General features: G+C 70.6%; 51 protein-coding genes (2 of these 51 cut by a window edge). 25 read left to right on the forward strand and 26 right to left on the reverse strand.

Features of this window, described 5'->3' with window-relative positions:
* The 4 genes from J7357_RS10165 to J7357_RS10180 form a co-directional block, all read left to right on the forward strand.
* On the forward strand, positions 1 to 996 hold the 3' portion of the coding sequence (locus tag J7357_RS10165; protein WP_209246148.1) for a pyridoxal phosphate-dependent aminotransferase. It extends 282 nt beyond the left edge of the window; only the last 996 of its 1,278 coding nucleotides appear in the window; its start codon lies beyond the left edge, outside the window; it ends in the stop codon at positions 994 to 996.
* An 89-nt stretch (positions 997 to 1,085) separates the two neighbouring features.
* Positions 1,086 to 1,727: an SGNH/GDSL hydrolase family protein gene (locus tag J7357_RS10170; protein WP_209246150.1), complete on the forward strand. Its 642-nt coding sequence runs from the start codon at positions 1,086 to 1,088 to the stop codon at positions 1,725 to 1,727.
* A gap of 57 nt (positions 1,728 to 1,784) precedes the next feature.
* The gene (locus J7357_RS10175; RefSeq protein WP_017910897.1) at positions 1,785 to 2,456 is read left to right on the forward strand and encodes a methyltransferase domain-containing protein; all 672 of its coding nucleotides are present in this window, start codon (positions 1,785 to 1,787) and stop codon (positions 2,454 to 2,456) included.
* Between the two features lie 70 nt (positions 2,457 to 2,526).
* On the forward strand, positions 2,527 to 2,865 hold the full coding sequence (locus J7357_RS10180; protein ID WP_209246152.1) for a hypothetical protein: 339 nt from the start codon (positions 2,527 to 2,529) through the stop codon (positions 2,863 to 2,865).
* 78 nt (positions 2,866 to 2,943) lie between these two features.
* Here J7357_RS10180 and J7357_RS10185 read toward each other — a convergent pair whose 3' ends face one another.
* Entirely contained in the window at positions 2,944 to 3,720 is a 777-nt protein-coding gene (locus tag J7357_RS10185; RefSeq protein ID WP_209246154.1) for a polysaccharide deacetylase family protein, read from the reverse strand.
* A 57-nt stretch (positions 3,721 to 3,777) separates the two neighbouring features.
* Here J7357_RS10185 and grxD point away from each other — a divergent pair, with 57 nt between their 5' ends.
* Positions 3,778 to 4,704: a Grx4 family monothiol glutaredoxin gene (gene grxD, locus J7357_RS10190; protein ID WP_209246156.1), complete on the forward strand. Its 927-nt coding sequence runs from the start codon at positions 3,778 to 3,780 to the stop codon at positions 4,702 to 4,704.
* A gap of 497 nt (positions 4,705 to 5,201) precedes the next feature.
* Here grxD and J7357_RS10195 read toward each other — a convergent pair whose 3' ends face one another.
* Complete coding sequence (locus J7357_RS10195) at positions 5,202 to 5,747, reverse strand: DUF924 family protein (protein ID WP_209246158.1); 546 nt, start codon at positions 5,745 to 5,747, stop codon at positions 5,202 to 5,204.
* Between the two features lie 164 nt (positions 5,748 to 5,911).
* On the opposite strand from J7357_RS10195, the gene J7357_RS10200 reads away from it, so the two are divergent.
* The 4 genes from J7357_RS10200 (at position 5,912) to J7357_RS10215 (ending at position 11,185) form a co-directional block, all read left to right on the forward strand.
* Positions 5,912 to 7,312 carry an amidohydrolase gene (locus tag J7357_RS10200; protein WP_209246160.1) on the forward strand — a complete coding sequence of 467 codons (1,401 nt, stop codon included), beginning with the start codon at positions 5,912 to 5,914 and terminating at the stop codon, positions 7,310 to 7,312.
* Entirely contained in the window at positions 7,309 to 8,598 is a 1,290-nt protein-coding gene (locus J7357_RS10205) for an amidohydrolase family protein (RefSeq protein WP_209246162.1), read from the forward strand. Before J7357_RS10200 ends, J7357_RS10205 begins: the two co-directional genes overlap by 4 nt.
* Positions 8,599 to 8,765: 167 nt before the next feature.
* Positions 8,766 to 10,370: a rhamnogalacturonan lyase B N-terminal domain-containing protein gene (locus J7357_RS10210; protein ID WP_209246164.1), complete on the forward strand. Its 1,605-nt coding sequence runs from the start codon at positions 8,766 to 8,768 to the stop codon at positions 10,368 to 10,370.
* 86 nt (positions 10,371 to 10,456) lie between these two features.
* Positions 10,457 to 11,185, forward strand: coding sequence for a hypothetical protein (locus J7357_RS10215; protein WP_209246166.1), 729 nt, complete (start codon positions 10,457 to 10,459; stop codon positions 11,183 to 11,185).
* 34 nt (positions 11,186 to 11,219) lie between these two features.
* Here the strand turns inward: J7357_RS10215 and J7357_RS10220 are convergent, their stop codons facing one another.
* Positions 11,220 to 12,053, reverse strand: a complete 834-nt coding sequence (locus J7357_RS10220) for a cellulase (protein WP_209246168.1) — start codon at positions 12,051 to 12,053, stop codon at positions 11,220 to 11,222.
* 315 nt (positions 12,054 to 12,368) lie between these two features.
* Between J7357_RS10220 and J7357_RS10225 the strand changes: the two genes are divergently transcribed.
* The 3 genes from J7357_RS10225 (at position 12,369) to J7357_RS10235 (ending at position 14,406) form a co-directional block, all read left to right on the forward strand.
* Positions 12,369 to 12,998 carry a DsbA family protein gene (locus J7357_RS10225; protein WP_209246170.1) on the forward strand — a complete coding sequence of 210 codons (630 nt, stop codon included), beginning with the start codon at positions 12,369 to 12,371 and terminating at the stop codon, positions 12,996 to 12,998.
* A gap of 47 nt (positions 12,999 to 13,045) precedes the next feature.
* A complete protein-coding gene (locus tag J7357_RS10230) occupies positions 13,046 to 13,987 on the forward strand; it encodes a DegV family protein (RefSeq protein ID WP_209246172.1) in 942 nt (313 codons plus the stop codon).
* Positions 13,988 to 14,067: 80 nt separating this feature from the next.
* A complete protein-coding gene (locus tag J7357_RS10235) occupies positions 14,068 to 14,406 on the forward strand; it encodes a hypothetical protein (RefSeq protein ID WP_209246174.1) in 339 nt (112 codons plus the stop codon).
* A 60-nt stretch (positions 14,407 to 14,466) separates the two neighbouring features.
* On the opposite strand, the gene J7357_RS10240 is transcribed toward J7357_RS10235, so the two are convergent.
* Both J7357_RS10240 and J7357_RS10245 read right to left on the reverse strand, forming a co-directional pair.
* Positions 14,467 to 15,378, reverse strand: a complete 912-nt coding sequence (locus J7357_RS10240; RefSeq protein ID WP_209246176.1) for a DMT family transporter — start codon at positions 15,376 to 15,378, stop codon at positions 14,467 to 14,469.
* The gene (locus J7357_RS10245; RefSeq protein ID WP_209246178.1) at positions 15,375 to 16,166 is read right to left on the reverse strand and encodes a PhzF family phenazine biosynthesis protein; all 792 of its coding nucleotides are present in this window, start codon (positions 16,164 to 16,166) and stop codon (positions 15,375 to 15,377) included. The genes J7357_RS10240 and J7357_RS10245 overlap by 4 nt, the downstream gene beginning before the upstream one ends.
* Positions 16,167 to 16,272: 106 nt before the next feature.
* Here J7357_RS10245 and J7357_RS10250 point away from each other — a divergent pair, with 106 nt between their 5' ends.
* Positions 16,273 to 17,682: a PLP-dependent aminotransferase family protein gene (locus J7357_RS10250; RefSeq protein ID WP_209246180.1), complete on the forward strand. Its 1,410-nt coding sequence runs from the start codon at positions 16,273 to 16,275 to the stop codon at positions 17,680 to 17,682.
* Between the two features lie 225 nt (positions 17,683 to 17,907).
* Here J7357_RS10250 and J7357_RS21505 read toward each other — a convergent pair whose 3' ends face one another.
* The 5 genes from J7357_RS21505 to J7357_RS10270 form a co-directional block, all read right to left on the reverse strand.
* Positions 17,908 to 18,036, reverse strand: a complete 129-nt coding sequence (locus J7357_RS21505; RefSeq protein WP_017916620.1) for a hypothetical protein — start codon at positions 18,034 to 18,036, stop codon at positions 17,908 to 17,910.
* Positions 18,037 to 18,314: 278 nt separating this feature from the next.
* Positions 18,315 to 19,145: an S-formylglutathione hydrolase gene (gene fghA, locus J7357_RS10255; protein WP_209246182.1), complete on the reverse strand. Its 831-nt coding sequence runs from the start codon at positions 19,143 to 19,145 to the stop codon at positions 18,315 to 18,317.
* A 91-nt stretch (positions 19,146 to 19,236) separates the two neighbouring features.
* Entirely contained in the window at positions 19,237 to 19,809 is a 573-nt protein-coding gene (gfa, locus tag J7357_RS10260; protein ID WP_026143453.1) for an S-(hydroxymethyl)glutathione synthase, read from the reverse strand.
* A gap of 70 nt (positions 19,810 to 19,879) precedes the next feature.
* Positions 19,880 to 20,989 carry an S-(hydroxymethyl)glutathione dehydrogenase/class III alcohol dehydrogenase gene (locus J7357_RS10265; RefSeq protein WP_209030783.1) on the reverse strand — a complete coding sequence of 370 codons (1,110 nt, stop codon included), beginning with the start codon at positions 20,987 to 20,989 and terminating at the stop codon, positions 19,880 to 19,882.
* Between the two features lie 40 nt (positions 20,990 to 21,029).
* Entirely contained in the window at positions 21,030 to 21,305 is a 276-nt protein-coding gene (locus J7357_RS10270; RefSeq protein ID WP_019799440.1) for a metal/formaldehyde-sensitive transcriptional repressor, read from the reverse strand.
* Between the two features lie 308 nt (positions 21,306 to 21,613).
* On the opposite strand from J7357_RS10270, the gene J7357_RS10275 reads away from it, so the two are divergent.
* Both J7357_RS10275 and J7357_RS10280 read left to right on the forward strand, forming a co-directional pair.
* Positions 21,614 to 22,330, forward strand: a complete 717-nt coding sequence (locus J7357_RS10275) for a response regulator transcription factor (RefSeq protein WP_029562335.1) — start codon at positions 21,614 to 21,616, stop codon at positions 22,328 to 22,330.
* Positions 22,327 to 23,835, forward strand: coding sequence for an ATP-binding protein (locus J7357_RS10280; protein WP_209246184.1), 1,509 nt, complete (start codon positions 22,327 to 22,329; stop codon positions 23,833 to 23,835). The genes J7357_RS10275 and J7357_RS10280 overlap by 4 nt, the downstream gene beginning before the upstream one ends.
* Before the next feature lie 37 nt (positions 23,836 to 23,872).
* On the opposite strand, the gene J7357_RS10285 is transcribed toward J7357_RS10280, so the two are convergent.
* From J7357_RS10285 to J7357_RS10305, 5 genes are all read right to left on the reverse strand, one after another.
* Positions 23,873 to 24,259: a YbjQ family protein gene (locus tag J7357_RS10285; protein WP_209246186.1), complete on the reverse strand. Its 387-nt coding sequence runs from the start codon at positions 24,257 to 24,259 to the stop codon at positions 23,873 to 23,875.
* A gap of 74 nt (positions 24,260 to 24,333) precedes the next feature.
* Positions 24,334 to 24,723, reverse strand: a complete 390-nt coding sequence (locus tag J7357_RS10290) for a hypothetical protein (protein WP_244667418.1) — start codon at positions 24,721 to 24,723, stop codon at positions 24,334 to 24,336.
* 34 nt (positions 24,724 to 24,757) lie between these two features.
* Complete coding sequence (locus J7357_RS10295) at positions 24,758 to 25,339, reverse strand: hypothetical protein (RefSeq protein WP_209246188.1); 582 nt, start codon at positions 25,337 to 25,339, stop codon at positions 24,758 to 24,760.
* Between the two features lie 220 nt (positions 25,340 to 25,559).
* Positions 25,560 to 25,892, reverse strand: a complete 333-nt coding sequence (locus J7357_RS10300; protein WP_209246190.1) for a hypothetical protein — start codon at positions 25,890 to 25,892, stop codon at positions 25,560 to 25,562.
* A 26-nt stretch (positions 25,893 to 25,918) separates the two neighbouring features.
* Positions 25,919 to 27,283 carry a glutamate--cysteine ligase gene (locus J7357_RS10305; protein ID WP_209246192.1) on the reverse strand — a complete coding sequence of 455 codons (1,365 nt, stop codon included), beginning with the start codon at positions 27,281 to 27,283 and terminating at the stop codon, positions 25,919 to 25,921.
* A gap of 220 nt (positions 27,284 to 27,503) precedes the next feature.
* Here J7357_RS10305 and J7357_RS10310 point away from each other — a divergent pair, with 220 nt between their 5' ends.
* The 4 genes from J7357_RS10310 to J7357_RS10325 all read left to right on the forward strand — a co-directional run bounded on the left by J7357_RS10310 (position 27,504) and on the right by J7357_RS10325 (position 30,881).
* Complete coding sequence (locus tag J7357_RS10310) at positions 27,504 to 28,199, forward strand: VIT family protein (RefSeq protein ID WP_209246194.1); 696 nt, start codon at positions 27,504 to 27,506, stop codon at positions 28,197 to 28,199.
* 146 nt (positions 28,200 to 28,345) lie between these two features.
* The gene (locus J7357_RS10315; RefSeq protein ID WP_209246196.1) at positions 28,346 to 28,768 is read left to right on the forward strand and encodes a VOC family protein; all 423 of its coding nucleotides are present in this window, start codon (positions 28,346 to 28,348) and stop codon (positions 28,766 to 28,768) included.
* A gap of 182 nt (positions 28,769 to 28,950) precedes the next feature.
* Positions 28,951 to 29,781, forward strand: a complete 831-nt coding sequence (locus tag J7357_RS10320; RefSeq protein WP_209246198.1) for a helix-turn-helix domain-containing protein — start codon at positions 28,951 to 28,953, stop codon at positions 29,779 to 29,781.
* A 107-nt stretch (positions 29,782 to 29,888) separates the two neighbouring features.
* Entirely contained in the window at positions 29,889 to 30,881 is a 993-nt protein-coding gene (locus tag J7357_RS10325) for an MBL fold metallo-hydrolase (RefSeq protein WP_209246200.1), read from the forward strand.
* Positions 30,882 to 31,181: 300 nt separating this feature from the next.
* Here J7357_RS10325 and yihA read toward each other — a convergent pair whose 3' ends face one another.
* Positions 31,182 to 31,805, reverse strand: coding sequence for a ribosome biogenesis GTP-binding protein YihA/YsxC (gene yihA, locus J7357_RS10330; RefSeq protein ID WP_209246202.1), 624 nt, complete (start codon positions 31,803 to 31,805; stop codon positions 31,182 to 31,184).
* Between the two features lie 129 nt (positions 31,806 to 31,934).
* Between yihA and J7357_RS10335 the strand changes: the two genes are divergently transcribed.
* The 4 genes from J7357_RS10335 to J7357_RS10350 all read left to right on the forward strand — a co-directional run bounded on the left by J7357_RS10335 (position 31,935) and on the right by J7357_RS10350 (position 35,230).
* Positions 31,935 to 32,756 carry a c-type cytochrome gene (locus tag J7357_RS10335; RefSeq protein WP_209246204.1) on the forward strand — a complete coding sequence of 274 codons (822 nt, stop codon included), beginning with the start codon at positions 31,935 to 31,937 and terminating at the stop codon, positions 32,754 to 32,756.
* Positions 32,757 to 32,841: 85 nt separating this feature from the next.
* A complete protein-coding gene (locus J7357_RS10340) occupies positions 32,842 to 33,483 on the forward strand; it encodes a thiol:disulfide interchange protein DsbA/DsbL (RefSeq protein WP_209246206.1) in 642 nt (213 codons plus the stop codon).
* A gap of 105 nt (positions 33,484 to 33,588) precedes the next feature.
* Positions 33,589 to 34,437 (forward strand): thiol:disulfide interchange protein DsbA/DsbL, encoded by an 849-nt coding sequence (locus J7357_RS10345; protein WP_209246208.1) that lies wholly within the window; start codon positions 33,589 to 33,591, stop codon positions 34,435 to 34,437.
* Positions 34,438 to 34,462: 25 nt separating this feature from the next.
* The gene (locus J7357_RS10350) at positions 34,463 to 35,230 is read left to right on the forward strand and encodes an endonuclease/exonuclease/phosphatase family protein (RefSeq protein ID WP_209246210.1); all 768 of its coding nucleotides are present in this window, start codon (positions 34,463 to 34,465) and stop codon (positions 35,228 to 35,230) included.
* A 158-nt stretch (positions 35,231 to 35,388) separates the two neighbouring features.
* On the opposite strand, the gene J7357_RS10355 is transcribed toward J7357_RS10350, so the two are convergent.
* Positions 35,389 to 38,277, reverse strand: a complete 2,889-nt coding sequence (locus J7357_RS10355) for a TonB-dependent receptor (RefSeq protein ID WP_209246212.1) — start codon at positions 38,275 to 38,277, stop codon at positions 35,389 to 35,391.
* A 562-nt stretch (positions 38,278 to 38,839) separates the two neighbouring features.
* Between J7357_RS10355 and J7357_RS10360 the strand changes: the two genes are divergently transcribed.
* Complete coding sequence (locus J7357_RS10360) at positions 38,840 to 40,807, forward strand: transglycosylase SLT domain-containing protein (RefSeq protein ID WP_209246214.1); 1,968 nt, start codon at positions 38,840 to 38,842, stop codon at positions 40,805 to 40,807.
* 131 nt (positions 40,808 to 40,938) lie between these two features.
* Positions 40,939 to 42,183 (forward strand): multifunctional CCA addition/repair protein, encoded by a 1,245-nt coding sequence (locus J7357_RS10365; RefSeq protein WP_209246216.1) that lies wholly within the window; start codon positions 40,939 to 40,941, stop codon positions 42,181 to 42,183.
* A gap of 315 nt (positions 42,184 to 42,498) precedes the next feature.
* On the opposite strand, the gene J7357_RS10370 is transcribed toward J7357_RS10365, so the two are convergent.
* From J7357_RS10370 to galA, 9 genes are all read right to left on the reverse strand, one after another.
* Complete coding sequence (locus tag J7357_RS10370; RefSeq protein ID WP_209246218.1) at positions 42,499 to 44,400, reverse strand: hypothetical protein; 1,902 nt, start codon at positions 44,398 to 44,400, stop codon at positions 42,499 to 42,501.
* Positions 44,401 to 44,874: 474 nt separating this feature from the next.
* Positions 44,875 to 46,020 carry an N-acetylglucosamine-6-phosphate deacetylase gene (gene nagA / locus J7357_RS10375; RefSeq protein WP_209246220.1) on the reverse strand — a complete coding sequence of 382 codons (1,146 nt, stop codon included), beginning with the start codon at positions 46,018 to 46,020 and terminating at the stop codon, positions 44,875 to 44,877.
* The gene (locus J7357_RS10380) at positions 46,020 to 47,048 is read right to left on the reverse strand and encodes an SIS domain-containing protein (RefSeq protein ID WP_209246297.1); all 1,029 of its coding nucleotides are present in this window, start codon (positions 47,046 to 47,048) and stop codon (positions 46,020 to 46,022) included. Before J7357_RS10380 ends, nagA begins: the two co-directional genes overlap by 1 nt.
* Before the next feature lie 8 nt (positions 47,049 to 47,056).
* Complete coding sequence (locus tag J7357_RS10385) at positions 47,057 to 48,124, reverse strand: LacI family DNA-binding transcriptional regulator (RefSeq protein ID WP_209246222.1); 1,068 nt, start codon at positions 48,122 to 48,124, stop codon at positions 47,057 to 47,059.
* Between the two features lie 38 nt (positions 48,125 to 48,162).
* A complete protein-coding gene (locus J7357_RS10390; protein WP_010343152.1) occupies positions 48,163 to 49,428 on the reverse strand; it encodes a sugar MFS transporter in 1,266 nt (421 codons plus the stop codon).
* Between the two features lie 36 nt (positions 49,429 to 49,464).
* Positions 49,465 to 50,220 carry a GntR family transcriptional regulator gene (locus J7357_RS10395; protein ID WP_010343151.1) on the reverse strand — a complete coding sequence of 252 codons (756 nt, stop codon included), beginning with the start codon at positions 50,218 to 50,220 and terminating at the stop codon, positions 49,465 to 49,467.
* 71 nt (positions 50,221 to 50,291) lie between these two features.
* Positions 50,292 to 51,446, reverse strand: coding sequence for a heparan-alpha-glucosaminide N-acetyltransferase domain-containing protein (locus J7357_RS10400; protein WP_209246224.1), 1,155 nt, complete (start codon positions 51,444 to 51,446; stop codon positions 50,292 to 50,294).
* On the reverse strand, positions 51,443 to 53,653 hold the full coding sequence (locus J7357_RS10405) for an alpha-N-acetylglucosaminidase (protein WP_244667433.1): 2,211 nt from the start codon (positions 53,651 to 53,653) through the stop codon (positions 51,443 to 51,445). The genes J7357_RS10400 and J7357_RS10405 overlap by 4 nt, the downstream gene beginning before the upstream one ends.
* A gap of 151 nt (positions 53,654 to 53,804) precedes the next feature.
* A protein-coding gene (galA, locus tag J7357_RS10410) for a beta-galactosidase GalA (protein ID WP_209246227.1) crosses the window boundary here: on the reverse strand, positions 53,805 to 56,253 show its 3' portion. The gene runs 434 nt beyond the window's last position; 2,449 of the gene's 2,883 nt are visible here — the last part of the coding sequence; its start codon lies beyond the right edge, outside the window; it ends in the stop codon at positions 53,805 to 53,807.

Consider the following 56,253-nt stretch of genomic DNA (forward strand, 5'->3'; position numbering starts at 1 on the left):
CATCCGGACGCGCACCCGGACCGCATCTTCGTCGGCAACGGCGTCAGCGAGCTGATCGACCTGTCGCTGCGGGCGCTGCTCAACCCCGGCGACGAAGTGCTGGTGCCCTCGCCCGACTACCCGCTGTGGTCGGCGGCCACCATCCTCAACGACGGCCGTCCGGTGTACTACCGCTGCGCGCCGGAGAACGGCTTCCAGCCCGACCCGGTGGAGATCGAGACGCTGGTGTCCTCGCGCACCCGCGCCATCGTGCTGATCAACCCGAACAACCCCAGCGGCGCCAGCTACTCGCGCGCACTGCTGGAGAAGATCGTCGCCATCGCGGTCAAGCACAACCTGCTGCTGATGGTCGACGAGATCTACGACCAGGTGTTGTACGACGCCGCGGAGTTCGTGTCGGTGGCGCCGCTGGCCGGCGCGCATCCGTGCATCAGCTTCGGCGGCCTGAGCAAGGTGCACCGCGCCTGCGGCTGGCGCGTGGGCTGGGCGCTGCTGTCCGGCGATAGCGAGCGCGTCGGCGATTTCCGCAACGCCATGGACCTGCTCGGCGCCCTGCGCCTGTGCGCCAACGTGCCCGGCCAGTTCGCCATCGATGCCGCGGTCAACGGCCCGGACACGATCTCGCCGCTGTGCGCGCCCGGCGGCCGCCTGTACGAGACCCGCCGCGCGGTGATCGAGGCCTGCGCGGCCAGCGAGCACCTGTCGCTGGTGCAGCCGGCCGGCGCGCTGTACGCGTTCCCGGCCGTGGTCGGCGCCGCCGCGCGCGGCTTCGACGATCACGCCTTCGCCCTGGAACTGATGGAACAGGAAGGCGTGCTGGTGGTGCCCGGCTCCAGCTTCAACGTGCCCTACCGGCACCATTTCCGCGTCACCCTGCTGCCGGAGGCGGCGACGATGCGCGAGGTGTTCGCGCGCATCGACCGCGTGCTGGCGCGCCGCGCCGAGGACGCCACCAAGGTGGTGCCGCTGAAGCCGCGGGCGGCTGTGGGGCGGTGAGTGGGGAATGGGGAATGGGGAATGGTGAAGCGTGCGCCGCTCCTGCGAGCGCGCGTCCCGGTGATGGGGCTGCCATTGGCGCCGCGTAGATGAGCCAGGCGCGTTTCGCCGCAGTCCAGCACGCACCGCTGCGCTACCTGGCGCTGGGCGATTCCTACACGATCGGCGAAGGCGTTGACGCCGACGGACGCTGGCCGATGCAACTGGCGGCGGCGCTGCGCCGCGACGGCATCGCCCTGGCCGATCCGCAGATCGTCGCCACCACCGGCTGGACCACCGACGAACTGGACGCCGGCATCGACGCGGCCGCGCCGCAGGGACCCTTCGACCTGGTGACGCTGCTGATCGGCGTCAACAACCAGTACCGCGGCTATCCGCTCGACGACTACCGCGCGCAGTTCGACGCGCTGCTGCAGCGTGCGATCGGTTTCGCCGACGCGCGGCCGCAGCGGGTGCTGGCGGTATCGATCCCGGACTGGGGCGTGACCGCCTTCGCGCAGCCGCCCGCACACGATCCGGCGCGCATCGCCGCGCAGATCGACGCCTTCAACGCCGCCGCGCAGGCCTGCTGCGCCGCGCGCGCGGTGCGCTTCGTCGACATCACCGGCTGCAGCCGCGACGGCGGCGGCGATCCGGCGATGCTGGCCGCCGACGGGCTGCATCCGTCGGCGGCGATGTATGCGCGCTGGAGCGCAGTGCTGTCGCCGGCGGCACGCGATGCGTTAGCCTAGCTGGCGTACGCCCGCTGCCAAGGACCGACATTGCGCGACGCCAGCACCACCCAGCCCATGACCCGCCCGCAGGCCCTGGCCATCGCCCGCGCCTTCCTGCCCACGCACCCGCTGGGCAACCGCTACGACTACTACTACACGCGCACCAAGCTGCGCACCGACCCGCTGTATCCCGGCGTGCTCGCTGCGCTGCGCGGCACCGACGCGCCGGTGCTGGACCTGGGCTGCGGGCTGGGCCTGCTCGCGCACGCGCTGCGCGCCGACGGCCAGCGCCAGCGCTACCACGGCGTGGACATCGACGCGGCCAAGATCCGCCGCGCCGGCGCCATCGCCGCGCGCAACGGGCTGCAGGACACGCATTTCGCGGTGGTCGACCTGGGCCAGTCCTGGCCCGAGCACCACGGCAGCGTCGCGATCCTGGACGTGCTGCAGTACCTGGACCGCGACATGCAGTCCAACCTGATCCGCAGCGTGGCGCGCATGCTCACGCCCGGCGCCAAGCTGGTGATCCGCAGCGGCCTGGGCGATGCCAGCGGCCGCGGCCGCACCAGCCGCATCACCGACGTGCTCGCGCACCTGGCCGGCTGGATGCAGGAACTGCCCAAGGCGTACCCCACCCGCGACAGCCTGCAGGCCCAGCTCGACGCCGCCGGCCTGCGCGCCAGCTTCGCGCCGTTGTACGGCAACACGCCGTTCAACAACTGGCTGATCGTGGCGGAGCCGCGTTGAGGCGGGTGCAGGAAGGTCGCTTACGCAGCGGCCGCGTCGGCTGCGCCGACCCGCACCCGGATCGCCGCGCATGACCGCGCCCGCGCCACGGCCACGCTCCGGCCTGGGCATCGCGTCCCTGGCGACCAGCCTGCTCAGCGCGTTGGTGCTGCTCGCGGCGCTGGTGCTCAGCACCTTCTTCGTCATCCCGACGTTCGCCGCTGGCCCGCACGCGCCGATGTCGCTGCTGCTCGGCCTGCTGGCGTTGTTCACCGCCATCGCGCAGGTCTGCGCCATCGCGCTGGGCATCGGCAACTGCCTGCAGCCTGGTCGCAGCAAGCAGTACGGCCTCCTCGGCCTGTCGTGCGCCCTGCTCACCCTCGGTGCGATGGCGGCGTTGATGGCCTACGGCATGACGCGGCCGGGCTGATTCAAGCGCCGAGCGAACGATCGGCGCGCGGCGTGCCGCGCGCATCGCAATGCCGCGGCACGACCACGTACCTCCCAGTCAATCCGGCAGCACCGCCTGCAACCCGCGTGCCTGCAACGCCTGCAACACCCCCTCCACGATCGCCGGGTTGTGCCCGTGCGCCGCGCCCTCGTGCAGCAGCACGATGGCGCCGGGGCGCAGGTCGCGGGCAATGCGCGCGACGGTGACGGCCGGATCGCAGCGCACACCGTCGAAGCCGCGCGCGCTCCAGGCCACCCGGGTGAGGCCGTGCCGGCGCAACGGTGCGGCGACGAAAGGGTTGGTCATGCCCACCACCGAGCGGTACCAGCGCGGCGCAGTGCCGGCGATCGCCGCCAGGGTCTGCTGCGCCTGGCCGATTTCCTGCGCCATGCGCCGCGGCCCCAGCGCCCAGAACCACGCCTGCGGGTGATGCTGGCTGTGGTTGCCGATGCCGTGGCCGCGGCGCAGGATCTCGCGCACCAGCTGCGGGCGCGCGGCGGCGCGGGCACCGACCAGGAAGAAGGTGGCCTTGGCCTGGTGGCGGTCGAGCAGGTCCAGGATCGCCGCGGTGTCGTCGGACGGGCCGTCGTCGATGGTCAGCCACACCCGCGGCGCGCTGCCGGGCAGGCGGTCCAGCACCGGCGCGTACAGCCGCGCCCGCGGCAGGAATACCGGGAGCACCAGCGCCGCGTGCGACAGCAGCAGCGCCGGCAGGCCGACCTGCCAGCCGTACATCCACCACAGCGCCGCCACCAGCGCCTGCGAGGCCAGCGCCCAGGGCAGCCAGCGGTACGGGTGGCGCGGGATGCGATGCAGCGTTTCCGGAACTGTCATGCCTCATGATGCCATGCGGCGTAGAATGACCGGTCCGACTCTGCGACGACTGCTGCCATGTCCCTCGACCCCGCCCTGCGCTCCCGTATCGAAACGCTGCTCAGCTCCAACCGCGTCGTGCTGTTCATGAAAGGCCAGCCGGGCATGCCGCAGTGCGGGTTCTCCGCCAAGGCGGTGGGCGCGCTGAACGAGCTCGGCGTCGACTTCGCCCACGTCAACGTGCTGGCCGACCAGGACATCCGCGAGGGCATCAAGGCCTACGGCGACTGGCCGACCATCCCGCAGCTGTACGTGGACGGCGAGCTGATCGGCGGCAGCGACATCATCCTGCAGATGGCAGGCAGCGGCGAGCTGAGCGAACTGCTCGGCGTGGCCGCGCCGGACCGCACCCCGCCGTCGATCACCATCACCGATGCCGCCGCCGAGATGCTGCGCGGCGCGCTGGCCGACGCCCCGGGTGCGAGCCTGGCGCTGGCGATCGACGCGCAGTTCCAGCCGAACTTCCAGCTGGCGCCGACCGATCCCAACGCCATCGCCGCCGAATCCAACGGCCTGCGCGTGCAGTTCGACCTGGGCAGCGCGCGCCGCGCCGACGGCATCACCATCGACTGGGTGGACGACATCCGCGGCCGCGGCCTGGCGATCGACAATCCCAATGCGCCCAAGCCGGTGCAGGACCTCAGCCCGCGCGACGCCGACGACCAGGTGCGCGCCGGCAGCCTGCTCCTGGTGGACGTGCGCCCGCCGGAAGAGCGCGCGGTGGCGGCGGTCAACGTGCCGTTCCGCACCCTCGACGGCGAGCAGCGCGCGCAACTGGAAGCGCTGCCCAAGGACACCGCCCTGGCCTTCCTGTGCCACCGCGGCGGCCGCAGCGCGCAGGCGGCCGAGCACTTCCGTTCGCTGGGCTTCAGCAACGTGCACAACGTGGTGGGCGGCATCGACGCCTGGACCGACCAGGTCGACGGCAGCGTGCCGAAGTACTGAGTTACGCACCTCGTTGTTTGCGTCCAGTGCGGACGCGCCGAAAGGGCGATCGAACGATCGCCCTTTTTTGTATCCGCGCGCTGTGATTGCCATAGCGCGCAACCGCGCAACCGCGTAGGAGCGGCTTCAGCCGCGACCGGGCCTTACCGGGAACGCACGGTCGCGGCTGAAGCCGCTCCTACCCTGGGCACACCACCGCTTGGCGTCTTGCGCACCTGCTGACGGCAGCACCGAAGTCCGGCAATCCTTGTGGGAGGGACTTCAGTCCCGACTGCAATGAAGTCGAATGCGTCCGATGGTTTCGCTCGTCGCGGCTGAAGCCGCTCCCACAAGAAGCGCACTCCGTGTCGCCGGTGCGAGTACCAAGCGAATGCTGGCGGCCGCGCCAACTGCCTGGTGGCTCCCTGTGGGAGGGACTTCAGTCCCGACTGCAGTGACATCCGATGCGCCAGCGGCGTCGCTGGCATGACGCCATGATCGCGCAGGCACCGCTTCCCTCACCCAGCGAACCCACCCGCATCCAGAAACGCCTGCTCCTCCGCCGTGGTCGTGCGCCCCAGCGCCGCATTGCGGTGCGGGAAGCGGCCGAAGCGCTGGATCACGTCCTCGTGCACCACCGCCCACTGCAGCGACTCCGCGTCGCCGAGCGCGCTGAACAGTTCCACCGCCTGGCGCTGCCGCGCCGCGTCCTCGGCATGCGTGTAGGGCAGGTAGAAGAACATCCGCAGTTCCGCATCGGCCTGCTGGTCGAAGCCGGCCGCCAGCGCCTGGTCGGCGTAGCGGCCGGCCAGGCCGTCGGTGGCGAAGGCGTGCGCGCTGCCGCGGAACACGTTGCGCGGCACCTGGTCGAGCAACAGCAGCAGCGCCAGCGCGCCCTCGGCGTCGGCCAGCCAGTCGACGCGTTCGCCACGCGCGGCGGCATGGTGCGCCTCCAGCAGGTGCTGGCGGACATTGGCGTCGAAGGAGTCGTTGGCGGCGAACCAGCGTTCGCGGCCGGCGCTGCGCCAGAAGTCCACGACGGTGCGCGCGGGGGTGTCGGTCATCGCAGTTTCCATGGGCGGGAATCGGCCCTGGATAGCAGGTTCGGCGTCGCGATCCGGTGCAGCCGGGCGCGCCGATGCCGCACCCGCACTTGGCAAGCGCGCCGGCTCGGGCTAGCGTGCGGGCACGGCCGCAAGGGCCGCGTCCATCTTCCGGGGAAAATCCGATGCGTCATCTGTTGCTCGCCTGCCTGGGCGTGGCGTTGTGCGGCCCTGCCGCGGCCGCCTCGCGTTTCGTCGACGATCCCTATCCCAGCACCTACCGCGCGCTGCCGTCGGTGCCGGTGCTGATCGAACACGCCACCGTGCTCACCGGCACCGGCGAGCGCCTGGACGATGCCGACGTGCTGCTGCAGGACGGCCGCGTGCAGGCGGTCGGCCGTGCGCTGGCCGCGCCGGCCAACGCCACCCGCATCGACGGCCACGGCAAGTGGGTCACCCCCGGCATCATCGACGTGCACTCGCACCTGGGCGTCTACCCCAGCCCGGGCGTCAGCGCGCACAGCGACGGCAACGAGGCGACCGCGCCGGTGACCCCGAACGTGTGGGCGGAGCATTCGATCTGGCCGCAGGATCCCGGCTTCGGCACCGCGCTGGCCGGCGGCGTCACCGCGCTGCAGGTGCTGCCCGGCTCGGCCAACCTGGTCGGCGGCCGTGGCGTCACGTTGAAGAACGTGCCGGCCACCACCTACCAGGCGATGAAGTTCCCCGGCGCACCGTGGGGCCTGAAGATGGCCTGCGGCGAGAACCCCAAGCGGGTCTACGGCGAGAAGGGCGGCCCTTCCACGCGCATGGGCAACGTCGCCGGCTACCGCGCCGCCTTCATCGACGCCAGCGAATACCTGCGCAAGAACGCGCCCAAGCAGAAGAGCCCGCCCAAGCGCCACTGGTGGAGCCGCGGCAACGGCGACAACGACAGCAGCGGCGACAGCGGCGGCAAGCGCGACCTCAAGCTGGACACCCTGGCCGGCGCCATCAACGGCGACATCCGCGTGCATATCCACTGCTACCGCGCCGACGAGATGACCACCATGCTCGACCTGGCCAAGGAGTTCGGCTTCAAGATCGCCGCCTTCCACCATGGCGTGGAGGCCTACAAGATCGCCGACCGCCTGGCCCAGGAGAATGTCTGCGGCGCGCTGTGGGCCGACTGGTGGGGCTTCAAGATGGAGGCCTTCGACGGCATCCAGGAGAACATCGCCCTGGTCGATCGCCCCGCCAACGGCTGCGCGATCGTGCACTCGGATTCGGAGGAAGGCATCCAGCGGCTCAACCAGGAAGCGGCCAAGGCGATGGCCGCCGGCCGCCGCGCCGGCATGGAGATCCCGCCCGAACGCGCGATCCGCTGGCTGACCAGCAACCCGGCCAAGGCGCTGGGCATCGACAAGCAGACCGGTTCGCTGGAGCCGGGCAAGATGGCCGACGTGGTGCTGTGGAACGGCAACCCCTTCAGCTCCTACGCCCTGGCCGACAAGGTCTACATCGACGGCGCGCAGGTCTACGACCGCGCCGACCGCCGCCTGCAACCGACCTCCGATTTCATGCTCGGCCAGGAGGCTGCCCGATGAGCCGCGCCCCACTCTCGTCCCGTTGCCTGGCGCAGCGCCTGGCCCTGGCCGCCTGCCTGCTGCTGGGCAGCACGCCCGGGTTCGCCCAGGACATGCTGATCCGCGGCGCCACCGTGCACACCGCCAGCGCCCGCGGCACCCTCACCAATGCCGACGTACTGGTCCAGGGCGGCGTGATCCGCGCGGTCGGCCCCGGCCTGAGCGCGCCGGCCGGCGTCGCCGTGGTCGAGGCCAAGGGCCGGCCGCTGACCCCGGCGCTGTTCGGCGGCATCACCGAGATCGGCATCGAGGAGGTCTCCGGCGAGGCGTCCACCGTGGACAGCACGCTGACCCTGCCGCACGACCAGCCGATGCGTCCGGAGTTCGACGTGACCCTGGCCTACAACCCCGAATCGGTGCTGATCCCGGTCGCACGCGTGGAAGGCATCGGCTTCACCGCGCTCGGCGCCAACACCGGCGGCGCCTTCGTCGCCGGCCAGGGCGCGGTGATGCGCCTGGACGGCGGCGCCGACCCGATCGGCCCACGCGCGCTGTACCTGCACCTGGGCAGCGATGCGCTGGAACTGAGCGGCAAGTCACGTGCGGCGCAGTGGATGCTACTCGACCAACTGGTCGCCGAAGCGCGCGGGCGCCTGCCCGCCGACTCGCCGCACGCGCTGCTGACCCCGGCCGGACGCGCGGTGCTGGCGCGCTACCTCGCCGGCCAGGGCCGCATCGTGGTGACGGTGAACCGCGCGGCCGACATCCGCCAGTTGCTGCGTTGGGCACAGCGCGAGAAGGTGCGCATCGCCATCGCCGGCGGCGACGAGGCCTGGAAGCTGGCGCCGGAACTGGCGAAGGCGCAGGTACCGGTGTTCGTCAATGCGCTGGACGACCTGCCGGCCAGCTTCGACCAGATCGGCGCCACCCTGGAGAACGCCGCGCGCCTCAACGCCGCCGGCGTGGCGGTGAGCTTCACCCAGGGCGGCGACGGCGCGCACAACGCGCGCAAGCAGCGGCAACTGGCCGGCAACGCGGTCGCGCACGGGCTGCCGTGGGACGCCGCCCTGGCCGGCCTGACCCGGGTCCCGGCCGAGGCCTTCGGCGTCGGCGATCGCCTGGGCAGCATCGCCCCGGGCAAGCTCGCCGATCTGGTGCTGTGGGAAGGCGACCCGCTGGACGTGGCGCATTACGCCGAGCAGGTCTGGCTGGGCGGCCGCGCCATCCCGATGCGCTCGCGGCAGACCGAGCTGCGCGACCGCTACATGCAGCAGAGCGGCGCGCTGCCGAAGGCGTACACGCACTAAACCGCGTCGAGTACGCCGGGACGGCATCGCACGGACGATGCCGTCCCATCGGTGGCAACGCCCCGCAACGCGCACCTGAGCGCCGCCCCACCGCCGCGCGGACGCGGCATCGCGCCCGCGTCCGCGCGCAGTAGGCTGTGCGCCTCGCTGCCGTCGCCCGCGCCGCCATGCCCTGCTTGCTTCGCCTGCTGCTGTGCTGCCTCGCCCTGTCCGCCGCGGCACCCGCGCTGGCGAACGCAGCCGATTTCGGCGTCGCCCAGGTCGGCGATCGCTTCGTCGTCGACAGCGGCGCCGATCTGCAGTTCAGCGTGGACGCGCACACCGGCGACGTGGTCTCCATGCGCTACCGCGGCGTCGAACTGGATAGTCCGGAAGCCAAGCACTCGCAGATCGCCTCGGGTCTGGGCAGCGCCCGCGTCGCCGCGCGCACCGTCGGCGACACCGTCGTGGTCTCGGCCAGCACCGGCGACCTGGTGCAGTACTACATGGCGCGCAAGGGCCACGACGCGATCTACCTCGCCACCTACGCGCCGACGCTGCTGCCGGTCGGCGAACTGCGCTTCATCGCCCGCCTCGACGCGGCCAGGCTGCCCGACGCCGAACGCGAGCCGGATGCCAACGTCGGCACCGCGATCGAAGGCAAGGACGTGTTCCTGCTGCCCGACGGCCGCACCAGCTCCAAGTTCTACTCGGCGCGGCGCGCGATCGACGACAGCGTGCATGGCGTCAGCGGTCCCGGCCTCGCCGTGCGGATGTGGATGGGCGATCGCGAACACAGCGCCGGCGGGCCGTTCTTCAAGGACATCGCCACGCAGCAGACCGCGCGCACCCACGAGCTGTACAACTACATGTTCTCCAACCACACCCAGACCGAGCCGTACCGCGGCGGTCTGCACGGGGTGTACGTCCTGCAGTTCAGCCGCGGCGGCGCGGAAGCGCAGGTGCCGCCGGACCTGCGCTTCGTCGACGCGTCGCTGGGCTTGCAAGGTTTTCTGGGTACGGAAGCGCGCGGCGCGGTGGCTGGCCAGGTCTCCGGCATCGCCGCCGGACAACCGGCGGTGGTGGCCCTGCGCAACGCACAGGCGCAGTACTGGACCAGGGCCGATGCCGCCGGCCGCTTCCGCATCGCCGGCATCCGCCCCGGTGCGTACCGCATCGCGCTGTATCAGCACGAACTGGAAGTGACCCACGACACCGTGCAGATCGCGGCAGCGGCCACCGCCCAGGCCGAGCTGCACGCGGTTCCGCTGCCGGGCCAGGTGATCTGGCAGATCGGCGATCCCGATGGCACGCCCGCCGGCTTCCGCAATGCTGCGTTGCTGGCGAGCGCGCATCCCTCCGACCGGCGCATGGCGCCATGGGGGCCGCTGACCTATCGCGTGGGCCACGACCATCTCGACGCGTTTCCGGCAGCGCAATGGCGTGGCGTCAACACGCCCACGCGCATCGCCTTCGTGCTCGGGCTCGACCAGGTCCACGCCTACCGCCTGCGGCTGTTCGTCACCCTGACCCAGGCCGGCGGCCGACCGCAGCTGCGGGTAAACGAACGTTGGAGCGGGCCGGTGCCGCCGCGCCCGGAGCAGCCGGACAGCCGCGGCATCACCCGCGGCACCTACCGCGGCAACAACACCGTCTATCTGTTCGACATTCCCGCCAGCGCGCTGCAGGCCGGCCTCAACACGCTGGACATCGATGTCGCCTCGGGGTCGCCGGACAACGGTTTCCTCGGCCCGGGCATCGTCTTCGACAGCGTGCAATTGCTCGCACCGTGAGGCGCTGCGGGCAGACACGCCACACGCGCCGGCGAGGACGTCGCGACGCTGCTACGCTGCGCCCCTGGCCCGACGGAGACGTGCCGATGCGCAGTTCGCTGTCCCTCCAGCGCCTGCTGCCGCTGGCGCTGCTGGTCGTCGCCTGCGGCGCCGGCGCCGCGCCGCCCACACCCGGCGTCTATCTCGCCGATGGCGGCGACCGCCTCGACGTGGCGCGCGACGCCGACGGCCTGGGCTTTTCGCTCGACGTCACCGGCGCCAACGGCCATACCTGTGCGCTGGACGGCACGCTGCAGGGCGAACTCGGCTTCACCCGCGCGCACGACGACGATCCCGCGTCGCTGTGCCGCACCCGCCTGCATGCCGAGGGCGACGCCATCCGGGTCGAGGCGCTCACCCCCGACACGTGCCGCGACTACTGCGGCGCACGCGCCTGGTTCGAAGGCGATTACCGACGCGTCGCGCCGGCCTGCGTGCCCGAGGCGGCGGAGGCCACGCGCGCGCGCTTCCTGCGCCAGTACCAGGCCAAGGACTACGCCAACGCCGAACGCACCCTGGCGGCGCTGCTGGACGGCTGCGGCAAGACCCTGTTCTGGCTGGACGCCGCGCAGGTCCGCACAGATCTGGCGCTGACCCAGTATCACCTGGGCGACCGCGCCGGTTGCCTGCGCACGCTGGCACCGGTGCTGGAACGCGCCGGCAGCGATGCCGAGGACGTGCGCAACAGCCTGCCGCCCAGCGATGCCGACGGGTTTCTGCCGATCGCCCGCGCCGCCTGGCACAACGCGGCGCTGTGCAAGGCGCCGCCGCGCTGAGCCAGGCAGGAACGGCGGCGCCCGTGCGGCGCCGTCAGTTGGCGCCGATATTGGCCTGGATCCAGGCCCAGCCGTTGCCGCGCACCACCTCGAAACCGGCCTCGACCACGTGCAGGTACATCGCGTTGCTGAAGCGTCCGTCCTGCGCGCGGTGCGTGTGCAGCCAGGTCAGGAACGGCTTGATGTCGATGTTGAGATTGCCGTTGCTCGGCAGGGTCGGCTGGCCCGCGGTGTTGTGCGGAATGAAGGTGTAGACGTAGTAGCCGGCGGCGCTGTTCATGCCTTCCCACAGATCGAAGGTGTAGCCGCCGGCGCTGATGACGTTGCTGGCGGTGAGGGTGCCGATCGGATACGAGTTGTGGCCGCCCCAGATCATCACTTCGGCCTGGGGAATCGCGCTGGAGGACACCGTGCTGTCCCAGCGGAAGAACAGGTCGTAGGCGAAGTCGCCGGCCAGGTTGCTGCCGCCGGACGAGTACGCGAAGGTCGCCGGCAACGACCGCAAGGCCGAGACCTGCCGCGGGAAGGTGCGGTCGGCGGTGGGATTGAAGCCGTAGTGCGAGCCGCGCAGGATCGCCGGATAGCCGTACAGGCTGGCGTTGGGGAAATTGAAGGTCACGGTCATGCTCGGCGTGCTGCCGCTGTGGAAGGTGCCCTGGATGACGTTGTTGGGATCGTTGAAGTTGTTCACCCAGGCGTACTGGTTGCCGTACACCTGGTAGGGACCGGCCAGCGCCAGCGGCGCGACGGCGAACAGGGCGGCGGCGAACAGCGCGCGCAGGACGCGCGTCCGGCCGCGCCGCGGCGCGGCGACGGTGGCGGGAAGGCGCGGCGAAGCGGCAGCGGAAACGGGAGCGGAAGCGTGCATGGCGGTCTCTCCTGGGCGTGCAGGGGCAGCGACACTGCTGCCGCGGCGGACGCTAGCAAGGCGCGCGCGCCGCGAGCTATGACAAGACCCGCGCGCGCCATGCGCCAGCGCAATAGCGCTAACGCGATCCAGGCCGCGGGCGTGGGCCGCTTCACAGGTATCTCGTGCCGGCGAGATTCTCGCCAATGCATCGTCTACGCAGTGCTGTCCGCACTCGCACCAGGCGGCACCGACGTCCCGCACTGCACCATGCGCTGGCAGGTCGCCGCGCGCGCAGCGCCGCGATAAGCTGATGGGTCATTGCGGAGAAGCACGATGACATTGCGCTGGTACTTCGATTTCATCTCGCCGTTTTCCTATCTGCACTGGCAGCAGGTGAAAACGCTTCCGGAGTTCGACCGGATCCAGCCGGTGCCGATCGTGTTCGGCGCGGTGCTGGCGCAGTTGCAGGCGCGCGGGCCGGCCGAGGTGCCACACAAGCGCGAATTCACCTACCGCTTCGTGCAGTGGCAGGCGCAGCAGCAGGGCGTGACGCTGCGTTTCCCGCCGGCGCACCCGTTCAACCCGCTGACCGCGCTGCGCCTGTGCGTCGCCGCCGGCACCACGCCGCAGGCCATCGACGCGATCTTCGACTGGCTGTGGCGCGACGGCCACGCCGGCGACGACGCCGCGGCGCTGGCGCCGGTCGGCCAGGCGCTGGGCATCGGCGACGTGGCCGCGGCCACCGCCGATGCCCAGGTCAAGGCGCAGCTGCGCGCCAACACCGAACAGGCGCTGGCGGCCGGCGTGTTCGGCGTGCCGACCCTGCAGATCGACGACACCCTGCTGTGGGGCAACGACGCGCACCCGCTGATGCGGGCGGTGCTGGCCGACCCGCAACTGCTGCAGCGCGGCGAGATGGCGCGCCTGGCGACGCTGCCGGCCGCCGTGCAGCGGGGCGCCTGAGCGGCCGCCATGTGCATCGACATTTCCCCGTACTGGAGCTTCAGCGGATGCGTATCGGCATCGTCGTAGATTCCGCCTGCGATCTGCCGCAGGACTACATCGCGCAACACGACCTGGTGGTCCTGCCGATCAGCGTGCGCCTCGGCGGCACCGTGCTGGCCGATCAGCGCGACGAAGCGGCGACGCTGGAATTCCTGCACGCGCAGGTCAGCGCGCACGGCGCCGAGGCCGAGACCGTGCCGTACAGCGTGGCGCAGATCCGCGAGCTGTTCCTGGGCCGGCTGGTCATCGACTACGACCACGTGTTCTGCCTGACCATCGCCAAGACCCGCAGCCCGATCCACGACCACGCGCAGCAGGCTGGCTTTGCCATCCTCAGCGACTACAAGCCGATCCGCCAGGCCGCCGGTCACGCCTCGCCGTTCGCGCTGCGGGTGATCGACACCCAGAACCTGTTCGCCGCGCAGGCGGTGATCGCCGTCGAGGCGGTGCGCTTGCGCGCCGACGGCGCCGGTGTGCAGGCCATCCGCGAGCGGCTGGAGACGCTGGCCGAGCACACCCATGGCTACATGATCGCGCGCGACCTGTACTACCTACGCAGCCGCGCGCGCAGCAAGGGCGACCGCAGCGTCGGCCTGCTCAGCGCCGCGCTCGGCTCGGCCCTGGACATCAAGCCGGTGCTGCACTGCCACCGCGGCGAGACCGCGCCGGTGGCCAAGCTCAAGGGCTTCGACCACGCCGTGCAGACGCTGTTCGGCCTGGCCGCCAAGCGCGTGGCCGCCGGGTTGATGACGCCCACGCTGTGCCTGAGCTATGGCGGCGAACTGGCGGAACTGCGCGCCCTGCCCGGCTACGCGGCGCTGCGCCAGGCCTGCGACAGCCAAGGCGTAGAGCTGCAGGAGAGCGTGATGAGCCTGACCGGCATGGTCAACGTCGGCAAGGGCGCGCTGGTGCTGGGCTTCGCCGGCGAGGCGCTGCGCTTCGGCTGATTCGTCCGGGCCGCGTCGACGGCGGCGCGGCGCCGGCTCTGCTAGGCTGCGCCGCTTCGTACCGCCCACAAGAGATGCCCATGGCCGTGACCTACTCGATCAGCCTGCCCGATCCCGCCCGTGCCCGCGGCAACCAGCCGTCGCTGAGCTTCACCGCGCACGGCGCCGACGCCTTCGCCGAACAACTGCAGGCCGCGCTGAGCGACCCGGCCTGGTTCGAGCGCTGGCGCGCGCTGCAGCCGGAGCCGGACGAGGTCGATCCGGCGCTGGGCGTGACCGATCCGGCGGCACGGGTGACCGGCCGCCAGGACGATCTGCGCATCGACCTGTCCGCCACCACCAGCATCCCCGGCGACATCCTCAAGCAGCGCCTGCGCCTGCTGGCCGGCAGCGGCTGGGAACTGCGCGACGTGCGCTGAAACGCGCGCCCAGGCCACCGCACCGCGGTGGCCGACGCGCCCACGCGGAGCCGCGTCGCGCTACGACGCGGCCAGCGCGCGGCGCGGCCAGGACCAACGCAGATTGACCGCCAGCGTGCCCAGCACGATCAGCGCCAGGCCCAGCCACTGCACCGGCACCAGCCGGTGGCCGTACAGCAGGTAGTCCAGCAGCAGCGTCACCAGCGGGTAGACGAAGGCCACCACCGCGATCGCCGCCACGTGCAGGTGCCGGTAGGCGCTGTAGAACAGCACGTACACCACCCCGCTGTGGATCACCCCCAGGCCGACCAGCCAGAACCAGTGCCGCCCGGGATGCAGCGCGGCGCTGCTGGAGAAGCCGGCCAGCATCGCCGCCCCGACCCAGCACTGCACCGTCACCACCGCCAGCGGCCGCTCGCGGCTGATCCGCCGCGACATCAGCAACGACGCGCCGCACAGCAGCGCACCCAGCAGAGTCAACGCGATCCCGCCCAGGTAGCCGCGATCGGCGCTGGACCACAGCCGCAGCGGATCGGCCGAACAGGCCACGCCGACGAAGGCCAGCAGGGTCCAGCCCAGGTCGGCACGGCGGCTGCGCTCGCCCTGCAGCAACGCCGCCAGGATCAGCATGACGAACGGGAACACGTGGTAGACCATGGTCGCCACTCCGATCGACGAGCGCGCCATGCCGGCGAACAGCGCCACCCAGTTGAGCACCAGCAGCACGCCGCTGAGCGCGGCGTCGCGCAGCAGCGCGCGCTCGCGCCACAGGCCGCGCAACTGCCCGCCGAGCAGGCCGCACACGGTCAGGAACAGCGCGCCGAACAGGCAGCGGTAGAACACCGCGGTCACCGGATCCTGGCCGCTCTCGTGCACGAACACGCCGACCGAGCCGATCAGCACCTCGGCCAGCAACAACTGCCACAGTGCCCGCCGTGACGCGCCCGCAGGCGCTGCGTGCACCGCGCTCATAACGCGATCGTCCCGTGCAGGTACTGCACCGCCGCGCCACGCACCTGCACGTGGTCCGGCAGCACCCGGCAGTCCAGTTCGCCGCCGCGCGCCGAGGCCTGCCACGCACGCAGGTCGCACTTGCCCAGGCGCTGCGCCCACAGCGGCGCCAGCGCGGCGTGGATCGAGCCGGTCACCGGATCCTCGGCGCCGCCGTTGGCCGGCCAGAAATAACGCGAGACGAAATCGTGCTCGCGGCCGGGCGCGGTGACCGCGACATCGCGCGGTGCCAGCGCCAGCATCCGCGCCAGGTCCGGCACCACCGCGCGCACCTGGGCTTCGTCCGCGTACACGGCGATGTAGGCCTGGTCGTTGCGGTACGCCGCCTGCGGCACGATCGACAACGCCTGCGCGAGCGCCTGCGGCACCGTCGCCAACGCGGTCGGCGCCTGGTTCGGAAAGCGCAGGACGAAGCGCCCGTCGGCCTCGCGGTCCACCCCCAGTTCGCCGACCGCCGCGGCGCGAAACCGCAACGGCAGCGGCGCCAGGCCCTGGGTGGCGACGACGAAGGCGCTGGCCAGGGTGGCATGGCCGCAGAACCCCACTTCGCGCAGCGGCGAGAACCAGCGGATCGCGAACGCGCCGTCGGCCTCGCGCACGAAGAACGCGGTCTCCGACAGATTGTTCTCGCTGGCGATGGCCTGCATCAGCGCGTCCGGCAACCAGGCCTGCAGCGGTACCACCGCGGCCGGGTTGCCGCGGAACCGCACCGTGGTGAAGGCATCGACGATGAACAGCGGCAGTTGCACGCGCGGCCTCGGGAATGGGGAAGGACGCGGCCAGTGTGCGCCGGGGTGGGCGACCAGCACAGAGTCAGATACGCTGCAAATCGACCGATACAGATGAGGCCGCCGCATGCGCCTGTACGAAGCCCTCGCCAGCCAGCTGCGCGAACAGATCGCGCAGGGCACGCTGCGTGCCGGCGAGCGCCTGCCGTCGATCCGGCAACTGGCCGCCGGCCACGGCATCAGCGCCGCCACCGCGGTGCAGGCCTGCCTGCAACTGGAACGCGAAGGCCGGGTGCAGGCGCGGCCGCGCTCGGGCTACTTCGTCCGTGCCGCCGCGACACCGCAGCCGGCCGCTGCCGGCCCATCGCGGCGGCGCGCGCCGGGCACGGTCGCCAATCCGGCGCTGCAGGGCGTGCTGGACATGCTCGCGCGCTCTGACCTGGTGCCGCTGCACACCGCCACGCCGGCGGCGGCGCTGCTGCCCGGCGCGCACCTGGCCAGCGCACTGGCGCGGCAGTTGCGCCGCCAGCGCAGCGCTGCGCTCGACTACGCGCCGCCGCAGGGCCATGCCGCGCTGCGCCGGCAGATCGCGCAGCGTTACGCGCACTGCGCCACCGCCGTGGCCGCCGACGAGGTGGTGGTGACCGCCGGCGCGATGGAGGCGATCAGCCTGGCCCTGCGCACGCTCACCGCGCCCGGCGACGTGGTGCTGGTCGAGACCCCGACCTACCACGGCATCCTGCAGGCGGTGGCGGCGCTGCGGCTGAAGGTGCTGGAAGTGCCCAACCGTCCGGGCCAGGGCATCGACGCCGCACGCCTGGACGCGCTGCTGCAGCGCACGCCGGCGCGCGCCGCGGTGCTGGTGCCGAACTTCAACAACCCGCTCGGCAGCCTCACTCCGGATGCGGCCAAGCGCGCTCTGCTGGACAGCTGCGCGCGCCACGGCACGGTAGTGATCGAGGACGACATCTACGGCGAACTCGATTGGTCGGGGCAGCGCCCACGGCCGCTGCGCCATTTCGACACCCACGGCAACGTGATCACCTGCGGCGCCTTCTCCAAGGTGCTGGCGCCGGGCCTGCGCGTGGGCTGGCTGCTCGGCGGCGCCTGGACCGACGCGCTGGTGCGCGCCAAGTATTTCTCCACCATCGGCGGCGCCAGCCTGCCGCAACTGGCCCTGGCCGACTACCTGCAGCGGCACGACCTGGAACGGCACCTGCGCAAGCTGCGCCGCACCCTGGCCGACAACGGCCAGCGCCTGCGCGAGGCAGTGCTGCGGCACTGGCCGGCCGGCACCCGCATCGGCGACCCGGCCGGCGGCCTGTCGCTGTGGCTGCAACTGGCCGACGCCGGCAGCGGCCAGGCCTTGTTCGAGGCTGCCCTCGCCGCCGGCATCGGCACCTCGCCCGGGCACCTGTTCTCCAGCCGCGGCGACTACGCCGACCACCTGCGGCTGAGCTGCGGCCAACCGTGGAGCGAGATGCTGGAACACGCAATGCGGCGGCTGGGCACGCTGGCGGCGCGGCTGCCGCGCTGAACGCGACGCCCGGCGCCATGCCGCTGCCCCGATGCGAAACGCGTACTGCCAGCGTTTGCCTGACAGTCCATCGCACCATGCTGTCCTACCGACACCGCGGGGCGATGCAGCGGATTGCAGGCGAGCGCTTGCCGATCCAGGCAATGCCGCCGCGGTACGGCGCGACCGCGTCAGCGCGTCCCGCAACGGCGTCGATGCGATCGCCGGCAGCCGGGACTGGCTGCGCTAGCGCGTGGCCGCGCCGATCGCCAACGCCACGCAGGCACCGAACACGGTGCAGGCCAGCATCGCCACCGCGCTGAGCGGGCTGCGCCAGCGCTGCCAGGGGAGCAGCAAGGTGCGACGGCAGGACATGGCGCGGCTCCGATCCAGTGACGTGGGCATGGCGAACACTGCGGAATCTAGCCAGCGCCCGTCTCAGCAGGCGCGAACGCGATCGCACAACCGCACGCCGGGTGCCGCCGCCCCCACGTTTGTTTACGAGACCGGCCACACCGCCACCGTGATGGTCACGGCGCTGTCATGTGCACGGCCGGTGCGTGCCGCATGCATCACGTGCCTGCGGCGCCCCGGCCGCGGTGTGCGGCGCCCTGCCCGGCGGTCCGCGTCGCGCGGCTGCCGGCGGAGCGCGCTCAGTCCTGCAGCGCGCGTGCGTGGAAGGCGATGTGCTCGCCGATGAAGCTGCCGATGAAGTAGTAGCTGTGGTCGTAGCCGGGCTGCACGCGCAGGGTCAGCGGATAGCCGGCGGCCTCGGCGGCGGCCTGCAGCAGCTGCGGGCGCAACTGCTTGTCCAGGAACTCGTCGCCACCGCCCTGGTCGACCAGCAGCGGCAGGCGCTCGCTGGCGCTGCCGATCAGCACGCTGGCGTCGTACGCCTGCCACTGCGCGCGGTCCTCGCCCAGGTAGGCGGTGAAGGCCTTCTCGCCCCACGGCACCTGCGTGGGCGCCACGATCGGCGAGAACGCCGACACGCTGCGGTAGCGGCCGGGATTCTTCAGCGCGATCACCAGGGCGCCGTGGCCGCCCATCGAATGCCCGCTGATCGCGCGCCGGCCGTTGTGCGGGAACTGCGCCTCGATCAGCGCCGGCAGTTCCTGCACCACGTAGTCGTACATGCGGTAGTGCGCGGCCCACGGCGCCTGGGTGGCGTTGACGTAGAAGCCGGCGCCCTTGCCCAGGTCGTAGCCCTCGGCATCGGCGACGTTCTCCCCGCGCGGGCTGGTGTCGGGCGCGACCAGGATCACGCCGTGCTCGGCCGCATAGCGCTGCGCGCCGGCCTTGGTGATGAAGTTCTGTTCGGTGCAGGTGAGGCCGCTGAGCCAGTACAGCACCGGCAGCTTGCTGTGCTCGGCCTGCGGCGGCAGGTACACGGCGACCTGCATGCTGCAGCCGAGTACGGCCGAATCGTGGCGATAGACGTCCTGCCAGCCGCCGCAGCAGGCGTGGTGTTCGATGCGTTCCATGGGCAGTTCCGGGAAGAGGGCCTGCGACCGCGCGCGGCCGCAGGCGGAGATGCCGCGACGCGTCGACCGGCGACGCGCGCGGCAGCGGACGTCAGTGCAGCACGCCGTTCTTGCGCGCCACGTGGGTGGAGATCGCATCCATCAACGGCGGCGACAGGCAGTCGTACGGTTCCAGCTTCAGTTCGCGCAGGCGGTTGCGCACCCCGTCCATCGCCTCCGGACGCGTGCCGCTCTCGATGATCGAGGACACGAACGCCGCGAAGCCCGGCGCCGACCAGCCCTGCTGCGGCGACAGTTCCGTGTGCACGAAATCCAGGCCGTAGAACGGATGCTCGGTGTTCTCGATGCGGCCGTACATATGCACGCCGCAGCCGGTGCAGGCGTGACGGCGGATGGTCGCGCTCTCGTCCACCACCTTGAGCTTCTCCTCGTGCGCGGTCACCTTGACCTTGTCGCGCGCCACCACCGCCACCACCGAGAAGGTCGCGCCCTTCGGCTTCCAGCACTTGGTACAGCCGCACGCATGGTTGTGCGCGGTCTGCGCCCCCACTTCCACCACCACCTTGTCGCTGGCGCAGTGGCATTCCAGGGTACCGCCCTGGAAATGCTCCGCGCCGGCACGCACGCCGGCATCCACCGACGGATGAATCGTCACAGTACTCATCTTGCCCCCTCCCGGGTTCGTTGCGTCACTGCAATGCGCGGAAACGGCCGCGCGCCGGACTGACCTGCGGTCAGAAGTGGATGACGGTGCGGATCGACTTGCCCTCGTGCATCAGGTGGAAGGCTTCGTTGATCTCGTCCAGCGGCAGGGTGTGGGTGATGAACGGATCGAGATCGATCTCGCCGTGCATCGCCTGTTCCACCATGCCCGGCAACTGGGTACGGCCCTTGACCCCGCCGAAGGCGCTACCGCGCCAGACCCGGCCGGTGACCAGCTGAAACGGGCGCGTGCTGATTTCCTGGCCGGCGCCGGCCACGCCGATGATGACGCTCTCGCCCCAGCCCTTGTGGCAGCACTCCAGCGCCGAGCGCATCACGTGCACGTTGCCGATGCATTCGAAGCTGAAGTCCACGCCGCCATCGGTCAGCTCGACGATGACTTCCTGGATCGGCTTGCTGTAATCCTTGGGGTTGATGCAGTCGGTGGCGCCCATGCTGCGCGCCAGTTCGAACTTGCCCGGATTGGTGTCGATGGCCAGGATGCGGCCGGCCTTGGCCTGCACCGCGCCCTGGATCACCGCCAGGCCGATGCCGCCCAGGCCGAACACCGCCACGGTGTCGCCTTCCTTCACCTTGGCCGTGTTGTGCACCGCACCGATGCCGGTGGTGACGCCGCAGCCGAGCAGGCACACCTTCTCCAGCGGCGCCTCGGGATTGACCACGGCCAGCGAGATCTCCGGCACCACCGTGTACTCGCTGAAGGTGCTGCAGCCCATGTAGTGGTAGATCGGCTGGCCGTTGTAGGAGAAGCGGGTGGTGCCGTCGGGCATCAGGCCCTTGCCCTGGGTGGCGCGCACCGCCTGGCACAGATTGGTCTTGCCGGACAGGCAGAACTTGCACTTGCGGCACTCGGCCGTGTACAGCGGGATCACGTGGTCGCCGACCTTGACGCTGGTCACGCCCTCGCCCACCGCCTCGACGATGCCGCCGCCCTCGTGGCCGAGCACCGCCGGGAAGATGCCTTCCGGGTCGTCGCCGGACAGCGTGAACGCGTCGGTATGGCACACGCCGGTGTGGGTGATGCGCACCAGCACCTCGCCCTGGCGCGGCGGTTCGACATCGATCTCCACGATCTGCAGCGGCTGGCCGGCTTCGAAGGCAACGGCGGCTCGGGATTTCATGCGCTTTCTCCTGGCTGAGGAAATGGGTGTGGGGTGCGGATCACTTGAGATAGGAGCGGACCAGCATGCCCATCTCGCGCACGCGCGCGGCGCGCTGCGCGTCGGAGCTCGCGGGATGGCCGAATTCTTCGCGGACGTGGGCTTCCATCACCTCCGACATCAGGCCGTTGACCGCACCGCGGATGGCGGCGATCTGCTGCAGCACGGCAGCGCACTCCGTCCCCTCTTCCAGCGCGCGTTCCAGCGCCTCGGTCTGGCCGCGCAGGCGGCGGATGCGGGCGAGGACGCGCTTCTTCTCGTGCGGGGTGTGCGGCATGCGGTGAGGCCCAAGAACTATACTGGGGGATAGTATGCCGACCGCCGGCAAAAGAAAACGGCCGCGCATCCCGCACCCCCGGCCCAACCTGTGACAGACGCCCCGCCGGCGCAGGTGCCGGCGCATGGCAACGCGTGTCGGCACAGGACACGCGACGGCCATGATCCCGCTGCCGGCGCTGCCTATGATGGCCATGCGTTCACGCGCGTGCCCCGGATGCGGTGGCCACGTCCCTGAGCGCCCCCAGTTCCAGGCAGCCGCGGCCACGTCTAGACTGGGCGACTCCCGTGTGGCGGCCCTTCAAGATCGTGGACATGAAATCCTTCATTCTGGTCGTCGACGACGATCCGGATCTGCGCCGACTCATCAGCGAGTTCCTGAGCGACCATGGCTACCAGGTGGACACCGCCGAGACAGTGGCGGACATGCGCCTGCGGATGGCCGAGCGCCAGCCGGACCTGGTGATCCTGGACGTGATGATGCCCGGCGAGGACGGCCTCAGCGCCGCCCGCCAGCTCGCCAGCGAGCGCGGCGCGCCAGCGGTGATCATGCTCAGCGCGCTGGGCAGCGACACCGACCGCATCATCGGCCTGGAGGTCGGCGCCGACGACTACCTGGCCAAGCCGTGCAATCCGCGCGAACTGCTGGCGCGGGTGCGCGCGCTGCTGCGGCGCAGCCAGGCCACGACGCTGCCGCCGGAAGCGCGCGGCAACGTCTACGAGTTCGCCGGCTGGCGGCTGGACGTGATCCGCCGCGACCTGCGCGATCCCACCGGCATCTTCATCAACCTCTCCGACGGCGAGTTCGCGCTGCTGCGCACCTTCGTCGAGCATCCGCAGCGCGTGCTCAGCCGCGACCAGTTGCTCGACTACGCGCGCGGCCGCGACACCGAGGTCTACGACCGCGCCATCGACAGCCAGATCAGCCGCTTGCGCCGCAAGATCAACGAACGCGTGCAGACCGAACTGATCCGCACCGTGCGCAACGAGGGCTACATGCTGTTGCCGAGCGTCGCCCGCCTGTGAGTGCGTCCACGCGCGCCCGCCGCGGCGTGCCGATCTTCGCCCGCGCCTTCCTGCTGCTGGTGGTGGCGCTGCTCACCGCGCAACTGATCGGCATCGCCCTGGTGCTGCGCACGCCGGTCTACGAGATGCCGGTGCATCCGCCGGAGGTGATCGCCCTGCTCAGCACGCGCATGCCGGCCGGGACCCAGACCCTGAAGGTGCAGGACACCGCGCATGCACCGCTGCCGGCGCGCGACCAGGTGCGCGACCGCAATGCCGAACGGGTGATGGCGCACTGGCTGGACGTGGCGCCGGACCAGGTGCGTTTCTACCGCAACAGCGACGGCCGCCTCGAGCGCCTGCGCCTGCGCCTGGGCGAACACCCGCCGCCGCCGCCGCATGCCGTCGCCGCCGACGACGATGCGTCCTTGCACGGGGCGATGCCGCCGCCGCACGGGCAGGAACCGCCGCCGATGGAGCCACCGCCCGGCCCGGGCGAGCCACCGCGCGATGGCGCCTTCGGCGGGGCCATGCATGCATCGGGCTGGCGCGAGCGCGGCTTCGCCCCGGCGGTGCCGCTGCTGGATGGCTTCACCGCCGCACTGCGCCAGCCCGACGGGCGCTGGCGCAGCGTGATGTCGCCGCCGCGGCGGTTCTCCAACGAATTCAAGACCAAGGTGGTCATGCTGTTCCTGGCCGGCATGCTGGCGATGCTGCCGCTGGCCTGGTGGTTCTCGCGGGCGCTGTCAGCGCCGATCCGGCGCTTCGCCGAGGCGGCCGACCAGCTCGGCCGCAATCCCGACGCGCAACCGCTGCGGCGCAGCGGCCCCAGCGAGATCGTGCAGGCGGCCGATTCGTTCAACGCCATGCAGGCGCGCCTGAACCGGCTGATCAACGAGCGCACGCACATGGTCGCGGCGATCGCCCACGACCTGCGCACGCCGCTGGCACGGCTGGCGTTCCGCCTGGAGACCCTGCAGTCGCCGCTGCGCGAGAAGACCATGGCCGACATCGACGAGATGAAGGCGATGATCTCCGCGGCGCTGGACTTCATCCACAACGACAGCCGCCGCGGCAAGCGCTCGCCGCTGGATTTCCGCCTGCTGGTGGAAAGCGTGGTCGACGACGCCAGCGACACCGGCGCCGACGTGGTCCTGCTGCTCGGCGACGCCATCACCCTCGACGGCGACCCGCTGTCGCTGCGGCGCATGGTGATGAACCTGGTGGAGAACGCGCTGAAGTACGGCAAGCGCGCACGCCTGCAGCTGCGCCACGAGGCCGGCGAGTGCGTGCTGTGGATCGACGACGATGGCCCCGGCATCGATCCAGCGCAGCGCGAAAAACTGTTCCTGCCGTTCTTCCGCGGCGAGAACTCGCGCAACCGCGATACCGGCGGCATCGGCCTGGGCCTGTCGGTGGCGCACAGCATCGTGCTGGCGCACGGCGGCCAGATCGCCCTGGACAACCGCCCCGAGGGCGGCCTGCGGGTCAGCGTGCGGCTGCCCTGCCACGCGGTCGGCGGCTGAGCCGTCCCCGCGGCCGGAGCGCCGCACGCCGACCGGCTCAGTGCGGGTTGGGCTCGACGATCACGGCCGTGCCGTAGCACAGCACCTCGGTCAGGCCGGCCATCAGCTCGGTGGCGTCGTAGCGCACCGCGACGATGGCGTTGCCGCCCATCTGCCGCGCGTGCTGCAGCATGTCGCGGTAGGTTTCCAGGCGCGCCTGCTCGCACAGTTGGGTGTAGATGGTGATATTGCCGCCGAAGATGGTCTGCAGCCCGCCCAGGAAGTTGCCGACGATGGAACGCGAGCGCACGGTGATGCCGCGCACGATGCCCAGATTGCGCACGATGCGGTAGCCGGGAAGCTCCAGCGCGGTGGTCACCATCGTATCGTTGAGCGGCGAGGCCGCCATCGCGCGTGGCGGCGAGGAATTGTACGGATCGGTCATGGATGCCCCCTGTGGCGCCGGTCCGTGGCTCCGCGGACCGCGGACCCGGCGCGTAAGCGCCGAGGCCGGCAGTGTTAGCACCGCAGGAAGAACGACGCAATCGCCAGGACCAGGCCGCCGATCCACAGCAGCAGCATCGCCCCGACCCCGGCCAGGACGACCGCGACGCGTCGCCAGCGGCGCAGGCCGCGCGCGCGCCGTACCACGTGCACGCACAACCCGGCGCCCAGCACCCCACCGGTGACGATCACCGCCCATCCGAGCAGATCGACGAGCGGATCCTTCGGGCCAAAGTCAGCTGGGCATTGGCTGGTCGCATGCGCGGATGCCATGCAGCCGAGCAACACGCTCAGAACGCCGGCCCTGCCGCCACGGTGGCGCCCGACGCCGCTGCCCGCCTTCATGCAGGTCGCGGACTCGGCACGCACGCGACGAAGCGTGGGCAATACGAAGGGGCTCGACATGCAACGCGGCTTCGCGGAACGCGCAAAATGCCGTTCAACGGATCGGCGGCACCGGGTTGCCGGCACCTGTCGCGGAGGGTCGCCGAAACTCGGCCGTCACGGATCGCGACAGCAAGCGCGCGATGATCCAGCCATGCAAGGCGACGAAGCCCGCCGCAAAGACCACGCCGATCGCCGCCATGGCCCACAGCATCGGCCGCATGTCCGGCGCGCCCTGCATCTGCGCAACAGCGAGCTGCTTCTGCATGAACGCGATCATCTGCACCTGCACGACTGCGCCGCCCAGGTTCCATGCGATCACCAGCGACATGGCCGCGATGAAACACCACCGCGCCCAATTCAACCGCCGCAGAAGCCCGATGGAACTCGCCAGGGTCCACGCCGAAAACAGCGCAGTTCCAAGAAACAACCAACGAAAGTTCGAAAAAATGAAGGCGATCGTCGGCGGCATTCCTGGCGGAAACCTGTGCACCGCATCGGCGAACTGCACGTGATCGAACATGGCGAACACAACGAAGACCTGCATGATGCCGATCACCGTGCCGAAACCGGAGAGTGCGATGAAGATCGAGGCCAGGATGGTGACAAAGTTGGACCGCGGTGGTGCCTGATGCATACGTCCCCCTGAAGACGAGTCGACAATAGTGCCGCCTGGCCGCTCCCCGCGCCATCGCCTGCAGCCACATCCGATCGCCGAACGCTCTAGCCGCGTCGCGCCATGCGCATGCGGCGATCACCGCGCTGGTACAGCCAGCGCGCCGGCAGGACGCCGCAACAGGCAAAACGGCACTCAGCGGCACGGTCAGGTGGCGTCGCCCGCGGCGACGCGCACCGCCTCAACGTCGCTGCGCCAGCGCCGCGGCATGACGCCCCAACAACAGCGGCAGTGCGGTCGTCCGCCAGAACACCAGGCTGACGTACCCCGAGGACATGCCGCCATGGCTGAGGCGCGGCACGAACACCGACTCGACAGAGGCGTCGTGCAGTGCCGTGCCGACCAGGCGCGCGAAGGTGTCGGTCAGCAGCGCCTCGCACTGCGCGGACGTCGCCGGCAGCGGCACGCCGGCCAGGGTCGACGCCATCTCCTCCCACAGATACGGATCGCCACGGCCGCCCCATGTGGGCGGCTCGTCCTGGAACAGGCCCGCGATGTCCTCGATTGCGGTCACCGTCGTGCCTGCGCGCGGCGCGACGCTCAGTACGCGAACTCGCGGAACACGTGATCGATGTCGCCCTGCCACGCGCCGTGGTACAGCGCCAGCTTGCGCTCGGCCGCGGTCTCGCCGGCGTGCAGGATTTCCACCAGCGGTTCGAGGAAGCGCGATTCGTCCTGGCCGTCGCGGTTCAGGCGCGCACGGCGGCGCAGGCCGTCCAGGGCGATCTTCACCGCCTCTGCGGCCAGGTCCTGCACGGTGCCGTTGCGGAACGGCAGCTTCAGCGCCTGCTTCGGCACGCCGTCGCGCAGCGCGTGGCGTTCGACCAGGGTGAAGTCCTTGACCAGGTCCCAAGCCGCATCCAGTGCGGCATCGTCGTACAGCAGGCCGACCCAGAACGCCGACAGCGCGCACAGCCGGCCCCACGGGCCGGCGTCGGCGCCGCGCATTTCCAGGTACTTCTTCAGGCGCACTTCCGGGAACGCGGTGGTCATGTGGTCGGACCAGTCGCGCAAGGTCGGCAACGCGCCCGGCAAGGCCGGCAGCCTGCCCTGCAGGAAGTCGCGGAAGCTCTGTCCGCTGGCGTCCACGTAGGTGCCGTCGCGGTAGGAGAAGTACATCGGCACGTCGAGCAGATAGTCGACGTAGCGCTCGTAGCCGAAGCCGTCCTCGAACACGAAGTCGAGCATGCCGGTGCGGTCGGCGTCGGTATCGGTCCAGATGTGCGAGCGGTAGCTGAGGTAGCCGTTGGGCGTGCCGTCGGCGAACGGCGAATCGGCGAACAGCGCGGTGGCGATCGGCTGCAGCGCCAGCGACACGCGGAACTTCTTGATCATGTCCGCTTCGCTGGCGTAGTCCAGGTTGACCTGCACCGTGCAGGTGCGGGTCATCATGTCCAGGCCGAGCGAACCGACCTTGGGCATGTAGTGTTTCATGATCTGGTAGCGGCCCTTGGGCATCCACGGCATCTCGTCGCGGCGCCACTTCGGCTGGAACCCCATGCCGAGGAAGCCCAGGCCCAGTTCGTCGGCGACCTGCTTGACCTCGTTGAGGTGGCTGCCCACTTCCACGCAGGTATCGTGGATGGTCGGCAGCGGCGCGCCGGACAGTTCCAACTGGCCGGCCGGCTCCAGCGTCACCGAGGCGCCGTCGCGCAGCAGGGCGATGGTGTGCCCGGCTTCACGCACCGGCTCCCAGCCGAAGCGGGTCAGGCCCAGCAACAGGGCCTCGATGCCGCGCTCGCCGTCGAAGGTCGGCGGCCGCAGGTCGTCCAGGCGGAACCCGAACTTCTCGTGCTCGGTGCCGATGCGCCACTGCGCTTCGGGCTTCTCTCCGGAGGCGAGCACCTGCACCAGTTCGGCGCGGTCGGTGATCGGCGTCTCGGCAACGTGGCTGGGGCTCGACAAGGGCAGGACTCGCACGGCGGGTGAGGCGATGTGGGGGCCGGGCCCGGCCATCGCAAGGCCCGCACTATAGCCTGCCGGGGGTGAGGCCCATATCGCTACCGGCGGCACTGCAGCATTCCACGGCCGCGCCGCCGCGGCGTCGAGAGTGAGACGCAGCAAGCGCCCGCGGCGCCGGCTTCGGTAGGCTGCGGACTCCCTCACCGCCCGCGGCAGGCAACGCATGCGCCCGACCCACTCCGAACGCCATCGCACCGACCGCGCCGGCTGGCTGCGCGCGGCCGTGCTCGGCGCCAACGACGGCATCCTGTCGGTAGCCGGCCTGGTGGTCGGCGTCGCCAGCAGCGGCGCGTCGGCGGCCACGGTGTTGACCACCGGCATTGCCGGCCTGGTCGCCGGCGCGATGTCGATGGCCGCCGGCGAATACGTGTCTGTGCAATCGCAGGCCGACACCGAGCGCGCCGACCTGGCGCTGGAGCGGCGCGAACTGCACGAGGATCCGCAGAGCGAACTGGAGGAACTGACCGCGATCTATCGCCAGCGCGGGCTCGATCCCGGCCTTGCCCGCCAGGTCGCCGAGCAGTTGACCGCGCACGATGCGCTGGGCGCGCACGCGCGCGACGAACTCGGCATCACCGAGAGCCTGCGTGCGCGTCCGCTGCAGGCGGCCGCCGCGTCGGCCGCGGCGTTCTGCAGCGGCGCGGCGCTGCCGATCGTGGCCGCCTGGCTGGCGCCGGACGGCCGGCAACTGTGGGTGACCGGCGCGGCCACCCTGGTCGGCCTGTCGCTGACCGGCGCGCTGGCCGCGCGCGCCGGCGGCGCCTCGGGCCTGCGCGGCGCGGTGCGCGTGGTGTTCTGGGGCGCGGCGGCGATGCTCGCCAGCGGCGCGATCGGCCATGTGTTCGGCGTGCATGTCTGAGCAGTCGCGCCGCGCGCTGCGGTAGCATCGCCGGCATGGCCGACACCGGTTCCCCCGAAATGCGAGGCAACCGCACGCCCATCGCTCAAAACGGAACCTGACCTGGAGGACTGAAAATTAACGCTGGCACCTTCGTCGTCGACCACATGGGATTTTCCGTGTCATCGCTGGAGCAGGCGATCGCATTCTGGACGGAGGCCATGGGCTTCGAACTCGTGCGCACAGGCGAAATGGGCGGCGATTTCCTGCGCGAGGTGACGGGCGTCGACGATCCTCGTTGCCGCATGGCGCTGGTGGTCTCGCCTGCCGGCTTTCCCATCGAACTGCTGGAATACTCGACAGCCCGCACATTGGGCAAGACACCCACAAGCGCTGGCGCGATCGGCGCAGCCCATCTTGCCGTCACCGTGACGGATCTCGACGTGGCCGTCGCCAGGATCCAGGCGCAGGGATGGCACTTGAAAGGATCTCCGCGGCCGATCGAGGCAGGGCCACGCGCGGGAACCGTCGTTGCCTACGTCAGCGGGCCCGACGGGATCACCATCGAGGTCATGCAACCTCCCAGGTAAGCGTGGCTGACAAAACGACTGCGCAGTCGCCAGACCGCGGGGAACCGGCCTGTGGCGCGCCGAGACCGGCAGTTTGCGGGGCCGGCACCAGCGCAGTCGTGGTGGTCCGGCCGGCTGCGACGTAGCAGCTTGGCGCTTTGCTCTGAGCGCGCGCCGCGCTGCGCTGCGCTAGCATCACGGCCATGGCCGACACCACCTCTCCCGACGCCCTGTTGCTCGCGCGCCTGTCCAGCCTGGCCGACTGTACCCAGGCCGAGGGCTACGCCTGCATCAGCGCCCGCCGCGAACACGGCGCGCGCTCGGTGGAGATCCCGCGGCCGCAGCTGGCGATCCTGCTGCAGGGCCGCAAGCAGGTGCGCACCGCCACGCAGACGCTGGACTTCGTGCCGGGCGATCTGTTCCTGGTGACCCGGCGCTGCCGCATCGATGTGGTTAACATCCCGGATCCGCACAGCGGCCTGTACCTGAGCGTGCTGGTGCCGCTGTGCGAGGAAGCGCTGAGCGCCGCCCGCGTGCTGTGGAACGAGCCGCTGCCCGCCGCCGGCGCGGAACTGGCGCGCCTGCGTGCCGAGACGTTCGGCAGCACCCTGCTGCAATGGCGGCAGGCGCTGCAGGACGGCCGCTACACAGAGGCGCGGCTGGCGCTGGCAACGCTGGTGGTGGCGCTGTGCCGGCAAGGTCACGGCGGCCTGCTGCTGCCGCCGGCGCCGAGCGTGGCGGCGCAGGTGCGCGAGCTGATCGCCGCACAGCCACAACGCGACTGGCGTTCGCGCGACATCGAAGACCACCTGGGACTGAGTGGTGCGACCCTGCGCCGGCACCTGGCCGGCGAAGGCACCTCCTTGCGCGAGCTGCTCGCCGATGCGCGCCTGGCGCATGCGATGCAGCTGCTGTACACCACGCGCTGGCCGCTGAAGACGGTCGCCGCGCACGCCGGCTACCGCTCGGTGCGCAGCTTCAGCCAACGCTTCCAGCAACGCTACGGCCTGGATCCGGCCAGCATCGGCAATTGAGCCGCGGCGGCATTGAGCGCCGCGCGCAGCGGAATGAGCGAATCGCGCCGGGGCACCGGCGCAGCATGCCGGTACCGCGGCACCTGCCGCATTGCCAGGAAATCCCCATGTCCGTGTTCCCGTTGCGCGCGCTGTGCGCGCTGGCCCTGACCACCAGCGCGGCGCTGACACTGCCGCCCATCGCCCATGCCGCCGCGCCGGAGAGCGCCGTTGCGCAGGTGCCAGGCGTCTATCGCCAGGCGGTCGGCCGCTTGCGCATCACTGCCCTGTTCGACGGCACGGTGGCACTGCCGCGCGCGCAACTGGCGAACATCCCGCCAGAGGCGATCGCACGCCTGCTCGACCACCGCTACGTGCCGGAGAACGACAAGGGCCTGCAGACCGCGGTCAACGCCTACCTGATCCAGGACGGGACGCACCTGACCCTGGTCGATACCGGCACCGCGACCTGTTTCGGCCCCGGGCTCGGCCAGGTGTTGGCCAATCTGCGCGCCGCCGGCTACGCACCCGAGCAGGTCGACGACGTGCTGCTGACCCACGCCCATCCCGATCACCTGTGCGGCCTGCTTGATGCGCAGGGCCAGCCCGCCTATCCCAAGGCGACGGTGTGGCTGAGCGCTGCCGACGCTGCGTACTGGCTGGATCCGGCCAGCGAGGCCGGCGCGCCGCAGATGCTGCGCTTCGCCTTCCCCCTGGCGCGCGCGGCGGTGGCGCCGTACCAGGCCGCGCAGCGGCTGCGCCGTTTCCGCCCCGGCGATGCGTTGCCGGGCGGCGCGGTGGCGCTGGACACCCACGGGCACACGCCCGGGCATGTGTCGTACCGCTTCGACGGTGGTGCGGGGCAGCAATTGCTGGTGTGGGGCGATCTGGTGCACTACCACGCGGTGCAGTTCGCGCAACCGCAGGCCTCGTACGAGGCCGACAGCGACCGCGCCGCAGCGATCGCCGCGCGCAAGCGCATGCTGGCGCAGGCCGCGGACCACGGCTGGTGGGTGGCCGGCGCGCACCTGCCGTTCCCGGGCCTGGGCCACGTGCGCCGCGAGGGCGAGGCCTTCGCATGGGTGCCGGCGGAGTTTTCGCCGTTGCCGGCGGCGCCTTAGCCCGTACCCTCATCCGGCCCTGCGGGCCACCTTCTCCCAATGGGAGAAGGAACAGCTGCTAGCCCCTCTCCCCTCGGGAGAGGGGTTGGGGTGAGGGTCCGGCGCGAAAGCGTCTCGCAAAGTTCGGCCGCACGAGGCTTCGCCCGTACCCTCATCCGGCCCTGCGGGCCACCTTCTCCCAATGGGAGAAGGAACGGCTGCTAGCCCCTCTCCCCTCGGGAGAGGGGTTGGGGTGAGGGTCCGGCGCGAAAGCGTCTCGCAGCATTCAAGCGCAAGAGGCCGAATCCAGCGCCACCCTACTCACTCCGCGGCAGTCGGCTCCGTGTCCAACCCCAGCCAGCCACCGACGATGCCACGCAACTCGTCCACGCCCTGGCGGCTCTCGCCAGAGAAAGCCTGCACGCTGACGGTGTCGCCGAACGCGCTGGCCAGCTCCTTGCGTACCTGCTGCAGCACCTGCGCCTGCTGGCCGCGGCCGAGCTTGTCGGCCTTGGTCAGCAGCGCATGCGCCGGCAGTCCGCGCTGCACCGCGTAACCGAGCATCTGCCGGTCGTAGTCCTTGAGCGGATGGCGGATGTCCATCACCACGACCAGCCCGCGCAGGGCCTCGCGCGTGCGGAAATAGGTGTCGATGAACTTCTGCCAGTGCGCCTGCAGTTCCTGCGGCACCTTGGCGTAGCCGTAGCCGGGCAGGTCCACCAGGTAGCGCTCGGGCTGGACCTGGAAGAACACCAGTTGCTGCGTGCGGCCGGGCGTCTTGGACACGCGGGCCAGGGCGTTCTGCCGGGTCAGCGCGTTCAGCGCGCTGGACTTGCCGGCGTTGGAGCGGCCGGCGAAGGCCACCTCCCAGCCGCCGTCGTCCGGCAACTGACGGGCATTGTGGGCGGACAGCAGATAGTGGGCACGTTCGAGGATCAGCGACATCCGCCTAGGATCGCACGTCCGCGGCCCCGGGCGGGCTTCGTTGACCGCCGGGCCGCGGCATGCCGATAATCGCGCGAGTGCGGTCGCCGGCCCGGCAGCCGCGGGGTCGGGTCATACGGAGCTTCAGCAATGCGCCACGCTCGCGTTCTTGCCTTTGCCGGTCTAGCGGTTTCCGTCGCCGCCGCGGTCGCGTTCGCGCAGACCTCGGTGGTTCCCATTCCAGACCACGCTCCGGTGCGCACCACGCCGCTGGAGAGCGACGTCGGCAAGGCCGCCTGGGGCGACCCCAAGGCCGGCCAGGCCAAGGCCGCGGCCTGCGCCGCCTGCCACGGTGCGGACGGCAATCCCGCCATCGCCATGTATCCGCGCATCGCCGGCCAGATGGAGCGCTACAGCGCGCGGCAGATGGCGCTGATCGCGCACGGCGAGCGCACCAGCGGCGCGGTCGCGGCGATGGTGCCGTTCGTGCAGCCGTTGAGCACGCAGGACATGCGCGACATCGGCGCCTACTTCGCCACGCAGAAGGCCGGCGCCGGCATCGCCGACGATGCGGTGATCGCCGACGGCCCGTACGCCGGCATGAAGTTCTACGAGGTCGGCCAGCAGCTGTATCGCGGCGGCGATGCGACCCGCGGCATCCCCGCATGCATGGCCTGCCACGGCCCGGCCGGCGCCGGCAACCCTGGCCCCGCCTACCCGCACCTGGGCGGCCAGCACGCCGACTACGTGGCGCGGCGCCTGCAGGAATACCAGGCTGGCACCACCCAGGAACGCGATCCGACGATGTTCAAGATCATGGCGCAGGTGGCCAAGCCGCTGACCGACCAGGAGATCAAGGCGCTGGGCAGCTACCTGCAGGGCCTGCACGACCGCGCCGACGACGCGGCCGCGGCGCAGGCCGCACCGGCCGCGGCAACGCCACAGCAGCCGCCGCCCGCGCAACAATCCTGACCGCGCGCCGCCGCGGCGGCGCCGGCCCGTTTCCCCTTCGCGCCGGTCCCGACGACCGGCGTTCGTTTTTTGCCTTGGAGATCGCATGAATCGTCTGCCCCGCCTGCTGTTGTGCCTGCTCGCCCTGCTGCCGTTGAGCGCCTGCGCGCAACCCAAGTCCGCCACTGCGGTGGAAGGCGAGGACTACACCCTGATCGCCGACCCCAAGCCGTTCGCGCCGCTGGCCGGCAAGATCGAGGTGGTGGAAGTGTTCGGCTATACCTGCCCGCACTGCGCGCACTTCGAGCCGCTGCTGGAGGAATGGGCCGGCAAGCAGGCCAAGGACGTGCGCCTGACCCTGGTGCCGGCGGCGTTCGGCGGCTACTGGGACAGCTTCGCCAGCGCCTTCTACGCCGCGCAGCAACTGGGCGTGCAGAGCCGCAGCCACCGCGCCATGTTCGAGGCCATCCACGACAAGCGCAGCGTGCCGGTGCAAAACGTGGCGCCGGAGGAACTGGCCACGTTCTACGCCGGCTTCGGGGTCAAGCCGCAGGCCTTCATCGCCGCCTACCAGAGCCCGCAGGTCGCCGCGCAGGTGAAGGCCGCGCGCGATTTCGCCGTGCGCGCCGACATCGCCGGCACCCCGGCGCTGATCGTCAACGGCAAGTACCTGGTCAAGGGCAAGAACTTCGAGGACATGCTGCGCATCGCCGACGCGCTGATCGCCCGCGAGCGCGCCGGCAAGTAATCGGCGCACGGCGCTTCATCCGCGCCATGGCATCATGACGGGGTGGCCGGACCGCGCTTGCGGCGCGTCCGGCGTTTTTCCCCCATCCTGCTGGAGATGTCGCCGATGAAGACCCGCTTCGCCCTGACCCTGATGGCCTTGCTGCCGATCCTGGTGGCATGCAAGGCCCAGGACGGCACTGCCGACACCGTCGCCCCCGCCTCCGGCAGCGCCGCAGCCCCGGCTGCGCCTGCCGCCGGCGACAATGCCGCCACGCCCGCCGAGACCCCGGCCACGCCTGCGGCCACCACCGCCGATGCCGCCGCGCAGCCCGCCGCCACCGACGGCGACACCGCCGCCGCGGCCAAGCCGGTCGCCGCCAAGACCCCGAACGGTCCGGAGCCGGTCGCCGGCACCGACTACGTCGACATCGCCGGCGGCCAGCCGTTCCAGCCGACCAACGGCAAGATCGAGGTGGCCGAGATCTTCGGCTACGTCTGCCCGGCCTGCGCGCGCTTCCAGCCGTTGATCGGCCCGTGGAAGGCCGGCCTGCCCTCCGACGTGCGCTTCGTCTATGTGCCGGCGATGTTCGGCGGCACCTGGGACGACTACGCCCGCGCGTTCTACGCCGCCGAGGCGCTGGGCGTGCAGGAGAAGACCCACGAGGCGCTGTACAAGGCGATCCACGTCGACGAAACCCTGAAGGGCGAGCGCGGCCGCGACTCGGTGCAGGACATCGCCAACTTCTACGCCAAGTACGGCGTGGACCCGAAGCAGTTCGCCGACACCATGGGCAGCTTCGCGGTGGCCACCAAGACCAACCGCGCCAAGCAGTTCGCCACCCGCAGCGGCATCACCGGCACGCCGTCGCTGATCATCAACGGCAAGTACCTGGTCAAGGGCAAGAGCTACGACGACATGCTGCGCGTGGCCGATCACCTGATCGCGCGCGAGCGCGCGGCGATGGCCAAGTAAGCCGTCCGCCCCGGGCCGCACCGCCGTGACCGCTCCCGCCACCCGCACCCTGCGCGTGCTGACCGCCAACATCCAGGCCGGTTCCAGCACGCGCCGCTACAGCGACTACGTGACCCGCAGCTGGTCGCATGCGCTGCCGGCCGGGCGCAAGCGCAGCAGCCTGGACGCGATCGCGCAACTGGCCAGCGACCACGACATCGTCGGCCTGCAGGAGGCCGACCCCGGCAGCCTGCGCTCGGGTTTCACCAACCAGACCCACTACCTGGCCGAGCGCGCCGGCTTCAACTACTGGAGCCACCAGCCGAACCGCCGCGTGGGCGGCGTGGCGTCCAGCGCCAACGGCCTGCTCAGCCGGCTGGAACCGGTAGAAGTGCAGGACCACGCCCTGCCCGGCCGGCTCGGCGGGCGCGGCGTGTTGCTGGCCAAGTTCGGCAACGGCGCCGAAGGCCTGGCGGTGGCGGTGGCGCACCTGTCGCTGGGCGCCAACTCGCGCGCGGCGCAGTTGGCCTTCATCGCCGAACTGCTGTCCGATCATCCCAACGCGGTGCTGATGGGCGACTTCAACTGCGTCGCCGACCGCCCGGAAATGCATTTGCTCTACAAACGCACCCGGCTGCAACCGCCGGGCTGCGTGGTGCCGACCTTCCCGAGCTGGCGCCCGCAGCGCGCCATCGACCACATCCTGGTCAGCGACGGCCTGCGCTGCAACGAACAGCGGGCGGTGCCTGCCGCCTTCTCCGACCACCTGGCGGTGGCCACCGAGATCGACGTGCCGCAGCACTTGCTGCGCTGAGGCAGCACGGTCGATTCTTGTAGCGCGTCGTCGCGGCTTCAGCCGCGACGGGCATTGCCGGGAACGTCCGTCGCGGCTGAAGCCGCTCCTACAGCTCGCATCGATACGCCTGCGGGAGCGAACACACGCTCCCGCAGGGTGTCAGGCGTAGGCAGCGACTAGAACTTCAGATCCGCCCGCACATACAGGTAGCGCCCACCCGGAATGCCGTAGGTGGAGGCGTCGTAGCCGTTGAGCGAGCACGACAGGCAGATCGGCGGGTCCTTGTCGAAGACGTTATTGACGCCGCCGCTGAGGGTCAGGCCCTTGAGCCAGTCGAAGCGGTAGCCGACCTGCAGGTCGTGGTAGGTGATCGCGTCCAGCGTGTTGGTGCCGGCCACCGGGTTGCTGCACACCGGGAACGCCACCGCATCGCCGCACTGTTCGGTCAGCTCGGAGATGTGCCGTAGCGTCCACGACGCGTTCCAGCGGCCGCGCGACCAGTCCAGGCTCAGGTTGCTGGTCCACTCGGGAATCGAGCTGTCCACCACCTCCACGCCCGGGCGCTGCGGCTGCACCTGGCCGGCCGCGCCGGTGGCGACGTAGCGGGTGACGAAGGTGTTCTGCCAGCCGATCTTGAAGCGGCCGGCGGCGGTCTCCGGCGAGTTCCAGAACAGGTCCACGTCCCAGCCGTCGGTCTTGATCGAGCCGAGGTTGGTCAAGCGGTTGTTGAAGCCGTTGATGCCGCCGGTGGAGGCGCGGGTGATGCCGTCGCAGTAGGTCGGCGACAGCGTGTCTACGCACAGGTCGAGCTGGGTCTGCGCGTTGATCGCCTGGATCGCGCCGTCGATGTCGTGGCGGTAGAAGGTCACCTCCACGTCGAAGCGGTCCGACCACGGCACGTTGCTGGCGAACCACGGGCTCCACACGAAACCGGCGCTGAAGCTGCGCGCCTTCTCCGGCTCCAGCGCGCGGTTGCCGCCGGTGGTCACCGAGATCTGCGAGTTGGCCTGCTGGTAGCCGGCCGGCACGCCGAGCGCGGCGCAGTTGCTGGCGCTGCCGCGCGGCGCGGTACCGCCCAGGCCGATCGAGCACGGGTCGGACAGGGTCAGGTCGGCGCGCGCGGCCGAGCCGTACAGTTCGCCGATGCTGGGCGCGCGGAAGCCTTCGGCGTAGCTGGCGCGCAGCACGAAGTCCGGCGCCACCTGCCAGCGCAGGCCGTACTTCGGGGTGAACTTGCCGCCGAAGGTGGAGTAGTCGGAATAGCGCCCGGCCAGGCTCAGGTCGAGTTTGTCGCCCAGCGGCGAGTCGGCGAAGATCGGCACGCTCAGTTCGAGGTAGGCCTCCTTGACGTCGTAGCTGCCCTGCGTGGGCAGCGACGGCACGCCGTTGTAGTGGCCGATCACCGTCAGCGGATCGGGGCGGTAGAAGCCCTCGTACTTGCGGTACTCCACGCCGGTGGCGAAGGACACCGCGCCGGCCGGCAGCCGGAACAGGTCGCTGCTGAGGTTGGCGGTGAACTGGGTCAGCTCGTTCTGGCTGCGGTCGTGCACCACCGGCTGGATCCAGCGCAGCATGTCCGGGGTGATGCTGCCGGCGCCGCCGAAGATGTTCAGCGGCACGCAGCCGGCCACCGCCGCGCACGCCGCCGGATCGCCCAGCGCCAGGTTGATGTTGTAGATGTTGTAGCTGCCGTAGTTGGTCTGCTCGGCCTTGTTCTTGCTGTAGGCGCCATTGACGTCCCAGAACCAGGTGCGGTCGGCGCCCTCGAAGCTGCCGATGAAGCCGGTGCCGACGTACTGGGTGTCCACGCGCTGCTCGAACACGCGCGCACCGCCTTCCACCGGGCGGCGCCCGATCATGATCAGGTTGCTGCCCGAATCCAGCGCGAAGCCGAACGGGTTGTACGGGTTGGCGGCGGAGATGACGATGTTGTCGGCCAGCGGATTGCCGGTGCCGGCGTCGGGACCGAGGAAGATCGGCTCCGGCGCGGCCTGGTTGGTCGATTCGCGGCGGTTGCCGAGCAGCTTCAGGTACCACTGCACGTCGTCGTTGAAGAAGAAGCGGAACTGGCCGAACACGCCCTTGCGCTCGGACGGCGTCAGCAGCAGGTTGGACGCGGCGAAGTTGTAGCGGTCGGCGGTGGTGAAGCAGTGGTAGTCGTCGCTGCGGGTACAGCCGCCGGTGCCGTCGTAGCGCGGCGTGCCCACGCCGCTGTTGGGCGTCAGGTTCTGCTCGGCGCCGGTGTTGGGGTCGACGAAGATGAAGCGCCCGTCAGGCGTGGCCGAGCTGCCGAAGGTCAGGCCGGTGCCGGGAATCGGATACAGCGACTGCGCGCGGTCGCGCGCGTAGATCGGATCCTGCTTGGTGTAGCTGGCGCCGAGAAACAGGCTGGTGCGCTCGGTGCTGTGGCCCCAGGCCAGGTCCACGCCCTTGCTGGCGCCATCGCCCTTGTCGTACTCGCCGTAGTTCAGGGTGACCTGACCACCCTCGAAATTGCGCCGGGTGATGATGTTGACCACGCCGGCGATGGCATCGGAGCCGTACAGCGAGGACGCGCCGTCCTCCAGCACCTCGACGCGCTCGACGATGGCCAGCGGGATGGTGTTGAGATCGGTGGCCGCGCCCACGCCCGAGGCAGAGGACTCGTTGACCCAGCGCATGCCGTCGACCAGCACCAGCACGCGCTTGGCGCCGAGATGGCGCAGATCGACCTGCGCCGAGCCGGCGCCGACGCCGCTGCCGTCCGGCGGGAAGCCGAAATTGCCGGAGGAATTGAACTTGGCGTTCAAGGCCGAACCGGAGGCGGTGAGTTCCTGCAGCACATCGCCGATGGAGGTCAGGCCGGTGCGTTCGATGTCGGCGCGGCTCAGGGTCTGCACCGGCACCTGGCCCTCGACTTCGGCGCGGCGGATGCGGGTGCCGGTGACCTGCACGCTGTCCAGCGTGGTGGCCGTGCCGGGGGCGGCTGGGGGCGTCTGTTGCTGGGCGCCGGCGATGGCGGGGACGCCGCCGAGCAGGACCAGGGATACCGCGAAGACCAAAGGATGGCGGTGCAGGAAATTCATCCGTCTCTCTCTCCAGAAAGGATGTGGGTCGGCCGCTGCGACCCCCTGCACCGCGACGGCGTGGAATTCTTTGTAAACAAATCGTAAACGGGCTGCAAGCGTCCGGCGGGCAAAGCGCGGGCCATCGCGACGACTGGTCGATCTGGTAGACACGAGAGCCGCGAGACGCTGTCAAACGGCGACCTGCCGAAGCCCCTCTCCCACCTGGAGAGGGGTTGGGGTGAGGGTACGGCGCGAAGCGCCCGCGCGATCCGGCGATCAGAGGCTTCGCCCGTACCCTCATCCGCCCCTGCGGGGCACCTTCTCCCAATGGGAGAAGGGAGAAGCGGAGCCCCTCTCCCACCGGGAGAGGGGTTGGGGTGAGGGTACGGCGCGAAGCGACTCGCGGACTTCAGGCGTACGAAGCTGCACCCGCACCTCACCCGCCCGTGCGGGAGCACAAAACGCAGGCCGGCGCGCGATACGGATCTGCAACGCTACAGGGCATCGCACTGACACGACGTGCCGTGGCTCCACCCGTCGTTGAAACGGCGATTCATCGGCGTTCGGTATAGTCCCGCGCATGATCCTGCGCACGTCTCTCCTGCTGTTCGCCGCCGCGTTGTGCGGCCCCGTCTCCGCCCTCGCCCAGTCCCTGGATGCGCAACGCCCGGCGATCCGCTCGGCGATCGACGATGCCGAGCAAGGCCGCTTCGATCCGGTGCGCGCGGCCGCGTTCAAGCAGCATCCGCTGTACGGCTGGCTGGAGTACGCCAACCTGCGCCGCACCATCGACAAGGTGTCCGATGCGCAGGCGCAGGACTTCCTCAAGCGCTACGCCGGGCAGCCGGTGGCCGAAAGCTTCCGCGCGCTGTGGCTGCCGGCGCTGGCGCGGCGCGAGGACTGGCCGGCGCTGCTGGCGAACTGGAAACCCACCGAGAACCTCGGCCTGCGCTGCGCCCAGCTCAATGCGCGCCAGGCCACCGGCCGCGCCGACGCGCAATGGACGGACGAAGCGCAGGCGCTGTGGCGCAACGCCGGCAAGTCGCTGCCCGACGCCTGCGATCCGGTGTTCGCGGTGCTGCAGGCACGCGGCGGCATGACCGATGCCCTGCGCTGGGCGCGCGTGGAAGCGGCCGCGGACGCGCAGCAGCCGGCGGTGATGCGCGCCGCCGCACGCGGCCTGCCCGCGGCCGAGCTGGCCCTGGCCAACGACTACGCGGCGTTCCTGGACGCGGTGCACACGCGTGCGCTGAACTGGCCCAAGACCGAGCGCAGCCGCAAGGTGGCGGTGGACGGGCTGCAGAAGCTGGCCAAGACCGACCCGGACGCGGCCGAGCGGCAACTGCCGCAATTCGCCCAGGCGCTGCAGTTGAGCGAGGCGCAGCGCGGCGCGGTGCTGTACCAGATCGCGCTGTGGACGGTGGCCTCGTACGGGCCGGATTCGGCGCGCCGGCTCAACGCCGTGCCCGAGTCCGCCTACGACGAACGCCTGCACGAGTGGCGCGCGCGCGAGGCGATGGCGCGCGGCGACTGGCCGGCGGCCCTGGCCGCGATCCGCAAGATGCCGCCGGCGCAGCGCAACGATTCGCGCTGGCAGTACTTCGAGGCACGGCTGGCGGAGAAGACCGGCAATGCCGGCGAGGCGCAGCGGCTGTATCGCGCGGCGGCCAGCTCTGCCACCTTCCACGGCTTCCTGGCCGCCGACCGGCTGAAGCAGCCGTACGCGCTGTGCCCGTGGGAACCGAACGACAGCGCACAGGCGCAGGCGGCGGTGGCGCGCGATCCGGCGCTGATCCGCGCGCTGGAGCTGTTCAAGATCGACCGCGCCGGCTGGGCGGTGGCCGAGTGGAACGATGCGCTGAGCCGCTTCGACGATACCCAGCGGCGCCTGGCGGTGGAAGTGGCCAGCGCCAACGGCTGGTTCGACCGCGCGGTGTTCGGGCTCGGCAAGCGCCCGGAGGAGCAGCGCCTGTACACGCTGCGCTTCCCGCTGCACCACGCCGACACCATCCGCCGCGAAGCCGGCAAGAATGCGATCGACCCGGCCTGGGTCGCCGCCGAGATCCGCGCCGAAAGCGTGTTCAACCCGAACGCGCGCTCCCCGGCCAATGCGATGGGCCTGATGCAGGTGGTGCCGGCCACCGGCGCCAGCGTCGCCCGCAGCCTCGGCCTGGCCGGCTACGGCGGCGCCGCCAGCCTGTACGACCCGGACACCAACATCGCCATCGGCACCGCCTACCTGCGCCAGTTGCTCAACACCTACGGCCTGCCCTACCTGACCATCGCCGCCTACAACGCCGGCCCCGGCCCGGCCGCACGCTGGCAGAGCCAGCGCCCGGGCCACGATGCCGACTTCTGGATCGAGACGGTCAGCTACAAGGAAACCCGCGAGTACGTGGCGCGCATCCTGGCCTTCAGCGTGATCTACGACTGGCGCCTCAACGGCGACGCCCTGCCGGTCACCGAACGCATGCTCGGCAAGCTGGACGCGCCGCGGAAGAAGTTTGTGTGTACGGCCGCCGATGCGGCGGCCGGGAATCGGGAATAGAGAATGGGGAATCGCAACGGCGCACCGCGCGCGACCGCGCCGAACATTGGGTCAACACGCCAGCGCGACATCAGGCGAAGGGAATCTGCTTTTACCATTCCCCATTCCCTATTCCCCATTCCCAGCCCCCAATGAACATCTACCTCGTCGGCGGCGCCGTCCGCGACGCCTTGCTCGGTCAACCGCCCGGCGACCGCGACTGGGTGGTGGTCGGCGCCAGCGCGCAGCAGATGCTGGAGCTGGGCTACAAGCAGGTGGGCCGCGATTTCCCGGTGTTCCTGCATCCGCGCAGCGGCGAGGAGTACGCGCTGGCGCGCACCGAGCGCAAGGCCGGGCGCGGTTACCACGGCTTCGTGGTGCAGGCCGATCCGTCGGTGACGCTGGAAGAGGATCTGCAGCGGCGCGACTTCACCATCAACGCCATCGCCCGCGACGAGGCCGATGGGCGCCTGGTCGATCCGTATGGCGGCGCGCGCGATCTCGAGCAGCGGGTGCTGCGCCATGTCGGCCCGGCCTTCGCCGAGGATCCGCTACGGGTGCTGCGCGCGGCGCGGTTCATGGCGCGGCTGGCGCCCCTGGGATTCGTCGTCGCGGCCGAGACCATGGACCTGATGCGCGCAATGGCCGCCGGCGGCGAACTGGAAACGCTGGTGCCCGAACGCGTCTGGCAGGAACTGCGGCGCAGTCTGGCCTCGGCGCAGCCCTCGGCGTTCCTGCGCACGCTGCGCGAGGCCGATGCGCTGCGCTGGGTGCTGCCGGAGCTGGACGCGCTGTACGGGGTGCCGCAACGCGCCGAGTACCACCCCGAGGTCGACACCGGGCGCCACCAGGAGCTGGTCAGCGACATGGCCGCGCGGCTGGCGCCGGGCGATGCGCTGATCGGCTTCGCCGCGCTGACCCACGACCTGGGCAAGGCACTGACGCCGCCGGAGGAGTGGCCGCGCCACCTGATGCACGAGCAACGCGGCCTGGCGCCGCTGCGCGCACTGTGCGAACGCCTCAAGGTGCCGCAGGAGCATCGGCAACTGGCCGAGATCGCCTGCCGCGAGCATCTGAACGTGCATCGCCTGGCCGAGTTGCGCGACCGCACCGTGCACGAACTGCTGCAGCGCTGCGACGGCTTCCGCAAGCCCGAGCGCATCGCGCAGCTGGCAACGGTGTGCGAGGCCGACAAGCGCGGCCGCCTCGGCAGCGAGGACGCCGATTATCCGCAGGGCCGCACACTGCAGCGCCTGCATGCGGCGGCGCTGGCGGTGAACGCCCGCGACCTGGCCGCGCAGGGCCTGAGCGGCCCGCAGATCGGCGAGGCACTGGCCAAGGCGCGGATCGCGGCGATCGCCGCGGCGCGGCGGGAGCTGCAGGCCGACGCGTCCTGATCGCTGCCACGCCGCGCTTGCTCAGGTACGCCTTAGGAGCGGCTCTTATCTCCTTCTTGGGAATCAGCCGCGACAGGTTTCCGGGGAATGGCCATCGCCACGGAAGCGAACATCCAGTACGAGTTAATGGCCCCACATGTAGGAGCGGCTTCAGCCGCGACCGGCGTGATCGGGAAGGCCTGTCGCGGCTGAAGCCGCTCCTACGGGGCCATGACGTGCCCGCTTGATCGTGGCAAGGGTAGGCATCATCCGTCACGACGCACCTAGACGAACGGCGCGGCGGCGGTGACCGCCGCGTTGCTCGCCAGGCGCGCGCTAAGGCACCTGGATCGCCTCCCCGCTGTTCACCACCACCGTGGCGATCTGCGAGGCGGCATCGCGGCTGTCCACGTCGGCCAGCGTCCCCAACAGCGTGCTGTTGTCCTGCATCTCCAGCGCGTCCCGGTAACGCGCGTTGGCCACGTCGGCCAGCTGTACGCCGAGCTCGCTGACGCGCAGCGCCGCCGCGTCCAGGACACCGTCGAGCAATTGCGCGCCCTGCAGGGCGATGCGCGCGGCACGCGCGTTGGCGGTCTCGCCCAGGTCGACGACGCCGATGAATCCGTCCAGCGCGCCCGCCGCATCGATCACCTCATCCATCAACTCGCCATAGACGATCGACACGCGCTGGCCCGACGCCGACAGCGCGCCGCCGGCGTTCGCGCTGTGGCGCACGCGCAGTTCGGCGCTGGCATCGCGCGCATCGACCAGATCCAGCAGTTCGTCGACCAGTTCGCCCTCGATGATGTCCAGCGCCTCGACACGGGCGTTGCCGGCATCGGCGAAGTCCAGGCGCAGGTGCGCACGCGCGAGCGTGCCCTGCAGGTCGACCGCTTCGTCGATCAGTTCGCCATGGGCGATGGTCAGGGCCTCGCCGGTGACGTTGCCACTGTCCGCGAACGCGACGTCGAGCATGCCGCCGTCGAAGGAGGCCGCATCGATCGCCTCGTCGATCAGTTCGCCCTCCTCGATCCGCGCCGCCAGCGCATGCAGATTGCCGGTGTCCTCGAAGCGCACCGCCAAGCTCGCGTCCTGCACTGCACCGACGTCGACCGCTTCATCGATCAATTCCCCGTCCACGATCCGCGCATCGGCAGCCACGGCGTTGCCGCTACGCAGCAGGCTCACCACGACGTCGGACGCGCGCAGATCGGCCGCGTCCAGCGGCTCGTCGATCAGCCCGCCATCGCGTATGCGCAGCGCGCCCTCGACGCTGGCGTTGCCGGTATCGGTCAGGCGCAGGTCGATCGTCGCGTCCTGCACCTGCCCGGCGGCGACCAGTTCGTCGACCAGCACCGCATCCTGGATGTCCAGCAAGCGCGCATCGACATTGGCGGCATTGGCGAGCGCGATCGCGATCTGGCCGCCCAGCCATGGCCCGACTTGCAGCGCTTCGTCCAGCAATTGGCCTGCAAACAGGCGGACCTCGTCCGCCGCCACAGTGGCCACGTCGTCCGCCTGCACGGCGACGCGGCTGCCACGCAACGGATGCGCGATCAGCGTGCCCTGCAGGCGGCCGCCGCCGATCGTCAGCAGGCCGCGATCTCCCAGCACCCGGTCGCTGCGCTCGGCCACGATCTCGAGACAGGCGTCATCGGCGGCCGCGACCGTTGCATCGCGTGGCGCGATCAACCGTTCGCTGAGGCTCCCGCCGCCAAGGTGCAGGTGGCTCTGCGCGGTCTGCAGGGTGACGTTCGCCGAGTTGCGCAGGCGCAGGTCGATGCGCGCGCCGTCCGCGATGGAGCCGTCGACCAGCGTGCCGATCAAGGCTGCCTGCACCGGCTCCGCCGGCGCATGCAGGCTGCCGTCGGCAGCGAGCGTGTCCTCGCCCAGGGTCAGGCGCCCGGCCAGCGCCACGTTGGCGCTGTCCTGCACCAGGATCGCCAGCGTGGCGTCCGTGCCGACGCCATGCACCAGCGTCGGCAGCAACGGCGGCTGCGCTTGCCATTGCGCATCCTGCACGGCCTGGTTGGCCTGTCCGCAGATCGCGATGGCCAGGCTCTGCCCCGCGGGCACATCGAGCGGCGTAGCGAACGCATAGGACTGCCAGAGCCCGCCGTTGCGGGCGATGAAGCTCCCGACCGCGGTCGGGCCGGCGCAGTCCACCGGCAACGCCGGCCGCCGGCACGCTGCCGGTGATGTCGCCGCCCAGGTCGGCCAGGCCACAGCCCACGCCAACAAGAACATCCCAGCGCGCGTGCTTCCCCTGTGCAATTGCCGCTGCTCGCTGGCAGCGGGCGGCACGTCGGCCCCCATTCTTCGCCACGGCGTGCGACAGGTCACGACGACGCGCGACACGCCAATGAACCACCCTTCCTCGCCGCCGCAGCGACGCGGCACGACCGTACGTACGATCCGCATGACGATCTCCCCCTGTGGCGATCGCGGACGAGCCTAGCGCATGCAGACGACAATATCGCGCGACCGGCGCAGACGACGTTTCATCTTTTGACTGGCGTACTGCCGCGAGGAAAACCTACAGTCGCGGCGACGCATCGCGCACCGCTCGCTCAATCCTCGGCGAGGAAGACGTCGCACTTGTCCTCGGCGAAGGCGCCAACCGACTTGCCTTCGGGAATGCCTCGGTGCCGATGGGGCTCGGCACAATCGCCGCACGGCCGCCACCGCAGCGCTGCGCGACGCCGCCGCCGCTTACTCCATCTCGCCCGCGATCCAGGTATGCCGGACCTGCAACGCGTCGTCCAGCAGCACCAGGTCGGCCTGGTAGCCCGGCGCGATGTGGCCATAGCGGTGGTCAAGGCCCACGCACTGCGCCGGGTACAGCGAGGCCATGCGCGCGGCTTCTTCCAGCGGCACGTCCAGCCACTGCACGCTGTTGCGCACCGCACTGGCCATGTCCAGCGCCGAGCCGGCCAGGGCGCCGGCGGCATTGCGCACCACGCCGTCGATGGCGGTGATGGTTTCGCCGTACAGGTCGAACGCGGGGCTGTCGGCGCCGACCATCGGCATCGCGTCGGTGACCAGGAACACGGTGCCGCGCGGCTTGGCCGCCAGCGCCACGCGCAGGCTGGCCGGATGCACGTGCACGCCGTCGACGATCACCCCGCACCAGGCGTTGCGGTCTTCCAGCGCCGCGCCGACCACGCCGGGATCGCGCCCCTGCAACGGGGTCATGGCGTTGTACAGATGGGTGAAGCCGCAGATGCCGGCGTCCAGCCCGGCGCGGGTCTCTTCGTAGCTGGCGGCGGTGTGGCCGGCGAACACGCGCGCACCGGCCGCGGCCAGGGTGCGGATGCTGGCCGCCGGCACGCGCTCCGGCGCCAGGGTGATCAGGGTGACGCCGTTGTCCAGCGAGGTGGCCATGGCCAGTTCGTCGGCGTCGGGCACGCGGAACTTGTCGGCGTTGTGGGTGCCCTTGCGCGCCGGCGCCAGGTAGGGACCTTCCAGGTGGATACCGAGCACGCCCGGCACGCCTTCGGCGATGGCCTGGCGCGTGGCGGCGATCGCCGCGCGCATCACCTCCACGTCGTCGCTGATCAGCGTCGGCAGATAGCCGGTGGTGCCGTAGCGGCGATGGCCCTGGCCGATGCGGCGCAGCGCCTCGACGTCGGTGCGGTTGTTGAACAGCACGCCGCCGCCGCCGTTGACCTGCAGGTCGATGAAGCCCGGCAGCAGGCTGCCGCCGCCCAGGTCGTGCTGCACCGGCGCTGCCGCCACGCGCGGGTCGGCGTCGTCGAGCAGGGCGAGGATGCGCCCGCCCTCCAGCAGCACGCTGACGCCGTCGAGAAACCCGTCCTCGCCGAGCACGCGCGCGTTGCGCAGCGCCACCGTGGTCATCAGACGGTCTCCGTCACTTTGTTCAGATGCGGCGGCAGGTCCGGGTTGTAGCCGCGGCGCAGCGCCAGGGCGTTGATCGCACGGTAGAAGCTCTGGATCGCCAGCAGCGGCGCACACGCCGGATGCGGCGCGGCGACCAGCGGCAGGTCGCCGCCGGCGCTGGCCAGCCACACCTGCGCGCCGCGGCCGCGGAACTCCTCGGCCAGGCGCCGGGTGCCCTCGCCGGCTTCGTCCGGCTGGTCGAACGCCAGCACCGGGAAGCCTGGGCCGACCAGGGCCATCGGCCCGTGCTTCACTTCGGCCGAGCTGTAGGCCTCGGCGTGCAGGCCGCAGGTCTCCTTGAACTTCAGCGCCGCTTCCTGCGCCGCCGCCAGGCCCAGGCCGCGGTCGAGCACGAACAGGTTGTGCGCCTCGACCAGGCCGTCGGTCAGCGAGCGCCAGTCGGCCTGCCAGGCCGCACGCAGCGCCTGCGGCAATTCCTGCAGTGCGCCCAGCAGCGCCGGGTCGTTCTTCCAGTGCGCGCCGAGCTGCAGGATCGCCGCCAGCGAAGCCAGGTAGCTCTTGGTCGCGGCCACGCTCTTCTCCGGGCCAGCGCCGAGCGGGATCACCGTGTCGGCCAGCTGCGCCAGCGGCGAATCCTCGACGTTGACCAGGGCCACCACGCGCGCGCCGGCGTCCTTGGCCGCCTGCGCATTGCGCAACAGGTCCGGGCTCTTGCCCGACTGCGAGATCACCAGGTATAGCGCCCCGCGCAACTGCAGCGGCGCTTCGTACACCGACCCCACCGACGGCGAGGCCGAGGCGGTGACCACGCCGAGCTGGGTCTCGAACAGGTACTTAGCGTAGGTGGCGGCGTGGTCGGAACTGCCGCGCGCGCAGGTCACCACGAACGGCGGCGGCGCGGCGCGCAACGACGCGGCGAGCGCGCTCACCGTGGCGTGGTTGCGTTCGAACTGCGCGGCGATGACCGCGGCGGCTTCCGCGGCTTCGCGGAACATCAGGGTGTCGGTTTCGGAGGGCAGCGCCATGGGCAGGGTCATGTGGGGTCAGGGGAGGAGGAACGGCGGGAATGCGGCTGCATGGGCGCGGTCGAGCCACGCACCACCAGTTGCGGCACGAAGCCCTGGTTGTGCACCGGCGCCGGATGGTCTTCGTAGGCATCGCTGCGCAACTGGCTGATCAGCAGCCGCGCGGCGTGGCGGGCGATGTCTTCGGTGGCCTGCTTGGCGGTGGTCAGCGGCGGCCACGACTGGCGCGAGAACGGGCTGTCCTCGAAGCCGGCGATGGACAGGTCGTAGGGCACGTTCATGCCGGCCGACTTGGCCGCGGCCAGCACGCCGGCGGCGATCTCGTCGTTGGAGCCGAAGATCGCGGTCGGCGGCTCGCGCAGCGCCAGCAGGCGCCGCGCGCCGCGGAAGCCGTCGTCGAAGGTGTAGTCGCCGGGGATCACCAGGTGCTTGTCCAGGGTGATGCCGTAGTCCTTCAGCGCCGCCTCGTAGCCGGCATAGCGCTCGCCGCTGGAGCGATGCGAGGTGCCGCCCCACAGGAAGCCGATGCGCTGGTGGCCGAGCTGGATCAGGTGCTCGGTGATCTCGTAGGCGGCGTCGCGGTCGTCGACGTAGACGCAGGGGCCGTCCTGCGGATCCTCGGTGGCGGCGATGATGCGCACGGTCTTGATGCCGCGCACGGCCAGCGCCGCGACCAGGTCGGCGCGCTCGGACATCGGTGCGGTCAGCACCAGCCCGGCCAGGCGCGAGCGCTGGGTCCACTCGGCCAGTTCCTCGGCCAGCATCGGCGCGGTGGAATCGCAGGGATGGATCTGCAGGCCGAAGCCGGTCTCGCGGCAGGCGGCGAGCACGCCGTTCTGCACGCCGATGATGTGGTACGGGTTGGGGTTGTCGTACACCAGCCCGATCACGAACGGCGTGCCGCTGCGCAGGTTGCGCGCCGACGGATCCGGCTCGTAGTCCAGTTCGGCGATGGCATGCAGCACGCGCGAGCGCGTAGCCTGCATCACCGACGGTTCGTTGTTGATGACCCGCGAGACGGTCTTCAGCGACACCCGCGCCCGTTCGGCGACGTCTTTGATGGTGGGTCTGCGCATTGGAATGAGTTTGCCGGGTTGGAGAAAAGCGCGTCAGCTCACCGCGCGCCCTGGCCGACGCGGTGACCGCGCAGCGCGAAGAACAAGATGTACAGGTAGCAGGCGATCATCAAGCCGGCGAAGACCACCTGGAAATCGAACGACTCCTTCAGATGGGCGAACAGCTGCGGCACCGCGGCGCCGCCCACGATGCCCATGATCAACAGCGCCGCGCCCTTCTCGGTGAACTTTCCCAGCCCCTTGATGGCCAGCGGGAAGATGGCCGGCCACATGATGGCATTGGCGAATCCGAGCGCCGCCACGAACGCCACCGAGACATAACCGCCGGTCAACATCGCGCACAGCGAAAAGACGATGCCGAGGCATGCCGAAATGGACAGGTACTTCTCCTGCGAGATGTACTTCGGAATCAGCACCAGGCCGACCAGGTAGCCCGCCAGCATGCAGGCCAGCGTGCCGATGGTGAAATACTTCGCGTAGTCCAGCGAGAGGCCGAGGCTGTTGCCGTAGATGCCGATCGCATCGCCCGCCATCACCTCGGCGCCGACGTACACGAAGATGCACAACGCGCCCAGCCACACGTGCGGGAACGCGAAGATGCTGTCGCGGCTGCGTTCGTCGGCGGCCGACGCGTTGGCCTTCTCGGCGCTGATCTCGGGCAGGGGCGAAAACAGGATGGCCACGGAGAGCACGGCAAGCACGCCGGCGATCGCCATGTAGGGGCCGTGGATGCGACCGGCGAACTCCTGCAGCAGCAGTTCCTTCTGCGCCGGCAGCACCTGTTCGATCTGGGTCGAAAAATCCTCCATGCCGTGCAGGACCACCTTCGCCAGTCCATACGTGGCCAGCGCGCCCGCCACCTTGTTGCAGATGCCCATGAGCGCGATACGGCGCGCGGCGCCGTCGATCGGCCCGAGGATGCTGATGTACGGATTGACCGCGGTCTGCAGCAGGGCCAGGCCGCCGCCGATGATGAAGATGCCGCTCACCGCGCCCACGTACGAACGGGCATTGGTGAACTGACCGAAGATGGCCGCGCCGATCGCCAGGATCAGCAGGCTCAGCGCCAGGCCCTTCTTCATCCCGGTCAGCTTCAGGATGAACGACGAAGGCAATGCCAGGCAGAAGTAGGAAATGTAGAACGCGCTCGGGATGAGGAACGCGAAGGTGTCGCTGACATTGAAGGCGACCTTGGCGAACAGGATCAGCGGCCCATTGATCCAGGTAAAGAAGCCCATGATGAAGAACAACAGGCCGACGATGGCGATGGAAGCGTAGGGACTGGCGGGCCGTGCGGTGGTCATGGGCGGCGTGCTCCGGGAGGGCGCGGGGATCGGCGATCAGCGTCGCAGTTCGGCGACGAAGTCGTAGTAGTCGTTGTGGCAATAGGTGTCGGTCAGTTCGATCGCGCTGCCGTCGCGGGTGTAGCCGACCCGCACCACGTGCAGGATCGCCTCGCCTTCCTTCATGCCGAGATGGCCGGCCAGCCGCGCCGGCAGGTTGATCGCGCGGAAGTACTGCAGCGCCCGCACCACCGGGGTGCCGCGCTCGTCCAGGTAGCTGTAGAGCGAATCGGCAATGGCGTGCGGATCGGGCACCACATGCTGCGGCAGCACCGCCTTCTCGTAGGCCATCACCCGGCCGTCGGCGCTGCGCAGGCGGGTCAGCGCCGCGACCACGGTGTCCGGCGACAGGCCCAGGCGCAGGATCTCCTCGCCGTGCGCCGGACGCGTGCGCCGCTCCAGCCAGCGCGTGCCCGGCTCCAGCCCCTTCATGCGCAGGGTTTCGCTGAAGCTGGCCAGGCCGCTGAGCTGGTGCTGGATGTGCGAGGTGACGAAGGTACCGGCGCCCTGGCGGCGCGACACCAGGCCCTGCTCGACCAGTGCGTCCACGGCCTGGCGCAGGGTCACCCGCGACACCTGCAGGTATTCGCACAGTTGCCGTTCGGCCGGCAGCGCCTCGCCCGGCTTCCACTGCCCGCCCTTGATCGCCTCCACCAGCTTGCTGGCCAGTTGCAGGTACAGCGGGGTCGGCGCGTCCGGATCCACGGCCAGCGCATGCAGGCGTGGATCGGCCTGCGGCTTGGGCTTGGTCATGGCGCGCTCTCCAGTCCGCATGAATTCGTTATGTCCAATATAGTACCAATTCGCGGTCCGTGCACGCCGGGTCACAGCCGCAGGTACAGCCTCCTGCGGTCCATCCACCAGCCCACCAGCCAGCACAGCAACGTATAGGCCAACGCGCAGGCCAGGCTGCCCCACGGGCCGGGCAGCAGCCGCTGGAACACCTCCACGCCCAGCCACTGGTACAGGTCCATGCCGCTGGCACCGACCGGGACCAGCCGCAGGCAGACCACGAACAGTTCGGAGAACAGGTAGATCGCCAGCGGATTGCGCCCAAGCACGGTGAAGAAGCCGCTGCCGGCCTGCCAGCCGCGCACCTCGATGGCCCACAGCAGCGCGCCCAGCAGCCACAGGTCCAGGCCCACGGTCAGCAGCACGAACGAGCCGGTCCACAGTTTCTTGGCCAGCGGGAACCACGGCTGCCAGGCCAGCGCCAGCAGGACCAGCGCGCCGCCGGCCAGCCACAGCCAGCGCACCGTGCGCGCCTGCTTGCCGACCCGGCGCACGTACAACCCGGTCAGGTAGCCGGCGATGACGTTGACTGTGGCCGGCAACGTGCCGAGCAGGCCCTCCGGATCGAACCCGCCGTCCTTGCGATACAGCTGCGCCGGATCCAGCAGCCACAGGTCCAGGCGGGTGCCGGCATTGCCGAGCTTGCTCAGCTCCGCGCCCGGCTGGCCCCACAGGTACAGCGCGCCCCAGTAGCCGAGCAGCAGCGCGACGCACATACCCAGCAGGCCGCGCGGCGACAGCCAGCGGCACAGCAGCGCCGCCAGCGCATAGCACAGCGCGATGCGCTGCAGCACACCCGGCACCCGGGTCTGGTCGATCGCGGTGAGGCTCCAGTGGCCATCGGCGCCCTGGTGCACGAACGGGAACCAGTACATCAAGAAGCCGAGCAGGAAGATCAGTGCGCTGCGCTTGCCGACCCGGCGCAGGAACGCGCCGAGCGGCTGGCCGCGGTCCAGCGCGAAGCTCATCGCGTTGCCGACCGCGAACAGGAACGACGGGAACACCAGGTCGGCGGCGGTGAAGCCGAACCACGGCGTATGCCTCAGTTGCACGAACGCATCGGCGCCGGCGCCCGGCGTATTGACCAGGATCATCAGGAAGATGGTCAGGCCGCGGAACACGTCCAGCGACAGGAAGCGTTCGCGCGGCGGCGCCGCGGCGGGAAGGCGGACGGACGCGGCGCTCATGGCGCATCCACCTGGTGCAGCAGCGTGCGCACCGCCGCGACCGGATCGGCCGGCGCCTGCCGCACGTAGGCGGTGTCGCGCGCCACCCAGTCCCGTTCCCAGGCGCGCAGCCGTTGCTGCAGTTGCGCCTCGTCCACGTTGCCGCCGGCGACCGCCGCCTCGCGCAGCATCTGCAGCGCCAACATCCAGCGCGGCAGGTAACAGTCCGCATACATGCCCTGCCAGGCCTTGGACGCGTAATCGCCCAGGTTGCCCTCGCCGCCCCACACGCTGACCTGCGCCTTGGCGTCGCGCCGGTAGTAGGCCGCGTCCTGCGGGGTCTTCGCATAGCCGGCGGCGGCGTCGAGCCAGCTCGACAGGGTGTCCTGCTGGCCGCCGACCAGGCGGTCGAGTTGCGTCACCGCCTCGCGCACGCGCGCGGTCGCCGCGTCGCCGGCCGCGACATCGCCGCGCCGGTAGGCGGCCACCGCCTGCTGCAACTGCACGTCCACGCGGCCGGTGGCGTAATGGCGGGCGAAATCGATCAGGTCGTAGCGGTACAACGGCGCATCGGCGTACTCCGGCGCCAGCGCCAGCAGTTGCTGCAACGCGCGGCGCAGCCGCGGCGGATCGCCGGGCGCGCCCTCGAACTCGCCGATGTCCAGCGTCGGCCGCTTGAACAACAGATAGGCGCCGGCGCGGCTGCGCCACCAGCGTGGCGTCCAGTAGCGGGTCGACAGCACCGACGCCTGCAGGTCGTCCCAGGCCGCGCGCAAGGCCGGCGAGGTGTGTCCGTAGCGGGCGCGGGTGTAGTCGTCGAGCCAGTCCTGCAACGGGCGCTGCTGCGCGCCCCAGGCCAATGCGTACATGTACTCGTAGACCACCGAGGTGGTGTGCAGCCCTTCCGGGAAGGCGCCGAAGCCGACCAGTTGCTGCTTGTCCTTGTCGGCGAGCAGCGCACGCAGGTCCTCGCGGTAGAACGCCAGGTCGCCGTACACCGGATTGCTGCCACCGTAGTTGTGCACGTAGCCATAGATCCACTGCTTGCCGTCGAACGCGTCGGACAGTTTCCAGGTGCCGGGGTAGCGGTCGTTGCCGATATCCAGTACCAGCAACTTATCGTTGGGCACCTCGCGCAGGAACGCGGCGATCGCCTGCGGCGTCCAGAAATGGCGGTCGGCGCCGAACAGCCAGCCCTGCATCACCCACACCGCATCCGGGTTGGCGCGGTGGATCGAGGCGTACAGCGCGCGGCCGTACGCGGCCAGGCGCTTGTCGCGCTGCGCCGGCGGCACCTCGGGCGGCTTGGTCCTGGCGGTGTTGGCGGTGCTGTCGCCGTAGCTGGCCAGGCGCGCGTCGCTGCCGTCGGCGGCGATCGGCGGCAACATCTCGTTGAACGCATCGGCCAGGTAGTAGGTGCCCTTGCCATAGGTGCGGTCGTAGAGCTGGATGAAGCGCTGCGCGATCTGCGCGAACAGCGGATCGGCCGGATCCAGCCAGTAGGTCTCGTGGAAGCCCTCCCAGGCGCGCATGCGGTAGATGCGCGCCTGCGGATGCGCCTGCGCGAACGCCTTCGGCACATAGCCGGCGAAGGCCGGCAGCACCGGCTTCATGCCCAGCGCACGCATGCGCTGCAGGATGCGCAACTGCAGCGCATGCTTGTCCTCGATCCACTGCTGCGGCAGCGGCGCGTCGTAGCCTTCGATGTTGCCCATGCGCTGCCACGGTGCGAAGGCCGGGCCGGAGAAGTACTGCGCCAGCTCCGCATCGGCGACGCCGAACTCGCGCCACAGCGCCTGCCACACGTACTCCTGACCCTCCATCGCCAGCGGCATGTCGATGCCGTGCAGCGCCATCCAGTCGATCTCGCGCTCCCAGCGCGGCCAGTCCCACCACGGCGTGGTGTAGCCGTAGGTGCAGACGTTGAGGTAGGCGCGGTGCGCGAACGGGGTGACCACACGCGGCCCCTGGACGTCCGCGTAGGACGGCGGCAGCGCCACGCGGCTGCCCTCCCAGCTCACCGACGCAGCACCGATCGACTGCAGGTAACTGTAGGCGCCATGCGCCAGCGCCACTTCGGACGACCCGGACACGCGCAGCGTGCCGGCCTCGGCGGCGACCTGGTACCAGTCGTTGCCGCGGCCGCGCGGCTGCCGTTGCAGGCGCAACTCGGCGGCGCGCGGGCCGAGCGTGCGCAGCAGCACCTCGCGTGCGGTGCCGCCCTGCATGTCCTGCGCGGGCGACGCGGACGCACCCGGCGCCAGCAGCGCACAGGCCAGCAGCACCAGCACGGCATGCGCGCGCAGCGATATCGCGCGGACACGGCGCAGTCCGGCCTGGCCGTGCGGGAAGATCTGGCGGAAAGCATGGTTCATTGGCTCAATACTCCACTGTCGCGACATCGTCGAAGCCGAACGGCGCTCCGGCCTTCACCTGCATCACCACCGCCAGCACCCGTTCGCCGGCCGCCGGCGACAGCCGCAGGGACACCGGCTGCCCCGCCGCCACACTGGCGACCCGCTGCCGGTCCAGATACACCTGCACCGCGCCGGTCGCGCGGCCGAGCCGCAAGCGGCCGCCGCGCTGCTGGATTCCGGCCCAGGGCGTGAACGCGGTCCGGTACAGCACGTAGCCGTCGCGCTCGGCGCGCATCTCCAGGTTGCCCGGCTGGCAGAAACTCCAGCTGTTGTTGTCGTTGGCCGCACGCGGCAGCGCCGGATCCGGCGGCGCGGCGAACGGCAGGGTACGCCGCCAGCCGCTCACCACCATCGCCGTGGCGGCCGGCGGCAACGACAGCGGCGGCGACGCCGGCTCCAGTGCGATGCTGGCCTGCGCCGCACGCAGGCCGGGCGCGCGCGCCTCGATACGCAGACGGCGGCGGCCGCTGCCGGCCTCGACGATGGCCTGCGCCAGGCCGTTGAACAGCTGCACCTGCGGCACGTTGTCGGGCGCATGCCGGTTCGGGTCGCCGTTGCCGACGCCGAGCAGGCGCCCGCCTTCGACCTGCAGCGCGATCTGCGCATCGGCGAACGGCACATGGCGGCCCTGCGCATCCACCGCCTCCAGGGTGATCGGTTGCGCGTCGCGGCCGTCGCCGCGCATGCGCGTGCGGTCCGGGGTCAGCCGCAGCGCGACCGGCGCGCCGACCGTCTGCACCCGCTGCCGCGCGACCTCGCGCCCATCGCGGTACGCCACCGCTTCCAGCACGCCGGGCGCATACACGACCTGCCAGGTGTTCATCGCGATCCGGTCCACCGCCTGCCGCCCTTGCGAACGGCCGTTGAGCCACAGCTCCACCTGCTGCGCGTTGCAGAACGCCATCACCTTGATCGGGGTGCCCTCGCGGCCCGGCCAGTTCCAGTGCGGCAGCAACTGCAGCACCGGCCCCTCGTCGATCCACTGCGCCTGGCGCAGCCAGTAGGCGCCCTTGGGGAAGCCGCACAGGTCCATGATGCCGAAGAACGAGGACACCGATGGCCATTCGAACGGCGTCGGCTCGCCGCGATAGTCGAAGCCGGTCCAGACGAAGCCGCCGGCCAGGTACGGCCGCTCGTCGATCAGCTTCCAGGACGCGCGATGGGTGTTGCCCCAGGGCGCGGCCACCGAATCGTCCTCGGCGATGACATGCGCGTCCATGTCGGTGAACCAGGCGCCGCGGGTCTGGAAGGCGCTGGTGTCCTCGCTGGACAGCAGCGGCGTGTGCGGCATTGCCGCATGCACCCGGTCGTAGTTGAACTGGCGGTAGTTGAAGCCGACCACGTCCACCGCATGGGACGCGTTGCGTTCGGTCAGCATGCCGTCGTTCATCGCCGCGGTCACCGGGCGGCTGTCGTCGAGCGTGCGCACCAGCGCCACCGCACGACGCACCATTTCGTAGCCGGCGACGGTGCCCTGCATCGGCTCCTCGTTGAACACCGACCACAGGAACACGCAGGCGCGGTTACGGTCGCGGCGCACCAGCCAGCGCAGTTGCGCGGCGTAGTCGGGCGCCGGATTGAACACGCGGTTCTCGGCCATCACCAGCATGCCCAGGCGATCGCAGACGTCGAGCAGCTCGCTCGCCACCGCGTGGTGCAGGCGGATCGCGTTGCAGCCCAGCGCCTTGAGCCGGCGGATGCGGAAGTCCAGCAAACTGTCCGGCACCGCCACGCCGACCCCGGCATGGTCCTGGTGCAGGCAGGCGCCCTTGATCTTGAGCGGCCGCTCGTTGAGGAAGAAGCCCTGTTGCGCATCGAAGCGCAACGTGCGGAAGCCGATCGCGCACTCGCGGCGGTCGCGCTCGCGGCCCCCGCTGCGCAGCACCGTCGCAAGCCGGTACAGGTGCGGCGCGGACACGTCCCAACGCTGCGGCTGGTGTACCTGCAACACGACCTGGGCCTCCACCTGCGCCAGCGCGTCGGCCTGCAGCGCGGCACTGCCCTGCGCCACCACCGCGCCCTGCGCGTCGTACAGCGTCGCCTCCAGCAGCGCCGCATCGGCCTGCTCGCCGACATTGGCGACGGTGACCGTCACCGGCAGCGTCCAGCGATCGTCGGCCTCCCTGCGCGGGACTGCGTGCACGCCGTCGCCGACGATGTGCAGCGCATCGCGCACCGCCAGCCAGGTATGCCGGTAGATCCCGGCGCCTTCGTACCACCACCCGTCCATCGCCTCGGCATCCACGCGCACCGCGATGGTGTTCAGATCCTGGCCATAGCGGGCGATCGCGGTCATGTCGATGGCCAGGCCATCGTAGCCGCTCCAACTGCGCGCCATCAGCAGGCCGTTGACCCACACCGTGGCGCGGCTGGCGATGCCGTCCAGACGCAGTTCCAGCGCCTTGCCGCGC

It is taken from the genome of Xanthomonas sp. D-109 (assembly GCF_017746095.1).
GTDB classification, from domain to species: domain Bacteria; phylum Pseudomonadota; class Gammaproteobacteria; order Xanthomonadales; family Xanthomonadaceae; genus Xanthomonas_A; species Xanthomonas_A sacchari.

Excerpts from the sequence above, each read along its gene's own strand:
- J7357_RS10210 (WP_209246164.1), top strand. The coding sequence starts at position 8,766 with ATGCCCTGCTTGCTTCGCCTGCTGCTGTGCTGCCTCGCCCTGTCCGCC.
- J7357_RS10195 (WP_209246158.1), bottom strand. The coding sequence starts at position 5,747 with ATGACCGACACCCCCGCGCGCACCGTCGTGGACTTCTGGCGCAGCGCC.
- J7357_RS10380 (WP_209246297.1), bottom strand. The coding sequence starts at position 47,048 with ATGGCGCTGCCCTCCGAAACCGACACCCTGATGTTCCGCGAAGCCGCG.
- grxD (WP_209246156.1), top strand. The coding sequence starts at position 3,778 with ATGTCCCTCGACCCCGCCCTGCGCTCCCGTATCGAAACGCTGCTCAGC.
- J7357_RS10395 (WP_010343151.1), bottom strand. The coding sequence starts at position 50,220 with ATGACCAAGCCCAAGCCGCAGGCCGATCCACGCCTGCATGCGCTGGCC.
- J7357_RS10180 (WP_209246152.1), top strand. The coding sequence starts at position 2,527 with ATGACCGCGCCCGCGCCACGGCCACGCTCCGGCCTGGGCATCGCGTCC.
- J7357_RS10175 (WP_017910897.1), top strand. The coding sequence starts at position 1,785 with ATGACCCGCCCGCAGGCCCTGGCCATCGCCCGCGCCTTCCTGCCCACG.
- J7357_RS10270 (WP_019799440.1), bottom strand. The coding sequence starts at position 21,305 with ATGCCGCACACCCCGCACGAGAAGAAGCGCGTCCTCGCCCGCATCCGC.
- gfa (WP_026143453.1), bottom strand. The coding sequence starts at position 19,809 with ATGAGTACTGTGACGATTCATCCGTCGGTGGATGCCGGCGTGCGTGCC.
- J7357_RS10390 (WP_010343152.1), bottom strand. The coding sequence starts at position 49,428 with ATGACCACCGCACGGCCCGCCAGTCCCTACGCTTCCATCGCCATCGTC.
- J7357_RS10310 (WP_209246194.1), top strand. The coding sequence starts at position 27,504 with ATGCGCCCGACCCACTCCGAACGCCATCGCACCGACCGCGCCGGCTGG.
- J7357_RS21505 (WP_017916620.1), bottom strand. The coding sequence starts at position 18,036 with ATGTCCTGCCGTCGCACCTTGCTGCTCCCCTGGCAGCGCTGGCGCAGC.
- J7357_RS10215 (WP_209246166.1), top strand. The coding sequence starts at position 10,457 with ATGCGCAGTTCGCTGTCCCTCCAGCGCCTGCTGCCGCTGGCGCTGCTG.
- J7357_RS10290 (WP_244667418.1), bottom strand. The coding sequence starts at position 24,723 with ATGTCGAGCCCCTTCGTATTGCCCACGCTTCGTCGCGTGCGTGCCGAG.
- J7357_RS10365 (WP_209246216.1), top strand. The coding sequence starts at position 40,939 with ATGAACATCTACCTCGTCGGCGGCGCCGTCCGCGACGCCTTGCTCGGT.
- J7357_RS10225 (WP_209246170.1), top strand. The coding sequence starts at position 12,369 with ATGACATTGCGCTGGTACTTCGATTTCATCTCGCCGTTTTCCTATCTG.
- J7357_RS10405 (WP_244667433.1), bottom strand. The coding sequence starts at position 53,653 with ATGCAGGGCGGCACCGCACGCGAGGTGCTGCTGCGCACGCTCGGCCCG.
- J7357_RS10335 (WP_209246204.1), top strand. The coding sequence starts at position 31,935 with ATGCGCCACGCTCGCGTTCTTGCCTTTGCCGGTCTAGCGGTTTCCGTC.
- J7357_RS10220 (WP_209246168.1), bottom strand. The coding sequence starts at position 12,053 with ATGCACGCTTCCGCTCCCGTTTCCGCTGCCGCTTCGCCGCGCCTTCCC.
- J7357_RS10325 (WP_209246200.1), top strand. The coding sequence starts at position 29,889 with ATGTCCGTGTTCCCGTTGCGCGCGCTGTGCGCGCTGGCCCTGACCACC.
- fghA (WP_209246182.1), bottom strand. The coding sequence starts at position 19,145 with ATGGAACGCATCGAACACCACGCCTGCTGCGGCGGCTGGCAGGACGTC.
- J7357_RS10230 (WP_209246172.1), top strand. The coding sequence starts at position 13,046 with ATGCGTATCGGCATCGTCGTAGATTCCGCCTGCGATCTGCCGCAGGAC.
- J7357_RS10200 (WP_209246160.1), top strand. The coding sequence starts at position 5,912 with ATGCGTCATCTGTTGCTCGCCTGCCTGGGCGTGGCGTTGTGCGGCCCT.
- J7357_RS10345 (WP_209246208.1), top strand. The coding sequence starts at position 33,589 with ATGAAGACCCGCTTCGCCCTGACCCTGATGGCCTTGCTGCCGATCCTG.
- J7357_RS10355 (WP_209246212.1), bottom strand. The coding sequence starts at position 38,277 with ATGAATTTCCTGCACCGCCATCCTTTGGTCTTCGCGGTATCCCTGGTC.
- J7357_RS10205 (WP_209246162.1), top strand. The coding sequence starts at position 7,309 with ATGAGCCGCGCCCCACTCTCGTCCCGTTGCCTGGCGCAGCGCCTGGCC.
- J7357_RS10385 (WP_209246222.1), bottom strand. The coding sequence starts at position 48,124 with ATGCGCAGACCCACCATCAAAGACGTCGCCGAACGGGCGCGGGTGTCG.
- J7357_RS10360 (WP_209246214.1), top strand. The coding sequence starts at position 38,840 with ATGATCCTGCGCACGTCTCTCCTGCTGTTCGCCGCCGCGTTGTGCGGC.
- J7357_RS10265 (WP_209030783.1), bottom strand. The coding sequence starts at position 20,989 with ATGAAATCCCGAGCCGCCGTTGCCTTCGAAGCCGGCCAGCCGCTGCAG.
- J7357_RS10185 (WP_209246154.1), bottom strand. The coding sequence starts at position 3,720 with ATGACAGTTCCGGAAACGCTGCATCGCATCCCGCGCCACCCGTACCGC.
- J7357_RS10400 (WP_209246224.1), bottom strand. The coding sequence starts at position 51,446 with ATGAGCGCCGCGTCCGTCCGCCTTCCCGCCGCGGCGCCGCCGCGCGAA.
- J7357_RS10320 (WP_209246198.1), top strand. The coding sequence starts at position 28,951 with ATGGCCGACACCACCTCTCCCGACGCCCTGTTGCTCGCGCGCCTGTCC.
- J7357_RS10240 (WP_209246176.1), bottom strand. The coding sequence starts at position 15,378 with ATGAGCGCGGTGCACGCAGCGCCTGCGGGCGCGTCACGGCGGGCACTG.
- J7357_RS10250 (WP_209246180.1), top strand. The coding sequence starts at position 16,273 with ATGCGCCTGTACGAAGCCCTCGCCAGCCAGCTGCGCGAACAGATCGCG.
- J7357_RS10295 (WP_209246188.1), bottom strand. The coding sequence starts at position 25,339 with ATGCATCAGGCACCACCGCGGTCCAACTTTGTCACCATCCTGGCCTCG.
- J7357_RS10285 (WP_209246186.1), bottom strand. The coding sequence starts at position 24,259 with ATGACCGATCCGTACAATTCCTCGCCGCCACGCGCGATGGCGGCCTCG.
- J7357_RS10170 (WP_209246150.1), top strand. The coding sequence starts at position 1,086 with ATGAGCCAGGCGCGTTTCGCCGCAGTCCAGCACGCACCGCTGCGCTAC.
- J7357_RS10235 (WP_209246174.1), top strand. The coding sequence starts at position 14,068 with ATGGCCGTGACCTACTCGATCAGCCTGCCCGATCCCGCCCGTGCCCGC.
- J7357_RS10340 (WP_209246206.1), top strand. The coding sequence starts at position 32,842 with ATGAATCGTCTGCCCCGCCTGCTGTTGTGCCTGCTCGCCCTGCTGCCG.
- J7357_RS10315 (WP_209246196.1), top strand. The coding sequence starts at position 28,346 with ATGGGATTTTCCGTGTCATCGCTGGAGCAGGCGATCGCATTCTGGACG.
- yihA (WP_209246202.1), bottom strand. The coding sequence starts at position 31,805 with ATGTCGCTGATCCTCGAACGTGCCCACTATCTGCTGTCCGCCCACAAT.
- nagA (WP_209246220.1), bottom strand. The coding sequence starts at position 46,020 with ATGACCACGGTGGCGCTGCGCAACGCGCGCGTGCTCGGCGAGGACGGG.